Origin of the sequence: Gallintestinimicrobium propionicum (genome assembly GCF_025567525.1) — a bacterium.
Classification (GTDB): Bacteria; Bacillota; Clostridia; order Lachnospirales; family Lachnospiraceae; genus Gallintestinimicrobium; species Gallintestinimicrobium propionicum.
In genome coordinates this window covers 1-55,574 of record NZ_JAOQJY010000025.1, presented here as the reverse complement: position 1 = coordinate 55,574, position 55,574 = coordinate 1, and the positions used below count along the sequence as shown (strand labels likewise).

The 55,574-nt window shown below is 50.0% G+C and carries 47 protein-coding genes, 1 tRNA gene and 1 pseudogene; 14 read left to right on the top strand and 35 right to left on the bottom strand.

What is annotated here, in order from left to right:
- Positions 1–84: 84 nt before the first annotated feature.
- From OCV62_RS15505 to OCV62_RS15480, 6 genes are all read right to left on the bottom strand, one after another.
- Positions 85–867: an SGNH/GDSL hydrolase family protein gene (locus tag OCV62_RS15505; protein WP_262587821.1), complete on the bottom strand. Its 783-nt coding sequence runs from the start codon at positions 865–867 to the stop codon at positions 85–87.
- Between the two features lies 1 nt (position 868).
- Positions 869–2,308 (bottom strand): MFS transporter, encoded by a 1,440-nt coding sequence (locus OCV62_RS15500; RefSeq protein WP_262587819.1) that lies wholly within the window; start codon positions 2,306–2,308, stop codon positions 869–871.
- Entirely contained in the window at positions 2,292–3,158 is an 867-nt protein-coding gene (locus tag OCV62_RS15495; protein ID WP_262587817.1) for a TrmB family transcriptional regulator, read from the bottom strand. The genes OCV62_RS15500 and OCV62_RS15495 overlap by 17 nt, the downstream gene beginning before the upstream one ends.
- Before the next feature lie 404 nt (positions 3,159–3,562).
- Positions 3,563–4,537, bottom strand: coding sequence for a helix-turn-helix domain-containing protein (locus OCV62_RS15490; RefSeq protein ID WP_330667422.1), 975 nt, complete (start codon positions 4,535–4,537; stop codon positions 3,563–3,565).
- A gap of 220 nt (positions 4,538–4,757) precedes the next feature.
- Positions 4,758–5,453: an MgtC/SapB family protein gene (locus OCV62_RS15485; protein WP_021916314.1), complete on the bottom strand. Its 696-nt coding sequence runs from the start codon at positions 5,451–5,453 to the stop codon at positions 4,758–4,760.
- Positions 5,454–5,534: 81 nt separating this feature from the next.
- Positions 5,535–6,122 (bottom strand): TIGR01440 family protein, encoded by a 588-nt coding sequence (locus OCV62_RS15480; protein WP_021916313.1) that lies wholly within the window; start codon positions 6,120–6,122, stop codon positions 5,535–5,537.
- 175 nt (positions 6,123–6,297) lie between these two features.
- Between OCV62_RS15480 and OCV62_RS15475 the strand changes: the two genes are divergently transcribed.
- Positions 6,298–6,371, top strand: a tRNA-Pro gene (locus tag OCV62_RS15475).
- Positions 6,372–6,469: 98 nt separating this feature from the next.
- On the top strand, positions 6,470–7,846 hold the full coding sequence (locus OCV62_RS15470) for an MATE family efflux transporter (protein WP_262587811.1): 1,377 nt from the start codon (positions 6,470–6,472) through the stop codon (positions 7,844–7,846).
- On the opposite strand, the pseudogene pdaA reads toward OCV62_RS15470, so the two are convergent.
- From pdaA to trmB, 3 genes and pseudogenes are all read right to left on the bottom strand, one after another.
- Positions 7,816–8,622: pseudogene (gene pdaA / locus OCV62_RS15465) on the bottom strand (delta-lactam-biosynthetic de-N-acetylase); the annotation flags it as partial. The gene OCV62_RS15470 and the pseudogene pdaA overlap by 31 nt on opposite strands.
- Positions 8,623–8,853: 231 nt before the next feature.
- The gene (locus tag OCV62_RS15460; protein ID WP_262587809.1) at positions 8,854–10,170 is read right to left on the bottom strand and encodes an IS200/IS605 family accessory protein TnpB-related protein; all 1,317 of its coding nucleotides are present in this window, start codon (positions 10,168–10,170) and stop codon (positions 8,854–8,856) included.
- Between the two features lie 306 nt (positions 10,171–10,476).
- Entirely contained in the window at positions 10,477–11,115 is a 639-nt protein-coding gene (gene trmB, locus OCV62_RS15455; RefSeq protein WP_262587807.1) for a tRNA (guanosine(46)-N7)-methyltransferase TrmB, read from the bottom strand.
- 495 nt (positions 11,116–11,610) lie between these two features.
- Here trmB and OCV62_RS15450 point away from each other — a divergent pair, with 495 nt between their 5' ends.
- Positions 11,611–13,242: a D-alanyl-D-alanine carboxypeptidase family protein gene (locus OCV62_RS15450; protein ID WP_262587806.1), complete on the top strand. Its 1,632-nt coding sequence runs from the start codon at positions 11,611–11,613 to the stop codon at positions 13,240–13,242.
- 123 nt (positions 13,243–13,365) lie between these two features.
- On the opposite strand, the gene OCV62_RS15445 is transcribed toward OCV62_RS15450, so the two are convergent.
- The 8 genes from OCV62_RS15445 to OCV62_RS15410 form a co-directional block, all read right to left on the bottom strand.
- Positions 13,366–14,340 (bottom strand): 3'-5' exonuclease, encoded by a 975-nt coding sequence (locus tag OCV62_RS15445; protein WP_118763230.1) that lies wholly within the window; start codon positions 14,338–14,340, stop codon positions 13,366–13,368.
- The gene (mnmA, locus tag OCV62_RS15440; RefSeq protein ID WP_262587805.1) at positions 14,297–15,400 is read right to left on the bottom strand and encodes a tRNA 2-thiouridine(34) synthase MnmA; all 1,104 of its coding nucleotides are present in this window, start codon (positions 15,398–15,400) and stop codon (positions 14,297–14,299) included. Before mnmA ends, OCV62_RS15445 begins: the two co-directional genes overlap by 44 nt.
- A gap of 17 nt (positions 15,401–15,417) precedes the next feature.
- Positions 15,418–17,511, bottom strand: coding sequence for a heavy metal translocating P-type ATPase (locus OCV62_RS15435; protein WP_262587803.1), 2,094 nt, complete (start codon positions 17,509–17,511; stop codon positions 15,418–15,420).
- A 198-nt stretch (positions 17,512–17,709) separates the two neighbouring features.
- Complete coding sequence (locus OCV62_RS15430) at positions 17,710–17,976, bottom strand: DUF6110 family protein (RefSeq protein ID WP_262587801.1); 267 nt, start codon at positions 17,974–17,976, stop codon at positions 17,710–17,712.
- Between the two features lie 289 nt (positions 17,977–18,265).
- On the bottom strand, positions 18,266–19,075 hold the full coding sequence (locus OCV62_RS15425) for a metal ABC transporter permease (RefSeq protein WP_262587800.1): 810 nt from the start codon (positions 19,073–19,075) through the stop codon (positions 18,266–18,268).
- On the bottom strand, positions 19,072–19,797 hold the full coding sequence (locus OCV62_RS15420) for a metal ABC transporter ATP-binding protein (RefSeq protein WP_262587799.1): 726 nt from the start codon (positions 19,795–19,797) through the stop codon (positions 19,072–19,074). Before OCV62_RS15420 ends, OCV62_RS15425 begins: the two co-directional genes overlap by 4 nt.
- A gap of 11 nt (positions 19,798–19,808) precedes the next feature.
- Complete coding sequence (locus OCV62_RS15415; protein WP_262587823.1) at positions 19,809–20,879, bottom strand: metal ABC transporter substrate-binding protein; 1,071 nt, start codon at positions 20,877–20,879, stop codon at positions 19,809–19,811.
- A complete protein-coding gene (locus OCV62_RS15410; RefSeq protein ID WP_021916289.1) occupies positions 20,872–21,324 on the bottom strand; it encodes a Fur family transcriptional regulator in 453 nt (150 codons plus the stop codon). The genes OCV62_RS15415 and OCV62_RS15410 overlap by 8 nt, the downstream gene beginning before the upstream one ends.
- A 335-nt stretch (positions 21,325–21,659) precedes the next feature.
- Here OCV62_RS15410 and OCV62_RS15405 point away from each other — a divergent pair, with 335 nt between their 5' ends.
- Positions 21,660–23,465 (top strand): hypothetical protein, encoded by a 1,806-nt coding sequence (locus OCV62_RS15405; protein ID WP_262587797.1) that lies wholly within the window; start codon positions 21,660–21,662, stop codon positions 23,463–23,465.
- Between the two features lie 206 nt (positions 23,466–23,671).
- On the opposite strand, the gene OCV62_RS15400 is transcribed toward OCV62_RS15405, so the two are convergent.
- Positions 23,672–26,821, bottom strand: a complete 3,150-nt coding sequence (locus tag OCV62_RS15400) for an alpha-mannosidase (RefSeq protein WP_262587795.1) — start codon at positions 26,819–26,821, stop codon at positions 23,672–23,674.
- Positions 26,822–27,044: 223 nt separating this feature from the next.
- Between OCV62_RS15400 and OCV62_RS15395 the strand changes: the two genes are divergently transcribed.
- Positions 27,045–28,676 (top strand): helix-turn-helix domain-containing protein, encoded by a 1,632-nt coding sequence (locus tag OCV62_RS15395; protein ID WP_262587793.1) that lies wholly within the window; start codon positions 27,045–27,047, stop codon positions 28,674–28,676.
- Positions 28,677–28,698: 22 nt separating this feature from the next.
- Here OCV62_RS15395 and OCV62_RS15390 read toward each other — a convergent pair whose 3' ends face one another.
- Positions 28,699–30,105, bottom strand: coding sequence for an ATP-binding protein (locus tag OCV62_RS15390; protein WP_262587791.1), 1,407 nt, complete (start codon positions 30,103–30,105; stop codon positions 28,699–28,701).
- A gap of 334 nt (positions 30,106–30,439) precedes the next feature.
- Here OCV62_RS15390 and OCV62_RS15385 point away from each other — a divergent pair, with 334 nt between their 5' ends.
- From OCV62_RS15385 to OCV62_RS15360, 6 genes are all read left to right on the top strand, one after another.
- Positions 30,440–30,991 (top strand): FHA domain-containing protein, encoded by a 552-nt coding sequence (locus OCV62_RS15385; protein ID WP_262587789.1) that lies wholly within the window; start codon positions 30,440–30,442, stop codon positions 30,989–30,991.
- Positions 30,992–30,994: 3 nt separating this feature from the next.
- Positions 30,995–31,843 (top strand): PP2C family protein-serine/threonine phosphatase, encoded by an 849-nt coding sequence (locus tag OCV62_RS15380; RefSeq protein WP_262587787.1) that lies wholly within the window; start codon positions 30,995–30,997, stop codon positions 31,841–31,843.
- Complete coding sequence (locus tag OCV62_RS15375; protein WP_262587786.1) at positions 31,840–33,189, top strand: trypsin-like peptidase domain-containing protein; 1,350 nt, start codon at positions 31,840–31,842, stop codon at positions 33,187–33,189. The genes OCV62_RS15380 and OCV62_RS15375 overlap by 4 nt, the downstream gene beginning before the upstream one ends.
- A 62-nt stretch (positions 33,190–33,251) precedes the next feature.
- The gene (locus OCV62_RS15370; RefSeq protein WP_262587784.1) at positions 33,252–33,644 is read left to right on the top strand and encodes a hypothetical protein; all 393 of its coding nucleotides are present in this window, start codon (positions 33,252–33,254) and stop codon (positions 33,642–33,644) included.
- A 65-nt stretch (positions 33,645–33,709) separates the two neighbouring features.
- Complete coding sequence (locus OCV62_RS15365; RefSeq protein ID WP_262587782.1) at positions 33,710–35,950, top strand: serine/threonine protein kinase; 2,241 nt, start codon at positions 33,710–33,712, stop codon at positions 35,948–35,950.
- 76 nt (positions 35,951–36,026) lie between these two features.
- Positions 36,027–36,335 (top strand): hypothetical protein, encoded by a 309-nt coding sequence (locus OCV62_RS15360; RefSeq protein WP_262587781.1) that lies wholly within the window; start codon positions 36,027–36,029, stop codon positions 36,333–36,335.
- Here the strand turns inward: OCV62_RS15360 and OCV62_RS15355 are convergent.
- From OCV62_RS15355 to OCV62_RS15345, 3 genes are read right to left on the bottom strand one after another with little or no spacing between them, the layout of a single operon-like run.
- Positions 36,308–37,663 (bottom strand): MATE family efflux transporter, encoded by a 1,356-nt coding sequence (locus tag OCV62_RS15355; RefSeq protein WP_262587779.1) that lies wholly within the window; start codon positions 37,661–37,663, stop codon positions 36,308–36,310. The two genes, OCV62_RS15360 and OCV62_RS15355, sit on opposite strands and share 28 nt — an antisense overlap.
- Positions 37,664–37,711: 48 nt before the next feature.
- Positions 37,712–37,948, bottom strand: a complete 237-nt coding sequence (locus OCV62_RS15350; RefSeq protein WP_021916279.1) for a hypothetical protein — start codon at positions 37,946–37,948, stop codon at positions 37,712–37,714.
- Between the two features lie 49 nt (positions 37,949–37,997).
- Positions 37,998–39,500 (bottom strand): sulfatase-like hydrolase/transferase, encoded by a 1,503-nt coding sequence (locus tag OCV62_RS15345; RefSeq protein ID WP_262587778.1) that lies wholly within the window; start codon positions 39,498–39,500, stop codon positions 37,998–38,000.
- A gap of 348 nt (positions 39,501–39,848) precedes the next feature.
- Here OCV62_RS15345 and OCV62_RS15340 point away from each other — a divergent pair, with 348 nt between their 5' ends.
- Positions 39,849–41,357, top strand: a complete 1,509-nt coding sequence (locus tag OCV62_RS15340; RefSeq protein ID WP_262587776.1) for a Y-family DNA polymerase — start codon at positions 39,849–39,851, stop codon at positions 41,355–41,357.
- Entirely contained in the window at positions 41,354–41,773 is a 420-nt protein-coding gene (locus OCV62_RS15335) for a hypothetical protein (protein ID WP_262587774.1), read from the top strand. The genes OCV62_RS15340 and OCV62_RS15335 overlap by 4 nt, the downstream gene beginning before the upstream one ends.
- On the opposite strand, the gene OCV62_RS15330 is transcribed toward OCV62_RS15335, so the two are convergent.
- The 5 genes from OCV62_RS15330 to OCV62_RS15310 form a co-directional block, all read right to left on the bottom strand.
- The gene (locus tag OCV62_RS15330; protein ID WP_262587772.1) at positions 41,752–42,501 is read right to left on the bottom strand and encodes a DUF8091 domain-containing protein; all 750 of its coding nucleotides are present in this window, start codon (positions 42,499–42,501) and stop codon (positions 41,752–41,754) included. The genes OCV62_RS15335 and OCV62_RS15330 overlap by 22 nt on opposite strands.
- On the bottom strand, positions 42,498–43,802 hold the full coding sequence (locus OCV62_RS15325) for a bifunctional folylpolyglutamate synthase/dihydrofolate synthase (protein ID WP_262587770.1): 1,305 nt from the start codon (positions 43,800–43,802) through the stop codon (positions 42,498–42,500). Before OCV62_RS15325 ends, OCV62_RS15330 begins: the two co-directional genes overlap by 4 nt.
- Before the next feature lie 83 nt (positions 43,803–43,885).
- Entirely contained in the window at positions 43,886–45,442 is a 1,557-nt protein-coding gene (locus tag OCV62_RS15320) for a hypothetical protein (RefSeq protein ID WP_262587768.1), read from the bottom strand.
- A gap of 86 nt (positions 45,443–45,528) precedes the next feature.
- Positions 45,529–46,212, bottom strand: a complete 684-nt coding sequence (gene pnuC, locus OCV62_RS15315; RefSeq protein ID WP_262587766.1) for a nicotinamide riboside transporter PnuC — start codon at positions 46,210–46,212, stop codon at positions 45,529–45,531.
- A gap of 32 nt (positions 46,213–46,244) precedes the next feature.
- Complete coding sequence (locus OCV62_RS15310; protein WP_262587764.1) at positions 46,245–48,641, bottom strand: glycoside hydrolase family 38 N-terminal domain-containing protein; 2,397 nt, start codon at positions 48,639–48,641, stop codon at positions 46,245–46,247.
- Between the two features lie 121 nt (positions 48,642–48,762).
- Between OCV62_RS15310 and OCV62_RS15305 the strand changes: the two genes are divergently transcribed.
- A complete protein-coding gene (locus OCV62_RS15305) occupies positions 48,763–49,251 on the top strand; it encodes an AraC family ligand binding domain-containing protein (RefSeq protein WP_262587762.1) in 489 nt (162 codons plus the stop codon).
- A gap of 53 nt (positions 49,252–49,304) precedes the next feature.
- Here the strand turns inward: OCV62_RS15305 and OCV62_RS15300 are convergent, their stop codons facing one another.
- The 8 genes from OCV62_RS15300 to OCV62_RS15265 all read right to left on the bottom strand — a co-directional run.
- Entirely contained in the window at positions 49,305–50,930 is a 1,626-nt protein-coding gene (locus OCV62_RS15300) for a recombinase family protein (RefSeq protein ID WP_002594230.1), read from the bottom strand.
- A 127-nt stretch (positions 50,931–51,057) separates the two neighbouring features.
- Positions 51,058–51,252, bottom strand: coding sequence for a transposon-encoded TnpW family protein (locus OCV62_RS15295; RefSeq protein ID WP_002594231.1), 195 nt, complete (start codon positions 51,250–51,252; stop codon positions 51,058–51,060).
- Complete coding sequence (locus tag OCV62_RS15290; RefSeq protein WP_002594232.1) at positions 51,249–52,103, bottom strand: ATP-binding protein; 855 nt, start codon at positions 52,101–52,103, stop codon at positions 51,249–51,251. Before OCV62_RS15290 ends, OCV62_RS15295 begins: the two co-directional genes overlap by 4 nt.
- Entirely contained in the window at positions 52,100–52,840 is a 741-nt protein-coding gene (locus OCV62_RS15285; protein ID WP_002594233.1) for a replication initiator protein A, read from the bottom strand. Before OCV62_RS15285 ends, OCV62_RS15290 begins: the two co-directional genes overlap by 4 nt.
- A 130-nt stretch (positions 52,841–52,970) precedes the next feature.
- Positions 52,971–53,357 (bottom strand): cysteine-rich VLP domain-containing protein, encoded by a 387-nt coding sequence (locus tag OCV62_RS15280; protein WP_002594234.1) that lies wholly within the window; start codon positions 53,355–53,357, stop codon positions 52,971–52,973.
- Positions 53,347–54,972, bottom strand: a complete 1,626-nt coding sequence (locus OCV62_RS15275) for a relaxase/mobilization nuclease domain-containing protein (RefSeq protein WP_002594235.1) — start codon at positions 54,970–54,972, stop codon at positions 53,347–53,349. Before OCV62_RS15275 ends, OCV62_RS15280 begins: the two co-directional genes overlap by 11 nt.
- A complete protein-coding gene (locus OCV62_RS15270) occupies positions 54,944–55,339 on the bottom strand; it encodes a plasmid mobilization protein (RefSeq protein WP_002594236.1) in 396 nt (131 codons plus the stop codon). Before OCV62_RS15270 ends, OCV62_RS15275 begins: the two co-directional genes overlap by 29 nt.
- Before the next feature lie 38 nt (positions 55,340–55,377).
- A partial coding sequence (locus tag OCV62_RS15265; RefSeq protein ID WP_262587760.1) for a hypothetical protein occupies positions 55,378–55,574 on the bottom strand: 197 nt, incomplete at its 5' end.

Here is a 55,574-nt window from a genome sequence, read left to right as displayed (position 1 = left end):
CGTCAGGAAAATTTTCCTGACGCGGCTGCCATATTTTTTAAGCTTCCTGATAAAGTTCTTTTGACCGGTAAGTCAATACCTTTCCTATTTGTAATCTTTGTTTTTGAGCGACGTACCTACAAACGGTATCGTAGCAAATTCCTGCAGGTTACTTCTGATAATGTAATCGATATAATTTCCCACAATCAACGCGTATGCATAGTAGCCCATCGGGTTCGGATGAAAGCCCAACCCGAACGATTTACGCATTTCTGCATCGTATACGGGCGCATGCGCAGTCATATCCAGCAAGTAAGTAAACTCAAACATATCGCACAATTTGGCGAGTTCGCTTGCGATATAACGGATATCGTTATCACACGCTTCACCGCGCAGTTGAGGAGTTACAACAAAAATACGCGCGTTAGGCTCTATTGTTTTAAGTTTGGAAACGATTTTGCCCATATTACCGAAAAACGTATCGTCATTATCCTGCGGACAATCGACGTTGACGTCCTTGACACTTCCCAGAGGATGCCCGAACACAAACGAATCGTTGTTGCCTAACGCAATAATATACGCTTGATTCCATTGCCAAAATCCGTTTGCGTCCGCCCAACTTTGAACATACTCGCGCGCGGTCATCCCGCCGCGGGAATAATTGTTGTATTTTGTTCCAGTAATGCGCTCTAAAACGGCGGGCCACGAGTACTCGTACATATCGGTATAAACTATATTTCCGTTTTCATCATGACTTTCAAACTCGCCCGATGCCAAAGAATCCCCTATAACGCCTATTTGCTTAAAAACGCCCGCGAAACCGCACGTTTCCTTAATAATATCTAACGGCTGTTCGCTTGCGCCGATTTCAAATCGTTTGTTATTCATTTTATTCACCCTCCTGTTGTTCTTCTTTAACCTTTTTAGGCTTATCCCATTCCGTACCGGTTACAGTTTTAAGATCAAGTCCGCGAGTTTCGCCGACAAACAGCCACATTATTACAATTGCCCCTACAAGCCCTGGAACCGTCAAGCCCAAATACATATAACCGAACATGCTTTCGGGAATGATAGGCAGCAGTATCATAGTAATAACTGTTGCAAGTCCGCCCATAACTCCGTTAAGCAACGTATTGATTACCGTAACCGACGAACGCAGGTTTGTAGGAGACGATTCGGAAAACATAATTCCGCCGATGGTATCGCCTGCGCCCCAGTAACTGCCCATAAATCCGCCGATAGCAAAACCCGTCAAATACGGAGTCCACTTGAACATACCGCTAAAGATAAACAGCAAATAACACGTCAACGCCGAACAAGACATTGCGACTATAGTTACTTTACGTCCGAATTTATCCGACACAAAACCGGAAATCAATGTAAACAGCGCGTTGCCGACGGGATACAGAAACAAAGCACGAGTTATTTCTTCTTCCGTCATCAGCGCCGACTTTGCCATGACCGTACTGTACGTTGCCGTACCTAACGAAGCGAGATAAAAGCAGCAACAAGCAATAATCAAAAAGCGCAATTGTCTGTGTTTGAATGCGAATTTTACAGCGGTCAGAATTCCGCCTTGTGCGTTTTGTTCGCGTCCTTCCTTGCTGCGTTGTTCACGTTCTTCTATAGGCGTTTTTAAATACTCTATTCTTTTAATCAAAAATGCGTTTGTTTCCTTAGCAAAAAGCAGCGCGAATAACGACATTACAAAACCGACAATTGCCGGCACCAAATATACTACGTGCCAACGCTCGCTTACGTTTTGCATGAGTGTAGCCCTAAGCAACGGAACAAGTAACGTGCCCAGTATCGCCACCGCTTTTACGATTGCGTAGTTACGGGCGCGAGACTTTTTGTCGGAGCATTCCAGTATGTACACGCATTGCATATCGTGCGAGACCATAAAACCCATCAACGTGCCGCCTATCATGTAAACGTAGATATCTTTGGATAAATACACAAGGAACAGCCCTAAGCCCATACATAACGTGTTAATAACCAAAAACGGCTTACGCCCGAATTTGTCCGCAAGGGGACGATAGAAAATAATAAGCAGTGTTACCGGATAGGAAATAAAACCTATGGCGGAAAAGAGCGATAATCCCGCGCCGTATTCCATACCCATATTTTTTACGAAGAATTCTGTAACTATATTCGCCTGAAACTGAATGGATATAGTAGACGCGATTTCGTCCGTTATGTAGATGAGCGACAAAATCATAAACAAGTAAATCAAATAAAACTTGTTGCTTCTTGCGCCCAACTGCTTTTCGCGGCGGATAAGTTCCTTGGCTTCGCGCGCCTGTAATCGTTCAACGTTTTTTGCCATTTTGAGTTTTCTCCTTTTGAAAATTGTAAACAAGGAAATTCTTGGTCATCTCGTCGGTAATGCCGTAGCGCTCCGCCAAATTGTGTATGGCTTGCAGGAAATCCGCGCCGGAGCAGCCTTTAGACAACAGGTTTTCTTTTTCGATAAGTTTATTCCAAAAAACATTCAAAACAATTTCGTCGGTGGCAAGGGAAACAACCGAATGATTGCGCGTATGCACGTAAACGTTGCGATCGCCTTCTTCTCCGACTAAACACTCTCCGCCGTCGACTATAATTGTTGTTCTACGGTATGGAAACAGTGTTGAAACGTCGTCGATATTGTACGAATACACCGTTGCGCCCTCGACCAAAATGCTTTCGAAGGTGAAAATATACACCTTTATCCCGCGGGATATTGCATTTTCGATATTACTACGTAGCACTTCGAACAGCTCTCGCCAAATGGACAGCGAAATTTCCGCTTGCGCGCTGTCGATAAGTTCCTTTGCCTTAGCAACGTATTTTTCTTCGCCCACTATATTCATTACATAATCGACGTCGGCGTTTTCCGTTGCAAGTTGTTGTAGCTCGCGTTCGGCGCAGGCAATATTCTTTTCGTTTTCTTCCTTGATGCTACGTATAAGGTCTTGATACTCGATAGGCTTGTAAAAATTCGGCTCTCCGTCTATACGAATAACCGCGCCCTTTGCCACCAGGCGATTGATAACCTCGTACACCAACGAACGCGCAACGCCCGAAAGTTTTGCGATTTCGTAACCGTTTAACACTTTATGTTTAATTAGTGTTCCGTATACTTTTGCTTCGTTTGACGAAAATCCTAGTTTCTCTAAAAATTCATAATTGTTCATAGTAGTTATACCCCACACCACTATTATGCTACAAATCTCTGCGTTTTCAATACCCTTTTTGAAAAATATGGTATTAAATTTACTTTTTGCGTCAATACGGGCTGTCGTCAAAGTACAGTTCGTCGTACAAATCATCGTCTTGCCTATCGAAACCTTCTTGCTGCTGTCGGTTGGTATTCTTTATTAGAGAATAACTTTCGCCGCGTTTTGCTCCGTATTGTAACTTTGTACATCAACATTTTTAATCTGTTGTTTTTTATTCTTCACTAAGACCACTAACTGAAATAACTGCTTAATTCCAAGCAACAGAAAAGGACAGACGACCTTAAATCGTCTGTCCTCATCCGAGAAGCACGCATTATGCTCTAACATCCTTATGAGAAGGAGCGTAAAGAGCGTGCGTTCTATTTTTCCCGGTTCATCACAAGTTCCCAGACAACACACAGCGCGGCATAAATCACGCCGCCGACCACATAGACGATCCAGGTCTTATCCCATGTGTTCGTCGAAAAGCTCCAGGCGAGATAAATTGCAGTCAGGATAAGCCAGTAAACTACGGAAAACGCTCCCATTTTCCGGTTTTTGCGCTTCGCTTCCATCGTGTAATCGCCCTCTTTTAATAGTTTCTGCATGCTTGTCCAGGTGCTGCAGTTCACCACAAAAATACATGCGCCGATTCCGGCAAGCACCATCGTAACGGTCAGCAGCAGCGTTATCAGAAATTCCTGTTCCGAAAATGCGCCGACGAGCAGCGGAATCGGGGACGCCACACAGATACACGTTGCAATGATGTTCCAGAAAATGTACTGATTCCGATATTCTTTCTGTTTTTCCCGCACCATTCCGCTCACGCCATATTGCAACTCAAACGGCTCTTCCCTATCCAGATATTCATACTGCTCGTTCTGAAACCCGGAATAGATAAACAATGCAACCGCCGCGATTACAAAAAACAGCAACAGCATTATTCCAAGACAACCTGCCAGATTTTCCGAAATGTTCAGTTTTTCATACTCCGATGCCGCGCCTAATAAAAGTAACGGGATCGGGGATAACACGCACAGAAACGTCCCGACAGCAATCCGTTTTGCGGATTCCCTGCTCTGTACGAGATAGGTTCCCGCCTCTTCTATGGAAATCTGGCGCACGCCGCTGTCTATCGTTTCCGATGTAAACTCCTCCAGCTCCATGTCATCCTTTAAAAGGTAATCTGTCGTAACTCCAAACAACGCTCCAAGCTGCAAAATTTTTTCCAGCTCCGGGATGGTCTGCGCGCTTTCCCATTTTGAGACTGCCTGTCTCGATACATTCATCTTCTGCGCAAGCTCTTCTTGCGACCAGCCGTTTTTCTTTCTCAGCCGGACAATCTTATCTGCCAAAATCATACTTCCTGCCTCCATTTGTTTTTTGTTTCAGTATATGGATTTTGACAGTTTCCCGCCACCAAACGGCGGCTTGAAATTTGTCAACCGTTGGTTGCACCCCGCACAAAATAAGGGATTTCGCAGCTTCGTGCCGCCAGCCAGATGGATACGGCACGGATCGCGCGCATACAAATCCATGATCAGTGTTCGACTCCGGCACGTTCACATGCCGCGCTCAGATCTCTTTGATAAACTGCACGCCCTCCAGTCTGCCGAACTCTTCTATCACCTTCTCATGGGATACAGGTGTATCAAAATGAAGGGTCATTGTTGCACCAACCACCCTGTTTCCATCCACATCCTTGCTGCGTACAATCTCCAGCCCGTCCATTTTACAGCCATGTCCCCGTCCATATGCCAAAAAGGCACTCAGATCCTTGATACTTACAAACTCCACGTAAGCTCCAAAAACACGCGCCGTTTTTCCAAGCCTCTTATCTACTGTGCTCAGGATTTTCAGAGAACACCAGATGGCTGCAAAGCCGACAATTGCTCCGGAGTAAAAGCCAGAACCAAGTGCCAGTCCCAGGCAGGCATCCGCCCACAGCCCCGCTGCGGTGGTCAGCCCCTTTACCTGGTTCTGTCGGGTCACCAGGATCGTCCCGGCTCCCAGAAATCCGATCCCGCTGATCACCTGCGCAGCAATCCGGCTCGGGTCAGTGCTTCCAAGCTCCCGGCTCAGAAAAATTCCCGTCATCATCGCAATTTCCGAGCCGATACAGACAACCATATACGTCCGAAATCCTGCCGGACGCCCTTTCTTTTCCCTTTCATACCCTAAAATTCCACTGAAAACCATCGCAAGCACAGTTCTCAGCAGCACGGAAAAAATGGTCAGCTCCTTCAAAACGGCTATTTTTTCCAACACCATACCATGCTCCCTCTTTTATCCTTCTCCTGATTTCTGCAGGCGTTCCCGCGAAAATGCCTGCAGCCTTATTCTATATGCTGTTTACAGGTATCTTTCGTCATAAACCGCCCGAACCCCGCCGACAAATTTCCGCCGCGTCCGTGCGCATACCAGATGTGCCTCCCCGATCTGTCGAATGGACAGTCTGACCGGAACCGCAACATCCTTTAGATGCATCCCGATCAGCGTATCTCCGATATCCATTCCTGCATGTGCCGCAATATGCTCCACTGCCACAGGATCAGCAAATGCCTGCCATGCCGCTGTTGCAAAGGATCCGCCTGCTTTTGGCTGCGGCATAACATTGACCGGCTCATAGCCATACTTTTCTGCCGCTTCTGTCTCCAGAATCAGTGCACGGTTTAAATGCTCGCAGCACTGGGCCGCCAGATAAATGCCTTTTTCCTGCACAGCCTCATAAATTCCGCCAAAGACCTTTGCCGCCAGCTCCGGACTGGAATAGGTTCCGATTTTCTCACCGCCAACCTCACTGGTCGAACAGCCGACTACTAAAATCTGACCAGCTTTCATCCCGGCGGTCTCTATCAGCTCCGCTGCCGCCTGATAAGCGGTCTGGTAAACCTTTTCATATAATGTATTATCATAAGTATGAAAATCCATAGCTGCCATGATCTGTCCCCTTTTGCCTTAAAGTTTTTTCTGTTAAGTTCTTTTACTTTCAGTATACTCTATTTCTGACAACCTGTCAGTTGCAAAAGCTTGCAAAAGTTTTTCGTTTTTTCTAAATTTTCCAGTTGACTTTTTCAGAAAAATTCGTTATGATAATAAGGCTTGATGAAGCAATCGAAGCGTGGCTCAGTTTGGTAGAGCGCTGCGTTCGGGACGCAGAGGTCGCGTGTTCAAATCACGTCGCTTCGACTTTCAAAGACTGTTGAATTTCCAACAGTCTTTTTTGCTACAAAAATCACATAAAGCGCCCATAAGCGCCGTAAAACACCAAACCGATGGAGGATTTTATGGAACAGGATATGACCCAAGGCAAACCGTTATCCATCATACTCAAATTCACCCTGCCGTTGTTAGTCGGCAACATTTTCCAGCAGTTTTACAACATGGCCGATACGATCATCGTCGGCCGCTTCGTCGGCGCGAACGCACTGGCTGCCGTTGGCTCCACCGGCACAGTTATGTTTCTGATCATCGGCTTTGCACAGGGCATTACCGCCGGGTTTACGATCCTGACCTCACAGCGTTATGGAGCAAAGGATGAAAAAGCCGTCCGCGCCAGCGTGGCAAACGGTATCCTGCTCTCTGTCCTTGTCACAATCCTTATAACCGTGGTCGGTCTGAGCACCATGAAGCCTCTGCTTCTCCTTATGAATACACCGGAGGATATTTTTGCCGATGCGTATACCTACAGCATGTTGATCTGCAGCGGAGTCGTGGCCTGCATTTTTTATAACCTGTTTTCCTCACTCCTGCGGGCCATCGGTAACAGTAAGGTTCCGCTGTTTTTCCTTGTATTTTCCGCCTGTCTGAATGTGGTGCTCGATCTGCTCCTGATCCTCTGCTTCCATATGGGTGTAGCAGGTGCTGCAATTGCAACCAATATTTCTCAGGGCGTTTCTGCGGTACTGTGTCTGATCTATATTTATAAGAACGTTCCCGTGCTCTGCCCGGAGCGCACCCAGTGGCGACTTTCCGCATCAGACACGGCATATCAGATGAGAATGGGCATTCCAATGGCACTGCAGTTTTCCATTACTGCATCCGGAGCAATGGTGATGCAGGCTGCCATCAATCTGTTCGGCTCTGTAGCAGTCGCTGCCTTTACTGCTGCCAGCAAGGTGCAGAGCCTCGTAACACAGGGTATGATGTCGATGGGACAGACAATGGCAAGCTACGGCGGTCAGAACTACGGCAAGGGCGATTATCACCGTCTGGAAAAGGGCGTCCGTTCCGCTCTCCTGATCAGCGTCATCTACTCGCTGCTCGCTGCAGCTGCCGTCGGTCTGTTCCTGCGCCCGCTGCTTTCCCTGTTCTTCTCCGGAGACATCGATATAGCTTCCCTGATGCCCTGGGCAAAAACCTATATCTATATGTGTGCGGTCTTTTATATTCCGCTTTCCACGATTTTTATTTTCCGAAACATCATGCAGGGCTGCGGCTACAGCTTCCTGCCGATGATGGGCGGCGTAGCCGAGCTGTTTGCCCGCATGATCACAGCACTGATCGCCATGAAGCTTGTAAGCTTTCCCCTCGCCTGCTTCTGCGATCCTGCTGCATGGGTCGGTGCGGCGCTCTTTACCGGATTTTCCTGGTTATCCGTCAAGAAAAAGCTCCGTGCTTCCCTGCTGCCGGAGGATACCAGTTCTTCCAGCGAAGCAAAATGATACCCCATTTCCTCCCACTTTGTTAAAACCTCATCCAGAATTTCTCCGTTCGTCCGGGACGTATTGTGCAGCAGTACAATCGCTCCCGGATGAACTCTTTTTAACAGCTTTGACATCGCCTCTTCGCGGGTCGGCTGTTCCTCCTGCTTCCAGTCCACATAGGCAAGGCTCCAGAAAATCGTCCGATACCCAAGCTCCTTTGCCAGCTGCAGATTGTTGTCGCTGTATTTACCCTGAGGCGGGCGGTAAAACCTCGACATCTTTTCGCCGGTTGTCTGCTCGTACAGGTCTTCCAGCTGCGCCAGCTCCTTCTGAAACTCTTCTTTTCCCATCTGGCTCATATCCGGATGATGATAGCTGTGGTTCCCGATGATATGCCCCTCCGCCCGCATCCGTTTGACCAGGTCGGGATTTTTTTCCAGATAATTCCCCACAATAAAAAAAGCCGCCGGCACATGATGCTTTTTCAATGCGTCGAGAATCGCCGGCGTGTTTCCATTTTCGTATCCGCAGTCAAACGTCAGATACAAAACCTTTTCCGTCGTATTCTCCGCATAAAACGCATCATATTGCGCCAGCTGCTCCATGCTTTCGTCCGCCACAGGCGGTTTGTTGTCCTCCTGAAAGGAAAGTCCCCAGTCCTTCTGTGCAGGACGTGCCATCACCGCCTGATCCCGCACGCTCACCGTATGCCCCACAACGCTTCCAAGGCAGAACGCCACGCCGAAAATCAGACACAGGGAAAGCACCGCTTTTAATTGTTCCATTCTGTCCATGCCGTTGTCCGTCCGAGTCTTTTTATTATGTATATCGGAAAACGGCTTTTCCTATGCAGGGGAGTGAACCTCACATGACTAAAGTCACGTGCTTCTCAGTCGTTTTAAACGACAAGACCAAATATCGGCGGATACGCCAGTAACTTAGAATTCGTGCGGATACGCACTTTTTCTGCGCCGGATACGGCCAGTTTCCACATTACAGGTAGTCCGCTGTATATCTGCCTGTGTTTATGCTGCTTTTAATTCTGCATAAAGCTTTCTTAAATCCGCATAAACACATGAGGTTCTGCGCTTCACTGCAGGTACTTTTGCCTCCAGAGAAGACCTTTCCGTTTCCGGTAAGGGTTTTAAAAGTTCCCGTATAAAATATCTCGCTCCAATATTATAGGATGCTGACAGGTCGCAGTTATACTGTTTTCCTGTCTGAAAGGTACACAGGCTATGGTTCTCCGGATTTCTTACCACTGCTCCACTTCCATCACAGGCCAGCCTGCTGGTGTTTTGGGCGCTGACTCTGGATACACGGATCCCGTTCCGGTGAGCCTGATGCTCACACAGCTTCTGAATATCCCGCTTTCTCCATAAATGAAGTTTCTGTTTCTTTTTTCCGGATAGCTTCCCCTGCGTTTCCAGATATTCGAACACAATTACATCCGCCTGATATTCTATGGCACATTTCGTGATCGCCGCAGCTATTTTGCGGGACAGCTCCATATTCAGCCTTTTTGCATAATTCCACCGGCTTTGTACCTGTCTGGAGGAATGTTCTCTCTGAAAACGGCGGATTCTGCCAAGTACATGATACAAATGGTCTTTATCACTGGTAAAATTGATAAATTTCCGTCCCAGGATAGTGCCATCCACACGCATGATACTGCAGACCGCATCCGTATTGATCCCTAAATCAACACTGCATATCACCTGCTCTTTTACGGCTGTTTTCGATAAGCTTACTTCCTCTGTGTACGAAAATCGAAGGAAATATGTATGATGTTTCTTTTCCAAAGTTGGGGCAGATGCCTTTTTTCCGCTCCACTTTTTCCGAAGATATTCCATATCCGTATGGAGTAATTTTACCTGGAACCATTTCCACTCGTGTCCATCAAATAACTTTAAATAAGCAACATCTTCTCCATATTCTGCTTCCTTATACATGACATCCCGATAGAATACCGGCATTGCATGATTCTCACAGACCAGCTTTGGTTTCCCCTTTAACTCTCCCTTTTCCCACAAACCGAGACGTGTTTGATAGGAGGACACTGCTCCAAGTGCGTGTTGGATCGCCGCTCTTCTCAGGTAAGATGGCATTTTAGGAAAATGCCGATCAAACGCAAACCTGGCATGATTCTTTTTCGTTTCATGTACCAGATGCTCCGCTGCATTAAAGCGTTTTTGTGGATTCCGGATTTCTGAAAGTTCTTCCCAGGTCTCTGCATACACCGGAATCAGATAGGAAACTGCTTTCCGAAAAATATCCAGCGTAGCACGGAGCGGTATATTCTTTTTTTTCATTTCTACTCCATAGCTGGATACAATCTGCATAAAGTTCCCTACTTTCTTTTTCCCTTCTCTTTTTGTCCCTCGATATATGCCGTTACCTGATCCCGGCTTCGGTCACTTACGGTAACTGCGCAATGCGATGGATTCCACAAACAAGATGGTATTGTAAAGAATATACATATCCTCTACCATATGAAAGTTCACTTTTCTTAACAGCAAACATATCTTTTTTCATATTTGTATTATACAATACGTCTTTCTACATAGCAAACATTTGTTCTGTTTTTAATAAAAAATTTGGCACACCTAACTCATCACTAAAGTAACGAGAATGCGGTGTTCCGTTTTTCAACGGCTGATAATGTACTTGCAGATCGGATTGCCCTGTGCTGAAAACCGTTCCTCATACTCAGTCATGACGTTTCCCTCGTTTAAGCGCGCATCCGCGTGAAGGTCAAAGGTTTTTTCCTTCAAGGTCCATCCTGCTGCTTCCACCTCTTCCAGTGCAAAATCAAACAGGGCGCGGTTGTCCGTCTTAAACTCGATCGTTCCGTCTTTTTTCAGGATTTGATCGTATCTTGCCAAAAACTGTCTGGACTCCAGGCGTCGCTTCGCGTGGCGGTCCTTCGGCCACGGATCGGAAAAATTCAGGTAAATGCGATCCAGCTCTCCCTGCGCGAAGACATTTTCCAGATCTTCTGCATCCATGCGGATCAGGCGAACGTTAGGCAGCTCTTCCTCCTCCAGCTTCTGAACCGCACGCAGCAGCACGCTGGAATATTTTTCGATACCGATAAAGTTGATTTCCGGGTAAAGGCGCGCCATATCCATCAGGAAACGTCCCTTGCCCATGCCGATTTCCACATAAACCGGATGGTCATTGCCAAACGCTTCTCTCCACTTCCCTTTCATCATTTCCGGTTCGTGTACGACAAACTCGCTCTCCCCGATCATTTCCCGACAGCCTGTAATATTGCGCAATCTCATGAATTATCCTCACTGTTTTTCATTATTATTTTATTGGGCTTCCGTCTTTCTCCCACTTATGAGCAAGCTCATGTGGGCTCAGACCTTTTGGCCCTGGCTTTGATACCTACGGATTGTTCCGTGCTGCGCACTCCCACAATCCTGATATCAATTTATCTTACTATATTTCGGGATAAAAAGGAAGCTTTGCGTTTTGGGGATGCTGCCCGCGCCATTCGCAAAACCGCGTCTTCGACGCTTTCCGCTGCTTCGCAGCTCATTTTTGCTCATAAAGCGGCGCTCCCTTCGTGGCATCCCGTGGGCAAATTCTCATGCAAGCATGGAATTCTGCCCACGGGATGCCACGAGGGAACTGTAGTATAAATTTTAAAAAATTTTGAATTTTGCTGTTCTGCCCTTAAAATCTGCCTGGAAATAGTGTATGATGTTACTATCTTTCAATAAAGGACGGTACATTACATGAAATTTTTCCAGAAAAGATCCTTCTTTTCTTTTATGATAGCACTTGGAGTCGGCGCCAATCTGTTTTGTGGCGCTGTTTTAACGGCTCGCGCCGAGGTCATCGATTACCAGGCGCTGGCGGAGGCCAACCTTTCGATCCCGGTTGAGAGCAACGAAATCAAAAACTGGCCGGAGGGTCCGATCCTCAACGCTCGCTCCGCGATTTTGATGGATGCGGACAGCGGTGCAATCCTTTATGCCAAAAATATCCACGAAAAGCTCTATCCCGCCAGCACAACCAAGATTCTGACTGCCTATATCGCGCGTCAGAACAGCGAATTAAATGAGATGATCGAATATTCCGATACCGCGGTGCACAGCATCGACTGGCGAAGTGATTCCAACATCGGCATCAAAGCCGGTGAAGCGATCACGATGGAACAGTCCCTCTACGGTCTGCTGGTGGGCTCCGGCAGTGAATGCGGCAATGCCATCGGCGAACATATCAGCGGCAGTATGGAAGCGTTTGTAGATTTAATGAACCAAACCGCAAAGGAGCTTGGCTGCACGGATTCCCATTTCGTCAATACCAATGGCAAGCATGATGACAATCACTATACCTCCACCCATGACCTCGCTCTGATCGGGCAAAAGTTTTTCTCCGATGATGTGCTTTGCCGCATGTCCGACACGGTAAGCTACAAAATCCCGGCGAGCGCAACGCTGTCACAGGATCTGATTCCGAACAGCAAAAACAAGTTGCTGCCCGGTAAAACCTACGCTTACGAATATCTCGTCGGCAGTAAGACCGGCTACACCGCAAACGCTCGCTCTAACCTCGTTTCCTGCGCCCAGAAAGACGGGCTGAAGCTGATCTGCGTCGTTATGATGGAGGAGTCCCCGCAGCAGTTCAAGGATACGATAAGCTTATTTGATTACGGTTTCAGCAACTTTTCTTCTGTTACAGCATCCAAAGAAGACACCACCTATCAGGTAAAAAACGGCGACCTGTTCGCAAATACGTTCAATCAGTCCGACATCCTTTCTATCGACCCGGATGCGAAAGTTCTCCTTCCGGATACGCTCACCTTTGCCGATCTGGATTCCGAGCTGAGCTATGATAACCTGAAGGATGGACAGGCCGCTGTCATCCACTACTCCTACGAAGGTCAGGATCTCGGCAGCGCGCCGATCCTCTTTTCCAGCATAACGCCCTTTGATTTCAATGCAGAACCGGTTTCTGAAACGGAAAGTGCAGCCATCGCAACAGCGGATGGCTCTTCCAAGGCAGATGCGAACAGCGTACAAAGCAGCGCTTCTAATGCGCAAAGCAGCACAGACAGCTCCGGCACGGATGGCAATGCGAATGTTTCCAGTGCAAACGGTTCCTCCGGCACACAGGACGCCACGAGCGCGCAGGCTGGCACTACAGCGTCTGAATCCGTCGCTTCCACAACTTCTCCGACCGCAGTTTCCACACCGGGGGGAAATGTTATTTTCTTAAACGTCCGTAAAATTTTGCTTGCAGTCAGCATTGTCGCGGTTATCCTGATCGTCATTCTGGTGATCCGTTCCATTCTGATCGGACACAGCCGCAATCGCAAGCGCCGCGATATCATGAAACGACATCGCAGCCGCAAAGATGAAATCATCGACTTCGACCGTTACACCGATCCCTTCGCGTAAGACACAGGACGGGATGCACAAAAATGCCGCAGACCATTTCTTTTGAAACCGGTCTGCGGCGTTTTTTTCGTATTATTTTAATATATGGACTCCCCGGCGTATCTCCGATGCCAGCGTCCCGCCTCACCGTTTCCCGAGCTTTTCCTGCGCTTCGCGGTGTCTGTGCTCCTTACGCAGCTGGCGGATGTGATCTTTTCTCTCCATCAGGGCGGCAACCTCTTTCTCTCCGACCAGCTTCGTCGTCTTGACGGCGTAAACCATGTCATCATCCGCTTTTTTCACGCGGATTTTTCCTTTCATCCAACCGTGCTTATCGCACCACGACAGGCTGTAATAGTGCTTGCCGTTTGGCGAGAACCAGCGGACTTTTTTGCGAAGGTTATGATGGCACAGATAACATCTGGTGGAAAGAACCTCTTTATCCGCCATCAACGCCTCCTTATCCGGAAACGGTCGGGAAATATATTTTGCATAATTATCGAATACGACATGCACCTCGCTGCGGTGATTTTCCGGCAGCTGGAACGTGTCGAAGGAAACCCGCTGCAATGCAATCGGGTCTTTGATCATCTGAAATACCCGTGCGGTATACACCGCGTCGCTGATCGCCCGGTGAAACGGAATATCCTTTGGAATCTGCAGATAATCTACCGCATATTCCAGACTCCTGCGCACCTTCTGATCTTCGTAGGCGATGGAAAACAGCTTCTGAATATCATAGAACCGGACAGGTCCTTTTCCAAGGGGCTCCATACCGAAAAACCGCATATTTTTCTGAAGCTCCGTCAGATCCTGCGGTCCCCAGGTACCGAACATGAAATCCTCGCCACACCACGCCAGAAAGTCCTTCATCACGACATCAAATGTCCGACATCCGGAGAGGTCTTTCATATGGATGCCGATCAGCTTTTCCGTAATATGGTGCATGGTATCATAAACCTGCGGACGGATCAGCTCCTCAAAGGTATCCACAATTTCCATCCGGCTGTTTAATTTTACCGCACCGATCTCAATAATTTCAAACGTAAGCAGTCTGTTGCGGGCATCGCGGCTATCAGATGCCTGATTCCATTCCAGATCCAGAACCACATAATCCATTGATCGTTCCTCCGCCCACTACAACATCGCCATCATAAAGTACAACCGACTGTCCGCAGGTAATTGCCCTCTGGGGCTCGTCAAAGACCAGATGAATGCTGTCCGGTCCGGTGATCTCTGCGTTCGCCCACTGCTCCTGGTGACGGTAACGGATTTTCGCTTTGATGCGCTGCGTGCTCGTCGGCACCTCACCGCTGATCCAGTGGAAATCTTTCGCCGTCAGCTCTTTTGACCACAGATCCCGGTCGCGTCCAAGGACTACCGTATTGGTCTTTGGATCGATCCTGCACACATACATCGGCTCATGCAGGGCTAGTCCCAGCCCTTTGCGCTGTCCGATCGTATAGCAGATAATTCCCTTATGCTGCCCCAGCACATGTCCTTCCTGATCTACGAAATTGCCCGGCTCAAAGCTTTTGCCGGTGTATCGTTCAATAAATCCGGCATAATCTCCGTCCGGTACAAAGCAGATATCCTGGCTGTCATGCTTGCGCGCATTGATCAGTCCCTGTTCTTCCGCCATTTCCCGGATCTGCGGCTTCGTCATGCCGCCCAGGGGGAACAGCGTATGTGCAAGCTGCTCCTGCGTCAGGCTGTAGAGCACATAGCTCTGGTCTTTCTTTTCATCGATGGCTTTTTTCAGGAGGAACTTTCCGTCCTGTTCTTCGATTCGGGCATAGTGTCCGGTTACAACGTAATCGTAATCCAGCTCCTTTGCCCGCTTCATCAGCTTCTCGAACTTCATATAACGGTTACAGTCGATACACGGATTCGGGGTGAATCCGTTTTCATAGGCGCAGACAAAGCGGTCCATGATCTGTGTGCCGAAATCTTCCGTAAAATTGAACACGAAATACGGAATGCCCAGCTGACGTGCAACGCTTCTTGCGTCCTCCACGTCATCTAACGAACAGCAGGTATGCCCTTTTCGTTCGCAGCTGTCCTCTCCGGCAAACAGGCGCATCGTAACGCCCATACAATCATATCCGTCCCGCTTCATCAGCCATGCCGCAACGCTCGAATCTACGCCGCCGCTCATGGCAATCATCGCCTTTTTCATTCTCTGTCTCCGTTCTTTTATTCCTGCCCTGCCTCTCCCGGAACTTTCCAGCTCATGCTTCTCAGGCTCAGGGCCAGTGTTGTAGTATTATGCAGCAGCGCGGATGTCGTAGGCTGAATCAGCCCGGTCACACCGGCTGCAATTAAACTGCCGTTGATGCCAAGGATTGCACGGTAGTTGACATGAATCCGACGCATCATTTCTTTGCTTAAACGGCGCAGGTAAACCAGCTCCTGCAGGCTGTCCGCACCGACTGTAATATCCGCAATTTCCCGCGCAAGCTCCGAACCGTCGCTGATCGCGATGCCGACATCCGCCGCAGAAAGCGCCGGGGAGTCGTTGATTCCGTCGCCGACCATGACTACCCTGCGTCCGGCTTCTTTTTCCTGCTGGACAAAGTTCGCCTTGTCCTCCGGCAGAACTTCCGCATGGTATTCGTCCACGCCGATCTGTTTTGCGATCGCCGCTGCTGTTCGCTCGCTGTCGCCAGTCATCATGACGATTTTTGTAAAGCCTTCCCGTTTCAGCTCGCGGATAACCTGTTTTGCCTCTTCACGCACCGGATCCTCAATACAGAGCACTGCTTCCAGCACGTTGTCAATTGCCAGATACAGATGGGAATACTGCAGCGGCAGTTCATCGAAGCACTGCTGGTATTCCGGACGGATCCGGCACTTCTCATCTTCAAATACAAAGTGGGCGCTGCCGATCACCACACGCTTTTCCCCAACATAAGAGGCAATGCCATGTGCAACGATATATTCCACCTTGGAATGTACTTCCTCATGTTCCAGATTACGCTCTGCCGCTGCGCGCACAACCGCCTTTGCCATCGAATGAGGAAAATGCTCCTCCAGACATGCTGCCAGACACAAAAGATCGTCTTCCTTTTCCTCACCGAATGCGATAACAGAATGCAGTGTAGGCTGCGCTTTGGTCAGCGTACCGGTCTTATCGAATACGATGGTGGAAGCCTCCGAAAACGCTTCCAGATATTTTCCGCCCTTTACGGTGATCTTCGCTGCGTTTGCTTCCCGGATCGCTGTCAGGACAGTCAGTGGCATCGCAAGCTTTAATGCGCAGGAAAAATCAACCATCAGTACGGATAACGTTCTGGTAACATTTCTTGTAAGCAGCCATGTAAGACCGGTTCCAAGGAAGGTATAGGGAACCAGCCTGTCCGCCAGATGCTCCGCACGTCCTTCTACTGCGGACTTGAGCTTCTCGGAATCCTCGATCATCGTAACGATCTTTTCGTAGCGGGTCGAGCCGGAAACCGCCTTGACCTCAATCGTCAGCTCGCCCTCTTCCACAACGGTTCCGGCATAAACGAATCCCCCCTTTTCCTTGCGGACAGGCTCGGATTCACCGGTCATGGAAGCCTGGTTGATCATCGCTTCGCCGTCTGCCACTACGCCGTCAAACGGAATGACGTTGCCGACATGGATCACGATATGGTCGCCCGGCACAACGGATGCAGAATCCACAAGGATTTCCTGATCCCGGGTCTTTATCCACACTTTACCGACATTTAACGACATGCTGCGCGCCAGATCGCCGACAGACTTTTTATGTGTCCACTCCTCAAGGATTTCACCCAGACCAAGCAGGAACATAACCGATCCTGCCGTCGAGCAGTCCCGCCGCAGAATCGATACGGTAATCGCTGTCGCATCCAGAACCGGAACTTCCAGTTTTCCTTTGGAAAGGCATAGGACGCCTTCTTTTACATAACGGAAAGCTTTCCATATAGTATACACATTTCTGATCGGTAAGGGAAGCATGTATTTTGTAAATAACCGTTTTGCCACATGCCCGATCAGTTTTTCTTTATACTCTACATTCAACGCACGTCCCGAACTGGAACGGACGGAATCCGGCAGCTGAACGTCTTCATAATGAAAGCTTTTCAGCGCCTCCATCAGTTCTTTTAATTCGCCGTCATACTCGATCACCGCATCCTGCGTCTGCTCGTATACGGTCGCTTTTGTCACACCTGGCTGTGCTTCCAGAAAATACTGCAGGGTGTCCGCCTGGTCAAAGCTCATTCTGGACTGCCCCATATGCACCCGGATTCGCCCGGGAATTTTGTGTTTGATTTTAAAGTTCATTTTTTCCGCTCATTTCTGCGCACGCTTTTTGCGCATGTCGAGTTTGTGTCAAGTGCGCGCAGACACAAATCTCGCGATTGAAAATTTTATTTTTCAATCTTATCTCCACTCCGCTGATACGCTTCGCGCTTTTTCAGAAAACGGGACTCCGTCAAAAAGGACGGCGCCGTCTCCGGCTCCGTCCCCCACTGCCCTGAATCAGGCTTCTTCTTTTACTTCAGCTTCCGCTTCTTCTGCAACTCTGTCTTCGTTGATCTGCTTTGCTTCTGCCAGAACATCTCCAGCGTTTTCCTGAACTGTTGTTACGGTCTTCATAACGCTGTCCTTTGCACGAAGCGCTGCTGCGGTACACTGTACGTATGCTTTCTTCGCGTCTTTGCTGGAAAGGATCTTGATTCCGGCTGTTCCGAACAATACGCCTCCTAAAAATAAACCGATTTTCTTTGCATCAGATGCTTTCATCATGTTCGTTTCCTCCTTCGACCGGCGCAGGATACGTCTATACTACCTGTCGTACGGCATAGCTTTCTTTTGTTAGTCATCATTGACTGCAAACATGGTAGCACGCTTTTTTTCCTGTGTCAATTCGTGTCTTACAGTTCACTCGAATTTTCCTGCAAGCAGATTTTCATGCTCGCATGGAAAATTGCTTGCAGGAAGGTTCGAAGAGAGCGCCATTCCATGAGCAAAAACGAGCTGCGAAGCAGCGGAAAGCATCGAAGATGCGATTTTGCGAATGGCGCGGGTGAACTGTTCACTCCTGCTTTCCGAACACAATCCGTTTCCCGATAAAAATGATCAGAAGTGCTGCAACGCCCACCAAAACGATTGTGCCGCCCGGCTTTAAGCCCAGATAAAACGCCGCAAACAGCCCGATAATCATGAACAGCACGTTCAAACCGACAGCGTACCATACAGTCTGTTTAAAGTTCTTTCCCAGCTGCATCGCACAAGCTACCGGAACGACCATCATCGACGATACCATCAACGCGCCTACTGTCCGTGCTGCAACCGAAACCGTCACTGCAATCATAATCGTGAAGATAAAATTGACGATGCCGACCGGCACACCCGCCAACCGCGCGCTTCTTTCATCCAATGAAATATAAAACAGCTCTTTATATAGAAGCAAAAATAACACAAGCACCACAACAGACACCACGATGACTGAAATCATCTCAGCATCACTGATCGCCACAATGCTGCCGAACAGAAAGCTATTGAAGTTTGCCGAATTTTTCACAAAACCGGACAGCACACCCGCCAGACCGATTCCTGCTGACATGATAATGGATATCGACATTTCCGAATAGCGCGGAAGCTTTCTACGGATCGCCTCAATGCCAAAGGACGCTGCCACACAGGCTGCTGCTGCGCCCGCCACCGGATTGACACCCAACAAAAGTCCTGCTGCGACGCCGGCGAGCGACGTATGGGAAAGTGCATCGCCGATCATGGAAAGACGTTTGCAGACAACGACCATTCCGACGCAGGGCACAACCGCCGCCAGCAAAATTCCGACAACAAACGCCCGCTGCATAAACAGATACTCAAAAATTCTCATGCCTGCCCGTCTCCTTTCCCAGCTTCCTGTTTTACCTTTCCGTCCTCCAGCACCCAGATATCATCTGCATAGGACGATGCACGTTTGAGGTCATGCGTCACCATCAGGACGGTGATCCTTTTCTCCGCATTGATTTTTTTGAGCAGTCGGTAAAAGTGTGACGCATTTTTTTCATCCAATGCCGACGTCGGCTCATCCAGAATCAGAAGCTTTGGCTCGTTGACCAGGGCGCGTGCCAGGAGCACTCTCTGCTGCTGCCCGCCAGAAAGTCTGCCGATCAAACGGTTCTGGTATTCCTCCATGCCCACCTGCGCCAGCGCAGCTCTTACCTGCTGCCGCTCTTTTTTCCCCGCAAACCGGAACAATCCGATCTGCTTATATAAGTTTGCGCGCACGATTTCTTCCACGGATGCCGGAAAATCCTTCCAGCCACCCATCCCGTTCTGCGGCACATAGCTGATGCTCGACCAGTCCTTAAACTGTCGGATGTCTTGCCCTAAAATCTCAATGCTGCCGTCGCTGCTGCCTTCTTCTTGATCCCCTTTGTGGCTTTCCCCGATCGGGAGCTCTCCTAATAAAAGCCTTAAAAGCGTCGATTTTCCTGCCCCGTTTTCTCCTGCGAGAATCGCCAGCCGCCCTTCTTTCAGGCAAAGGCTGACGCCGTCCAGCACATTTTCCTTTCCATAGGAAAAGTGCAGATTTTTGATTTCTATCGCATTCATATGTCTGCTCCTTACCGCAAAGCTTCTGTCAGCTGCTGCAGATTTTCTTCCATGACGGAAAAATAATCTCCGCCGGTTTCTTCCTGTCTGTCGCTTAGGCCTTCCAGCGGGCTGAGGGTCAAAAGCTTCACGCCGGTTTCCGCCGCTACCGTTTCCGCCGTCCTCGAGCCGGACAGCTCTTCAAAGAAAATCGCACGGACGTTGTTTGCCCGGACAAAATCGATAATATCTGCCATCCGTCCCGGATCGGGTTCGGAATCCGGCGACATGCCCTCGATGCTCACCTGCGTCAGGTTATAACGCCTGCACAGATATCCATACGCCTCATGCGCCACAACGATGTTTCGCTCCGACAGATTTTCCAGTGTCGTCTGATAGGTTTTGTCCAGCTCGTCGAACTGTTTTGCCCATTTCTCATAATTTGCCTGATAGTCTGCGCGATGCTCCGGATCCGCCTCAGAAAACGCTTCGCAGATATTTTGCATTTCCTGTTTTGCGTTCATCGGGTCCAGCCAGACGTGCGGGTCATACTCGCCGTGCTCGTGGGCGTCATGACCGTCCTCTTCGTCCTCATCGGCATGCACAGCCTCGTGGTCATGGCTCTCCTCTTCCTCTGCACTGCGCAGCAGGCTCACTCCCTGCGACGCTTCCACAGAAATCAATTTTTTATTGGAAAGCCCCGCCAGAACGTCTGAAACCCAGTGCTCCATCCCAGCACCGTTATAGATAAAAACGTCCGTCTGCTCCATCCGGGTAATATCCTTTGTGGACGGCTCCCAGTCGTGGGGCTCTGTACCGGACGGCACCATGCAGGTCACCTGGACGTGCTCGCCGCCAATTTTCTGTGCGAAATCGTACATCGTATAAAAACTCGCCATCACCTGCAGCTTGTTGGGATCCACCGGTTCGTCAGAAGCTTCCGTGCCGCAGCCGCCAAACACTGTGGTAAACAGTAAGCACGCGCAGAGCGCCAACGCCACACGACGCAGGATGCCGCTTTCCGATACCCGTGTGCAGCGCAGCTGCGGCATTCTGATGCCGGAAATCACAGCATGCTTCCCGCATTTCTTTTTTCTATTCATCCTCATTTCTGTCCTGCAGTCCTTCCTGTGTTTCCCTGAATTTGCGGCACTCCCGACAGCAGCCGTAAAAGATCAGATGCGAGGAATCCAGCGCAAAGTCATGCTCTTTCAGGATATGTTCGGAAAATCCATGGAGCTTGTTGCATTCCAGAGGAATGATCTTCCCGCACTGCAGGCAAACAAGCCGCCCCGGGCTGCCCGGCCTCAATTCTCCGATATAGCGGTACTGCGCGCCTGCGCCGTCCACTGCCGGAATTTTGATCACGGCGTTCTCCTCTGTGAGACGGTCGAGAGCCCGATAAACCGTCGTCTGTCCAACGTGAATTCCTTCGGCTTTGAGACAGTCCATACACTGTTCCGCCGTCACAAACCGGTCGCTGTGTTTTTCCAGACAATCTCGGATCAGCTCCTGTTGCTTCGTTCTGTATCTGACACGTTCTGCCATTTTTCTCCCCCTGTGAACCACTGCGGCATCCGCGCATACTCCCGCACGGCGATATCCAAAACCGCCGCGGTTCATTTTGAAATTAAAAATCATTTTCAATTTATTATATCGACTTTTTCCATCGTGTCAAGGGAAAAAACTGGGAAATGTCACGAGTAAACCAAACCGTTGTCTGATTTCACTGGTTTTTTTGAGAAAATAACGGCTATTATTCTTTTGAGACTTATAGTATCATTTAATTAGAATGAAACATTGGGCAAAAGGACTAAAACTCTGATACACGGCACACCTTTCGCCCTACATCCAAACAGAACAATTCCAAGGAGACTTTGCCTATGAAAAAGAAAAGAATTTCCGCCTTTTTTCTGACGATCGCTCTTCTTTCCGGCTCTCTTTCATCGACCGCCTATGCTGCCACCTGGTATATGGAAGACGGTGACGTCATCGTGAGCGCTTCTGAGAGCGGGCAGACCGTTTCCCAGAACAACAATACCATAGGAGATAACGATCCGACCTTTACCAATCGGGATTCCGATGTTGCTTCCGACAGCACCATTACGATCACAACCTCCGATGACGCGACAGCGAACATCACGATTGAGGACATCAACCTGAAGCATTCCCAGGAATCTGCCATTGATGTCAAAGGCGACTCCAAGGCAGACATCACGGTTCGCGGTACGAATACGATTAACCGCAAAGACGAATCCTCCCCGTCCATGATCCATGTCAGCGATGGTGATCTCACCCTGCGCGGCGACGGTTCCCTCACGCTATCCGGCTGGACCGATGGCGCTAAAATCGGCTCCAATGGATACAGCAGCGACACCGGACAGGGAGAAGAAGATTTTACCGGTTCTATCCACATCACCGATGATGTAACAATCTCCGCAACAAGAGAATACTATAATCCTTCCGATACCGGCTCTGCAGCTATCGGTTCCGGCGAAAAAGGCAATTTTACCGGCACGATTACCATTGATGGAAATGCAAAAGTCAACGCAGATGCCACCTGGTGTGGTCCCGGCATCGGCTGCGGAGAAAAAGGAGATTATAACGGGGATATTATCATCGGCGGCAATGCTGAGGTTACTGCCTCCGGAGGTTCCGCATCCGCCGGAATCGGCAGTGGATGGGACAGCACCTTTTCCGGCGGAACAATCACAATAAAGGATAATTCCAAAGTTACCGCAATCGGCTCCAACGGTTTTTCCCAGAACACGTCCTGCAGCAATCCTGCCATCGGTGCTTCTGAAAAAGCCAATCCGGATTATAACCCTGCCAAAGCCCCGATGAACGGAACCATTACCATAACAGATAACGCCCAGGTAAAAATCGGCAGTGACACCAAATTCGGCACTTCCAGAACTCCCCTGATCGGTGAAGCTTCTTCTGAACCGACCGGAACCGGTAAAATCGAAATTTCCGGCAACGCGGCTGTCTCCAATATCGACGGTTCTTCCGATATCGCCATTGGCGGCGGTACAGCTTCCAGCACAATCGATATTTCTATTGGAGCAAATACAAATATCAACGGAACAAAAGGCTCGGATATTCTCGATGGCAAAAGCAGTAATGTAAAGCTCAATACGGTAAAAACGCCGACCCTTGTGCCGGAATCTGCTCCGGCAGTTGAGCCTGTTGCTTCTGTTTCCAACGGTTTCAGACAGACCGAAAGCTCTGCTGTCTCTACAGAAAGCTTTTGTCATTCGGTTACCCTCTCTCTTCCGTCCGCAGGATTGTCGAACTTCTCTTTCTGCCCGGCATGCGGTAAAAAAGACGGCAAAGATTTCCTGTCGCCGGTTTCCGATGTTTCCGCACAGGCTGTAACCGGAACGCTTCCTGCCGGATCGCCGGTTCTCTGCATCGGCACGCTTGACAACGGTGTAGGCATTATGTCCGCAGCAGTGATCAAACATCACCGGGCAGTACAGCCGACCGGCATCGTGCGCTTTACCGTTCCGGCTTCCCTGCTTGCAGGACACCGTCTGGTTGCGCTTCACACTGACGGCACGCAGTCAGAGATTGTAATGACGCCCGACAATGCGCAGACTTTGAGTTTCGAAGTCAATTATGCTGCAAACGGCAGCGACAGCGCCTTCCCGGTTCGCATGATTCTCCTGCTGTCGGAAGCTTCTTAATCTGCCAATACCTTTTGGACAGTCGGGCGCTGGCTCCCCCACCTTTTCCAGCGCCCGTTTTTCCCCTCATATCGCAGAGGCGAAGCATTTTTCATCAAGATGCTTCGTCTCCCATAACAAACATACCGCCCGGCAACGCTTCTTACAAAAGCTGCCGGGCGGTATGTTCTTATTCATGACAATAGAATGCTCGCAGAGCGTGCATTCTATTGTTTCATCAATACACAAATCGTCTTGATTTCAAATGGCTTAAATTCCAGTGCAATTTCCTTTTCATCCGGAAGCGTTTCGATTTCCTCTTCCAGCAGATTCGTCAGCATGATTTTTTTGCCGGTTTCCGTCAGATGAAGCTTTGTCCGCACGGAGGTTCCTTCTGCTTCATAGAGACGCAGCCCATAGCCGTTTCCATCCTCCATCGGCTTGATCGCCTCCACGATAACATTCGGTGCATCCACGACCACAAAGGATCCCTGTTCTTTTCTGCCGGTCATAACAACCGGAGCAATGTTCAGCTCGTAAGCGGGCTGTACGACTGCTTCTGCGCCAAAGCCGCCGTTATGCGGAAGCAAGGCATAAGTGCATTCATGAATTCCTTTATCGCCTCTGTAGTCCGGACGGCAGCCGCCTTTGTGCAGCGACAGCCAGATACGCCCATTTTCCACGCTGACGCCATATTTGCAATCGTTCAAAACTGCAATGCCGTATCCAGGTTCAGAAAGGTCTGTATATTTATGATTGGAAACCTCGAACTTCGCCTTTTCCCAGGACGTGTTGCGGTAAGTTGCACGCTCGATATACCCAAACTGAACTTCATGTTTCGCAAAACGACTCTGAACCGAGGTATCGAACGCTGTCTTTAAGAAGCGGTGGTCGTCCTGCCAGTTCATCACCGTCTCAAAAACGATCCTTCTATCCTTACTGTAAAATACCATATCCTGCTGCAGGCTGCTGTTTTTCGTCAGCTGATATTCGCTCCGGATCCGCAGTTCAACCGCTCCGCAGGAAATGACCTCACGGTTCAAAAGCTTCGCACAATCTCTCCACTTGTCTGCAATGTCCGCGTCCAGATCCCAGTTATCCCAGGAATCCGGCACATCCTCTGCCACAAGGAACGTATTGAGTGCATAGCCCTCTCCCTTTAGCTGTCTGCCGTTTTCACGGTCGATCAGGGATGAAATGTAACCTCTTTCATCAAAGATCACATCGTAGTAAGGCGTCTGCAGATGATCGCCGTCCAGGACAAACGCAGCTGCCGCCTCACAGCCAGCGTTTTCAACAGGCGCTCCACCCACCAGCGCTACGCTGCGGCTGCCAAATGCCGGAACGTTCAGTCCATCTACCGCGAGGTAGTCCTGCCCATCCAGCCTTTCAACGATCTGCTGTCCGTATGTGCTGTCGATGTGGCTGTCTTTTTCAATCGGCAGATAAACCGTGTCTTTCCGGTCGAAGGAAAGGGTATTGTAAATCGTCCGAAATGCATGATCTGCGCCATCTGCCGCGCTGTTTTCCTCTGCCATGTCTGCAAGCAGTTCTTTTGTCTGCTTTATCGCTTCCTCGATCACATGCCCAGTCTGTGCCAGCGATTCATCGTGCACACGCGGAATACAGGTTCCGGGCAGGATGTCATGGAACTGGTTCAGCAAAAGAAGCTCGGTCAGAGGTGCAATCGCTTCCCCGCTGATCGTTTTGCCCGACTGCAATGCAGAAAGGACGGTCATATATTCCAGATTTCGAAGGGCAATCTCCGCTTTCCGGTTATTTCTCTTGATCTGGTGCTGATTGGTCAGCGTGCCGCGGTGCAGCTCGAGATACAACTCCCCTGCATAAACGGAAGGACGGAAGCTCTCTTTTTCCAGCTTCTGCATGAAATCACCGACACGGATATGCTCCGTTCTGGGCAGCCCCTCTACATCCTTTAATCGATTTGCAATTTCCACCATTTCAAATTCCGGACCGCCTCCGCCATCTCCGAAGCCATAGGAAAGCAGTCTGCTGTCTGTCACAGTTTTATCCTTGATGCCATAGCCCCTGCAGCCATTGACGCATTCCAGAAGCTGCTGTGCATCCGGCCAGATGTGGGTACGGTTCGTATGGGTAAACACCCTCGTACCGTCAATTCCCTCCCAATAAAATGTATCATACGAAAACTCGTTCGTATCGCCCCATGCCATCTTTGTTGTCAGGAAATAATCCACGCCGCTGCCCTTCATGATCTGCGGCAGGGCTGCGCTGTAGCCGAAGGTATCCGGCAGCCAGAAGCAGTTGGAACGATAGCCGAATCTGCTCATCGTATAGCGCTGTCCCCATAAGAACTGGCGCACCATAAATTCACCGCCGGGAATATTGCAGTCGCACTCTACCCAAACACCGCCGTTGGGCTCGTATCTTCCCTCTGCGATCCTTTTTTTCATCCCCTCAAAAATTGCCGGATAATACTGTTCCATCCAGGAAGTGTGCACCGCAGAGCTCTGGATAAATTTGTAATCCGGGTACTGATCCATTAAAGCCAGCTGATTTGCATAGGTTCTCGCGCACTTTTCCACCGTTTCATCCAGATGCCATAACCAGGCGGTATCCATATGGGAATGACCGATCAGACCTGCAAAGCCTGCATGCGGTCCGTTGTGATCGGAAAGAACCTCCTGTAAAACAGCGTCCGCTTTCTGGGCTTTTTCGTGCCATTCGACAGGATCTGCCAGATCGATATCGTAGTCAATCATTTCGTGTACCTTTAACAGTGCGCGGACTGCGTCCCCTCTGCGGAACTGCTCTTTGGAAAGGAATTCTGCCATCTGGTTTACGATGTGGAGATCGTAGAAAAGGTTACAGATAATCTCGTCCTTCACACAGATGTCCACCTGATCGTACGCAATCTCAAACACATTCTCGCTTTCCTCAAACGGCTGCGTCCCCCGCACGTAATGATGCGAATAATATTCCAGCGCGATTTCCAGCCGCTCCCCTGCCACCTTTCCCTTTGTCAGCAGGTCGCAGTAATGATATCCGTAGCTGTTCTGAATTACCTTAGCAGTGAAGTTCCCATAGGGCTTTTTGTCAACCCAGAGCATTCCCTCATAGCCCTTGATCTTCGGAAAAATAAAAAGTGTCTGTCCTGCCAGCTTTTCCGGTATGGTGTAATCGCCCAGAAACCAGCAATACAATCCCTCCTCCAGCCACTTTCGTCCCCTTTCACACGGACCAAACAGCGCCCGATCCGGCACCTCATGCACCGGCTTCTTCGTTGTCCAGACGCTCATTTCCACCTGGTCCACCGGAATAAACATCCGATCATGCAGCATTTTTTCCAGACGTTTTAATTTCCGGAAGGTTTTCTCCATTTGTGTCTCTTCATACATACCTTTTACTCTCCCCTTTAAAATTTATGATGTTGTTTTTTGTTCCCTCTCTCATTACTCCTTTTCTTGCTTCTCTGCGGCGAAGCGATTGCACTGTTTTTTCAAATTTTATATAATGAATTATGCAACGAAAAAGAAGTCCGATTCAAGGTTTACAGCATTTCCCCTTTTAAAGAGCTGTCAACCGACACTCGTGAACGATACGAATGGAGCTTTCCCCTTTATGAAACAGGAACTTACAAAACCTTCATCCCTCCGCGCCATTTCCATGCTGGCGGTTTTTACATTTCTCTTTTTGAGCACAGAATATTTCTATGTCAACCAGATCGCTCAGAACGCCTCCAGCGCCCGGACGGTAAACGTCCAGAATTATGCGCTCGGTATCAGCGCGGTCGGCTTTTGCCTCTATCCGCTGCTGTTTCGGTTTTTTCGCGATCGTCTGCGCAGCGCTGTGTTTTTCACGCTTACAATGCTGGCAATCGTCTGCTTTGTAATCCTTGGCAGTCCTGTTCCGCCCGGTCTTCTGACTGCCGTCGGAATGCTTCTGTTTCTGGTTCTCGGCATCCTCGGCAGTGCAGTGCATTACCATTTTCTTTGTGAAATTTCTGACAAAAAATATTTCGCACGCATGGTTGGCATTTCCTATGGGTTTGCTATCCTGCTGCAATTTCTAAACAACAGTCTGATTTCTTCTGCCCTGGCAGAACAGCTGCTGCTTTGCGCCGCGTTACTTTTTATCGTATTTTTCCTGTTCCGGTTTCAGCACCGGGAGGCAAGCCGCAGCTCCCAGATGCCGGACACTGCAAATTCCAGCCCTCAGGTGTCCGATGTGACAAATCCCTGTCCACATATGTCAGACACGTCAGCTTGCGTCTCTTCCGGCAGCACCGACCCACAGCATAAGCTCCCTGCTCCATCTGCCTCCGGTGCCCTGCCGCAGCTCGTTTTGCTGATCTTTCTCGTCATTTTTATGACCTGTATTTTCAGTACACTGGACAACACCGTTACACTGGGACACGCAGACGGAACCATGGATATCGGTCAGTGGCCTCGTATCCTGCTCGCCTGCAGCGGACTTGCTGCCGGATTTTTGTTTGACCTCCATAACAGACGTTTCATGAATCTCATCATGTACTGCATTATGATGCTTTCCACGCTCAGCGTCGCAATCCTGCAGCTTGGCGGTTCTTTCCTGATCGGACTGATCGTCTTTTACCTGTCCTCCGGATTTTTCGTCGTATTCTTTACGACCTCTTTTCTGGCGCTGTCCGAAGATACCCGCTGCCCGCGCCTCTGGGCAGGAATGGGGCGTGCTGTCAACAATGCGGGCGCTGCCCTGGTCTCAAACCTGTCTCTCTCCCTGATCGCATCGAACAGCAGCATCACGCTGATTATCACGGCTCTTGTCCTGTTCGCAACGGTAAGCATTTTGATCGCAGCCTATAGCATGTTAAATGCGCCGGGCGTACAGACTGAGACAGGCGGCACTATGACTCACAAAATGCAGGCAACTTGCGAAGCGAACGCGATCCATAACACAAAGGCCGCCCTCGGCAACGATTCGTCCGCCTCTACGGTTTCGGACATTTCCTCCGATCCGGATTATCCACAGAACACTCCCAATGCAGACCCGTTTTCCACATTTTCCACGGCATTTTCTCTGACTGACCGGGAACAGTCTGTTTTTGACCAACTCGTCAACACAGAAAAGAGCATCCAGGAAATCGCCGACAGCCTTTTCATCTCCCGAAGAACCTGTCAGCGCTATATCACATCCATTTATGAAAAGGTCGGTGCAAAATCCCGGATGGGACTGTACCAGTCCTACATCGAATGGCAGCGCAAAAACCTGTAACCGGAGCTGAAATTATATTTCCCTAAGTCTCAGGAACCAGCTCTTTTAAAATATCCGAATACGTCACAAGCCGGACATTGCCAAGATGTTCGGCTTTTTCTATGCAGCCCTGGGTGAAACCGGTCTTGGCAAACAGATAAAGGAAGGTCTGATCATAATGAAACAAATGGCTACGCTCAACAAGCGTATCCAACACACCAACATCCACTTTTTCATTCGTCCATTTGCATTCTCCAAACAAAGCTGCCTGCCGATCCTGCTCTGCCATAATGTCGATCTCCGTCTGGCTTCTGGTACGCGGATCTGTTCCCCACCAACGTCCCAGCTCCGAAAAATCAACCGGGCTTTTTCCTTTCAGCAGCAATGCCCAGAGATACTGCGAACAGATATCCTCAAAAATATGTCCCATATAATCTGACAAGTGCGGCTCAATCCGCCTGTAAGCCAGTTCCACCGCGCCACGGGCGATGATCGAATTATTTTCCGGAACAAAACGATACCAGAACCGAAACATATTATCCTCGATCGAATAAATTGTTTTGCGCGTCGTTTTTTCTCCATAAGGAACTTCCTTACGAATAATACCAAGTGCAATCAGATTTTTCACATAGGTCGAACAAACATTGGAATCTTCCCCTACTTTCGTCGAAATCTCAGCCATCCGGGATGCCCCTGTTGCTATCGCTGTAATAATTGCATTGTAAATAGCAGGTTCCCGTACCTCCTGCTTCAGCAGACTGGAGGGTTCTTCATAAATTGCGGAGTTCGGATTTAAAAAGGTATTTTTAATATTTTCCTCCACACTCTGATGATCATTCATCTGTAAAAGGTACTGTGGCGTACCTCCTGCAACTCCATACATCAAGGCTTTTTCTTCCGGGCTGAAATACTGGCAATAACGACAGGTTTCCGCAAAATCAAACGGCTGTATTTTCATCTGGGCAGTGCGCCGTCCGTACAGGGGGGCTTTATATGCCAAAACCTGATCCTCCATATAGGACATCGAGGATCCGCAGAGAATCAACATCAGTTTTGAAGCTTCTTTATATTTATCAATCAACAACTGTAATGTGGAAGCAAGGCTTTTGGAAGCGCGCGCCACATACGGATATTCATCGATTGCCAGAATGACCCGTTTCTTTTCTGCCAGTCGGAACACGTATTCCAGTGCCGCCTGAAAAGAAAGAAAAGACGTCTCAGCCTCTATCCCGCTGCTGTATTCCATAATACTTTTGCTCAAGTTTTCAAGATTTTGTTTTTCACTGCTTTCAACACCCATAAAATAAATCGCATCTTTATCCTGAATAAAACGACTGATCAAAGCAGTTTTTCCCACACGCCGTCTGCCGTAAATAACAGCGAACTCAAAATGATCCGAATAAAACAGCCGCTCCAGCGTCTGCAGCTCTCTTTCCCGTCCGATAAACATTCTGCCGTACCTCCTGTTTCTTTCATCATAGTATCGAATTACGGTTTAGTCAATTACGATTTACTAAAGTATGATTCGATAAATTGCATTTTTCTCAAATTACCGACTCAAATCGATTCCTAATCCACACTTCTCCCTATTTTCCCCCTGGCGCACCAGCGCCAACCCGCATTTTTCGCCGTTTTGGCGCGCATACGGCATACCCGGACAACCGTCCGATGCGTAGACTGAAGGTAACGAAAGAAACTGCAAAACGGAAAATGCCCGCCTGACGCAAACCGCAGCGCAGCGTTCCATGCAGTCGCATTTTCCTTCAGAAAACAAGGAGGACTCTATGAAGCAGTGTGATAATGGTCATTTCTATGATGAAGCAAGATTTGAGAGCTGTCCGTATTGCAAGGAGAATACAGGGATCGGAAAGACGATGGCTGCAACGGATATCGGCAAGACAGTGGCTGCCTTTCCGGGCAATCCTGCAGCAGCTGCTGCGACAGCCTTCGACAGCGGCAAAACAGTCGCTGTGATGAAAAAGAAAATCGGTATTGATCCGGCAGTCGGCTTTTTGATCTGCATCGAAGGTCCACACCGCGGAACGGATTTCCGTCTCGTTTCAGGAAGAAACTTTATCGGCCGGGCTGCCGCGATGGATGTTTCCCTGCCAGACGATGATACCGTATCCCGTGAAAGCCATGCACTGGTCACTTACGATGCCAAACACAATGCCTTTTCCCTTTCGCCCGGGCAGGGACGCGGCATTACCTACTGCAACGATGAACAGGTCGAAATGGTTCATCCACTCAAAGCATACGACATCATCGAGGTCGGGAAAAGCCGACTGCTTTTCCTGCCTCTTTGCAGCCAACAGTTTCAGTGGAGCGAGGAATAGCCCATGTTCTTTTTTAAAAGGCGAAAAAAAGTACAGACTCAGCAGCAGCCATCCGAACCAGCACCGGAGTCGCTTTGCGTTACCACCGTTCTGACCCCGGAAAAAACTTCCATTCTGGAAATTGCAAACCTGCAGGGGCTCGGACAGCGTGAACAGCAGCAGGATGCCTTCGGAATCTCTCCGGCAGACCGCTATGAAACAGACGGGATTTTAGCCGTTCTCTGTGACGGCATGGGCGGAATGGCGGAAGGACAACGGATCGCCTGCCAGACGATCGCCTGTCTCCTGAATGCTTTTCCATTTCCGGAACCAGCCGTCACGAGCGTGCCAAAGCTGATTTCCGCATGTACCCAAACTATCTATCAGCAGTTTTACGGCCACGGCGGCTGCACCCTTGTCGCTGCCTGGATTTTGGGAAATCAACTGCACTTCTGGAGCGTCGGAGACAGCGACCTTTTTCTGCTCCGGGAGCATCAGCTCTATGCATTAAACACCCGACAGGAATTTCAAAAGGACCTGCTGCTGCGTTCCTTTCACGGTGCATTTCCCATCGAGGAAGCTTTTTCTGACCCTCAGGCAGGCGCACTTTCCCAATATATCGGGAAGGATGAGGTCACGCTGGACCGCACCCACATTCCACTTTCCCTTTTTCCGGGCGATACCCTGCTGTTATGCTCCGACGGAATCAGTGATCCACTGACCCTGAAACAAATCCGCGAGGCGATGGAGCTTCCGGTTCAGGACTGCTGCAGCGCGCTCGAAACAGCAATCCGAAAAGCCGCACTTCCCACACAGGATAACTATACCGCAATCGTTTTACATTATTACGGGGAAAAGGAGAATACTGAATGAAAACCAAACAACTCTCTTCTAAACAGCTGATCGCCCTTGTGCTAATCCTGATCGGCGCTGTCTCATCCATTTTCGGCATCACAGGGCTGACCAAAAGCTCCTCTGAGGATCCCTATGAATCCAGAAACGGTATCGTCATGGTCTATGCGACAGTCTATGACAACGAAGGAAACAGCGAAGCCGGAATGGGAACCGGCTGGGCCATCGGCACGCCCGGACAGCCGATTCAGTACATCGTGACAAACGGGCATGTCGTCAATAAAGCCTATACCTATCCCCGCTATGATTCCAGTCTTTACGGAGGGGAAATTGATGTCTTTTTTTCCGCAGCGGAAAACGACTATGTAAAAGCCAAGGTCGTCTACTTTTCCCCTCAGGAGGAAAAGGATATCGCCATCCTGCAGCTGCCCTCCCCGACGGATAAACGGACTGCCCTGACGCTGCGCGACTCCGGCGACATCAAGATCGGCGACACCGCCTACGCGCTCGGCTATCCCGGCAATTCCTCCCAGCGTCAGGATTTTGTCACCTACGATATAGACGATATTACAATCACCCGAGGCATCATCAGCAAACGTACAACCACCTCTTTTTCCACCTATGAGGCATTTCAAATGGACGTTTCCATCGCTCCCGGCAACTCCGGCGGTCCTCTGGTCGATGAAAAAGGAAACGTAATCGGTATCAACGTTGCAGGCGCCATTGATCCCAATACCGGGCTGAGCCTTGGCATGAACTATGCCATCATCATCAACGAGCTGACGAAAATCCTGGATGTTGAACGCATTCCCTACACGTTTTCGGGCTCCGGTTTTTCCCTGTTCCACGGTCCCGGCAGTGCTGTGCTGCTCCTACTCGGCATTCTGTTGATCGCAGCGGGCACTTTTTTCTTCTGGAAGGAAAGAAAGGCTGCAGCCAGCGTTACAAATAGCCGCAGCGGCCTGGGCGACGGTCTGGCGAATGGCTCAGCAAGCGGCTTAAACGGTAATCCTGTACACTCCGGTGCGGCAGGCAGCTCCAGTGCTCATGCGATCCTGCGTGGAATGACCGGCAACTACGCAGGGCAGAGCTTCGATCTGCTCAAGGGAAAGGTTACCATCGGCAGAGATCCTGCGTTCTGCAACATCGTTTATGAAAAGAGCACGCCCGGCATCAGCAGCCGCCACTGCCAGCTTTCCTACAATCCGGGGGAAGGCTGCTTCGTCCTGACCGACCTCGGTTCCTCCTATGAAACCTTTCTTGGAAATGGGAAAAAGCTCGCCCCGAACGTCCCCGAAAAGCTCTATGCCGGAGATACGTTCTTCCTCTGCGATCCCTCAAACCGTTTTCTCGTTGCAAAGGAATAAACGAGATTTGTGTCTGCGCGCACTTGACACAAACCCGGCATGCACAAAAAACGTGCGCAGAAATGAGAGAACCTATGACTGCATCTGATACGATTTCTGCCAGAACAGGTCTTTCCTGTGCGGCTCTCCTTGAAACACGGCTGGTCGAGCTCTCCCCCGATACGCTTTCTTTTCCCGAAGCTGCCGTCTTTTACCATCTGATGGCAGATGGTCGGCTGCAAAAAGAGACTTCCCTCCCGGTGCTTTTGCCGGGGGAGGGCAGCCTTGTCTGCTGCGGAGATTTTTATATTGAACCTTTGGAAATCCAGATTGAATTTTCAAAAGCCAACAACGCGACAGACTGGCTCGTAGGGCTGCTGTTTCGCCATACGGAACGCATCCGCAGCATCGATGGGACGCTTTTCGTCCTGACCTGCATCAGCCGTCCCGATGCGATCTCGCCAGCCTTTTCCTAATACACCGGAACATTTTACAACTGTCTATCATCAAAAGCCGCTTTTGCGGCGGAATGTGAGGAATTATGAATCCCGAACGTATCTGTTATGGCTGCTTTTCCGAAAAAGACCCCGGCACGGTCTGCCCCGTCTGCGGGTTCGATGAAACAAAGCAGCAGCCCTATCTCGCCCTTCCCCTGGGCACAATTGTAAACGGCCGCTACCTGATCGGCAAAGTCCTCGGCATCGGCGGCTTCGGCATTACCTACCTCGGCTTTGACCTGACCCTCGAAATCAAAGTCGCCATCAAAGAATATATGCCCTCCGCCATGGCTACCCGGAATACCGACCGCTATACTGTCGTTCTGACCAGTCATCAGGAAAAGGATTATCAATCCGGAATGGAACGTTTTCTGGAGGAAGCACGCATTCTGGCAAAGCTCCAGAACACACCGAATATCGTTTCCGTCCAGAACTATTTCCGGGAAAACAACACCGCATACTTCGTCATGGAATACGTAAACGGCACCAGTCTAAAAGCCTATCTTGCTGCGCGCGGGGAAAAAATTTCCTGCGAAGAAGCATTGAAAATCCTGCTGCCTGTTATGAACGCACTCGTTTCTGTCCACTCCATGCAGCTTTTACACCGGGATATCAGCCCGGACAACATTTACCTGACCGCCGACGGTGACAGCAGGCTTCTGGACTTCGGCGCAGCGCGCTTTGCTTCCGGTGATGGGAAAAGCGTTTCCGTTATTCTAAAGCATGGCTATGCCCCGGAGGAGCAATACTCTTCCCATGGAAATCAGGGACCCTGGACAGACGTTTATGCCATGGGTGCAACGCTTTACCGCTGCATCACCGGAGTTCTTCCGCCGGATTCCATCGAACGGATTCACGGCGATACGCTCAAACGCCCCTCCGAGCTTGGCATCTCCATTTCCCCTGCCATCGAACAGGCGATTCTGAAGGCGCTCAGCATCCGTACGGAAGACCGCTTCATGAGCATGGAAGCCTTTATCTGCGCGCTGAACGGGGATGTCGCAACTGCATCGGCACAATCGCCATCCCCCGGATCAACGGCAAACGCACCGCAGCCATATTCCGGCGCGGTGTCTTCCCGACCTGCCACATTTTTTGCTGTCCTGTCGGCACATCTGAAACAAAATCCGCTTCTGGCAGTCGCTCTTGGCGGCGCTTTGGTCGCGGTAGTCGCCCTCGTCCTCTTTTTGCCCCTTTCCGGAAAGTCCGGAAAAAATACCAGCTATACAAACTCTGCTTCGTCCATGAATCCTTCTTCTGCATCTGCACCTCCCGGTTCGGATACGCCGACGCCCTCTCAAACCCCGCCCGGGCAGGATTCAGACGCACCGGACGATCCTTCTTCCGGCGATTCAAACGACAGCACCGGTACAGAAGTTGTCACCTATGATCTCGGAATTTTAAATGCTACCATCGACGTTCCGGCAGAGTATAGCGTTTCAGATGATGGTTTTACTTTTACCAACAATGCCAGAAACTGCCGGATCGAAACCAGCTTCAACTGGGCTACAATTATTCCGATCTATTCCCTTGCCGACATCGAAAACTACCGGGAGGATATTGTTTCCTCCTACGCAGAGGGCTACGGTCTTACCGACGCCATGATTCTGACCGCAGGACCGGACGATTTCGGCGGACAGTCCGCTTACCAGATTTTCTTCCAGGGAACAGATTCCAGCCAGACCACCCTGCAGCATGTACTGCTTGCAGTAGAAGGAAGGAATGACTTTGGCGCATATCTGCTCGTCGGCTCCTATCCAAAGGATTCCGAAACAGACCACACACAGATTTACAACAGTCTGACATCCTTTCGTATAAATGGTCCTGTGGATATTACCTACGAGCGCTATTGCGACACCGCTGCAGGCATCCAATGCATCACGGATTCCACTCAGATCAGCAGCACAAGACGCAGCAGCTTTACGCTTCCAAACGGCAACAGCGGAACCGCCCTCCTTCTTTTCCTTTCCTCCAACGAAGAGGAATATATTGAGGTGGAGCAGGGACTTTCTGCCGGAAAAAACGCAGACGAATGTATTGCTTACCTTTCCGGCATCTGGGAAGATGTCTCCGACGCTTCCCTTTCGGAGATCATGACAGAAAGCCGCGAAGACGATATTGTCTGGCAATTTCGGATCGTTTCTCACGATTCTGATATTTCTATCTTCGCTGCAGCTGATATCGACGGTGTCCCCTATATCGTCGGTGCAAGCACATCCGAAGAAAATATTGATAACTGCAGCAATGTGCTTGCCGAAATCATGGGCACACTGCGGCCGCTGTAAGCCTGCAGCATTTGCAGCATTGAAAAAATCAAAAAACGCCAGTTTTCATTGGAAAATGTAATAGGAGGGTTCTCTCATGTTCACGCTCAAACAGGATCTAAGCTGTCCGCGGCGTATGACCGTCTATGCGATTTTTGATATTCTGGATCGCCTGAAAAGCTCCTATGACCAGGTTATGACCGGTGATATTCAAGCGCAGGTTTTCGTATTTGGCAAAGAATGTCTCTGTGCCTTTGCAGTTACGGAAAGCTCTCTGGATACCTCAATTCTCCACATCACTCTCCTGCAGCCGATTTCCGACATGACAAAGGAGGACGAGCAACTCGTCCTCCTCTATCTCATGGAACATATTCTTCTTCATATTGATGAAGTTCTGGTACACTGAAAATCATTTTTGTCCAGCTTTCGATAATACCACATGTTTAACAGTGCCGCAAATATCCACGCCAGCGGATAGGCCATTGCCAGTCCCGGGAAGCCCCAGATACGGCTTAAGCAAAGTGCTGCAAAAACACGCATGAGAAGCTCCAAAAATCCGCCCATCATCGGGATCTTCGTATTTCCGGTTCCCTGCACCGCACCCCGGTAGGTGAACAACAGTGCCGCACACCATAAGCAGCTGGCTTCAATACTGTTGTAAATTCTGGACAGCCGGATCACCTCTACTGCACCGCTTCCAACGAAAATCGAAACGAGCGGCTTACAGAACATAATGATCAATCCGCCTACCACAACACTGAAAAAGAGACAGCTCAAAAGGGAAACCTTCATTCCTTTTCGAATTCTCTGATATTGCTTCGCACCAAAATTCTGTGCTGTAAACGTTACCATGGCAACTGCGATCGAATACATCGGCATCACGACAAAGGTTTCCAACTTATTACATGCAGTGTATGCCGCAATCGCATCTGCACCCATCCCGTTTAGCGCACTCTGAAATACCATCATTCCGACGCCCGTAATGGAGTCCTGAATCGAAAGCGGCAGCCCTACCCGGAGATGATCCGCTAAAAAAGCAATCGATATTTTAAAATCTTCTTTTCTGACACGCAGCTGCGGATATTTCCGAAAGCTGTAGATCAGACAGCCGACCCCGGAAAGGCTTTGGGCCAGAATCGTCGCTGCAGCTGCTCCGATCACATCCATATGAAACACCAGAATAAACACAAAATCCAATATAATGTTCAACACAGAGGAAATGATCAGAAAAATAAGCGGTACTTTACTGTTTCCAATCGCCCTCAAAAGGCTTGATTCCACGTTGTATAAAAGCTGTCCTCCAAGTCCGATAAAGCAGACCAGCTGATAAGCATACGCACGCTGAAACAGATTTTCCGGCATATTCAAAATATGCAAAAGCCCTGGCAGGCAAACAATACCTACCACGGTACAAAGCAGGGAAACCACCGCCCAGATCATATAGATCACTGCTGTGGAACGTCTCGCATTTTCCATTTTCCCAGCGCCAATAAACTGAGATGTCACAACTGTCACACCGCCCGCAAGACCAGAGCAAAATCCAAACACCAGAAACTGCAGGCTCCCGATGCTTCCTACTGACGCCAACGCGTCAGAACCAAGGGTACGTCCCACGATGATCGTATCCACAGCAGAATACAGCTGTTGAAATACATTTCCTGCCAGGATCGGCAGCATAAACATCAAGATCGTCTGGAAAACATCTCCCTTTGTCAAATCGTATTTTCTTTCCAATTTCTTCTTCCAAACCTTTCCTTCAAAATAGTCTCTGTCTTTTTCCCTTTACACTGACATCGGGCAGCTTCTTCTTTCTTCCCGATCCATGTCTCCTCTCTCGTATCTGGCATTGAATTCCATGTTGATGTCACGGATTTCTTTTTTGCCGTCGATGTAATCCTGATACATATCCGCAAGTCCTGCCATACAGCCGTCGCAGCTGGCGGACAGATTACCCAGTGCCTCCTCCACGATCTGTTTGCGTTCCTCGCAAGTGGTTTCTTTAATCAGATATCCTGCCATTTTTCAATCCTTTCTACCCGGATCTTCCGGGCATTCTTTGTTTTTCCTTTTATCTGGTGCTTTCGCTTGTCAGAATCTCCTGCAGACGCTTCTCCATCTTCTCCACCTGATCTGCATAATCCCAGGCGATGTTGTTCTGCTGCCCGATATCGTAATCCATATTGTAAAGCTGCGGATCCTTTGATAAACCGGTTTCAATTCTGGTAAAGGGCATATATGGAGCTCCTTCGCTGGGAGATAAGTAAACCCAGCTGCCGCAGCGCAGCATTTTCCCGCAGGTTAAGTCCTCTGTCATCAGTTCTGATCTGCCTGCAGGGTCCTCTCCGATCAGCGCCGCGTACCTGTCCTGGCTGTCTACCGCACTGTCCTCTCCTGTTTCGATGCCAAGCATGTGTGCAAAGGAAGCATACAGATCTACCTGGCTGATCAGCGCCTCGGAAACGCCCCGGTGTGTCAGCGCAGAACTGTATACAATAAACGGAATCCTTGTACCACCATCAAACTTGCTGTATTTTCCGCCTCTCAGCGGTCCTGCTGCCCGATGCGTTCCGTTTAATTCATATGCCCTGTCCAGATAACCGTCATCCAGTACCGGTCCGTTATCACTGGAAAAAATAATCATGGTGTTATCCAGAATCCCTTCTTTTTCCAGCGCAGCCATCACTTCCCCAACGCACCAGTCAAGCTCTGCGATCACATCCCCTCTGGGTCCCAGTCCGGTCGCGCCCTCAAAGCGTGCAGAGGGCACGCGGGGTACATGGGGCTGATGAAGTGCATAATACAAAAAGAATGGTTTTTCTGCCCTGCAGCTGTCTGAAATAAACTGCTTTGCCCGATTTAAAAAGGTTTCCGCCAGCTCTTCATCCTTCCAGACCGCTTTGCTTCCGCCGCGCATATAGCCAATCCTTCCGATGCCGTTTACAATGCTCTTATCGTGTCCGTGAGAAGAGCGCACGCGCAGAAGCTCCGGATTTTTATAATACGTTGGAATATCCTCAAAAGGAGATTCTGCTTCGTAGGAAACCTCGATCGGATCTTTTGAATCCAGGTTTACCACCGAGCGTCCCTCTAAGAATACACAGGGTACACGGTCTGCCGTTGCCGGAAAAATAAACGATTCCTCAAAACCAAGGTCTATCGGTGTCAGATTGATCTCCTGATTCCAGTCGATCGGTTTGCTGCCATCTCCCAGCCCCAGGTGCCATTTTCCAACAATTCCGGTATGATACCCCGCTCTCTGAAACAGCTTTGGAACGGTATCAAGCTCTCTTTTAATAATACAGCCTGCATCTCCCGGCAGAATATGTGCCTGATCATTCCGGAACGGATAACGCCCTGTCAGAATGCTGAAACGTGCAGGCGTACAAACCGCAGAGGTTGAATATGCGTTGGTAAATTTCAATCCTTCTGCACATAGCCTGTCCAGATTCGGGGTGTCGATCTTCCTGCTCCCATAGCATCCAAGATCCCCAAAACCAAGATCATCGGCATAAATGATTACAACATTTTGCTGTGCCGATTTTTTCACAGCCTGTTTTCCTTGTCTGAACATAATAAGCAATCCTCCTTTTCACCCTGGGCATCCTATAGATGATAGTATATCAGATTTCTGAAAGACTGTTCAAAAAAAATAGGGAACCAAACAATAGAATACACGCGCTGTGAGCATTCTATTGTCATGAAGAAAAAGATTTCCTTTGCAAAACGAACATCAGTTCGTGTATAATATAAAAAAGCCGCTGCAATGTTGTAAAAAAGAATGTGCCTTGGCACATTCTCGCGCCGAGGCGCGGTTGCCTCGGCAACCATCTACCCTTGCGCCGAGTGCGCATCCTCGCGGAGCGTTTTTATTTCATAGGACGCATTTTCCTATGAAATAAAGAAAGGAGACCCACATTTCATGGAAGACCGCATCTATATTGCCATCGACTTAAAATCCTTTTACGCTTCCGTAGAATGTCGGGAGCGCGGCCTTGACCCCCTTGATACCAACCTTGTCGTGGCAGACATCAGCCGTACAGACAAAACCATCTGTCTTGCTGTCACACCATCTCTGAAAAGCTTTGGCATGTCCGGACGAAGTCGTCTTTTTGAAGTAAAGCAGCGAGTCCGGGAAGTCAATATCGAACGAAAACAGCATGCGCCCGGACAGATACTTTCCGGTACATCCTATTTTTTCTCGGAGCTTTCTCAGAATCCGGCGCTCGCCGTTGATTTTCTGATCGCGCCGCCCCAGATGGCACATTATATGGAATGCAGCACCAGAATTTATTCTATCTATATGAAATACGTCGCACCGGAGGATATCGTAGTTTATTCCATCGACGAGGTTTTTATGGACATTACGGATTATCTGCCCGCCAGCGGGATGACTGCCCGCGAATTTGCCCGTAAAATTATTCTCGATGTCATGGATACGACAGGAATCACCGCTACTGCCGGCATCGGGACGAATCTTTTTCTCTGCAAGGTTGCAATGGATATCGTAGCAAAGCACCTCCCGGCAGATGAATACGGCGTGCGCATCGCCTTTCTCGATGAAATGACATTCCGACAAAAGCTCTGGGCACATCAGCCGCTCACTGACTTCTGGCGCATCGGACACGGCTATGCCAGAAAGCTTGCCGAAAATGGATTGTTCACGATGGGGGATATCGCACGCTGCTCTGTCAAAAATGAAGACCTGCTCTATCGGCTTTTCGGAAAAAATGCAGAGCTTCTGATCGACCACGCCTGGGGCTTTGAACCCTGCACCGTCCCGGAAATCAAAGCCTACAAACCGGAAACCAACAGCATCAGCTCCGGGCAGGTTCTGCATTGTCCGTACGAGACAGACAAAGCAAAGCTCGTTTTGAAAGAAATGGCAGACCAGCTCGCCCTCGATCTTGTAAATAAAAAAATCGTAACCGACCAGATTGTCCTCACCGTCGGCTACGATATCGAAAACCTGTCTGATCCCTCCCGCAGATCCGCCTACCACGGTTCCATCGAAACAGACCGCTACGGCCGCTCGATTCCAAAGCAGGCACATGGAACCCAAAATCTGGACGACTATACCTCCTCTTCCCACAGGATCATGAACGCCGCCGTCGATCTTTTCGATCGTCTTATCGATTCGACGCTCCTGATCCGCCGGCTGTATATTGTCGCCAACCACATTATCCCGGAGGACACTGCTCTGCAAAAGAAAGACCGCTTTACCCAGCTCGATCTTTTCACAGATTATGCAGCAGAAGAACAAAAACAGAAAGCCGACGCTGCTGACCTGGCGCGTGAGCGAAAGCTGCAGGAGGCGATGCTTTCCATCCGAAAAAAATTCGGTAAAAACGCAGTGCTCAAAGCGATGAACCTGGAAGAGGGCGCAACCGCCAAAGACCGCAACAACCAGATCGGAGGGCATAAGGCATGAAACCAGACTACAGCGATATCATCCATCTTCCGCACCACGTTTCCAAAACGCATCCTCAGATGTCCATGCATGACCGCGCGGCCCAGTTTTCTCCCTTTGCCGCTCTCACAGGCTATGATTCCGCCATTTTGGAAACAGCGCGCCTGACGGAAGAAAAGATCACACTCAACGAAGATATGCAAGAGCTTCTCGACTTAAAATTTCGGCGGCTTCTCGAACATCTCTCCGAAAAGCCGCTGATTTCTATTACTTTTTTTTGCCCTGACAAACGCAAACAGGGCGGTTCCTATGTCTCTATATCCGGCACAGTCAAAAAGCTCAACCTTTTCCAGCGCATCCTCACACTGGAGGATGGAATGCAGATTTTTCTGGACGATATTCTGTCCATCGAAGCTCATACCTCCACTACCCTGTAGAGATACGCATTTCCTTTTTTCCCGTCCCGCTCGATCACGCCGAGGTCGTGGAGGATATTGCACACAATGCCAGCCTGCTCCTTTCGGATATGCACAGCTTTGCCGAGCTGCGCGGACGTAAACGGCTCCGGCAGATCGTATGGGATCAGCTGGACATAATCCTGTGCGCAGGTAAATTCCATTTCCCTCTCAATGGAAACAGGAATTCTGTCATAACGGCTGGAGCCACGTTTTTTGTCCCGGCTCCAGCCATTTAACAGCTTATATTCTTCCATATTCAGAAACGTGAGCCGGATCGTCAGGTTCGGGTCTTGCAGATAAGCTTTGATCCGGTACAGCTCCTTAAATGCCAGATAAGGACTTCCCTTTAATGGAGATTTCCGTCCGCCGGAGATCTCCCCGGTTTCCTCATCGATCCAGTAGACGTGCTTACAGTATGGGATCGGGTACACGATCGTCACCGGATACAGCGGCAGGAATCGTTCCAGCTTCGGGCGCATCCGGTCAAAGCTTCGGGTCTGGATTTCGATAATCTCTTTCCCATTAAAGATATCTGCCACGCAGCCCTCCACCGGGATTTCATGCTGCGATTCGTCCGGCGCATAATAATGTTTCAGCACCGCATGCACCGTCTTTTCCGAAAGGGTGCCGATACCATTGCGTTCCCGGTTTTTACCGATGATCCGCTCCTTTGCTGCCGTAAAGCGCGCAGTTTCTTCCGATGTCACAGCCTCTCACAGCCTCCGCAGTTTTGATGAAATTCCCGATTTGCGCAGGTACGGATCTCTTCAATCGAATACAGCGAGCCGGTTGCACAGATCACATCCTCCTTTTCGGCATTTTCGATCATACTGCGCACCCCGTCTTCGATCGAATCAAATGCTGTCGTCCTTACCGCACATTCCCGGCTGATCTGCTGCGCCATTCTTTCATTATCCATCGCTTTTTCGGACGGCGGCATAATTACGCCGATTTCCTCTGCCAGAGGTTCAATCAGCTGCAGCATTGTGCTGACATCCTTTGTAGAAAGAATCCCCAGCAGGAAACGGATTTTCCGATCCGGAAAATAACTGCGCAGGCTTTCCAGCAGTGCCCGGATGCCGTCCGGGTTATGGGAGCCATCCACGAGAAAGGTCGGCTGCTCATGCAGGCGCTCAAAGCGTCCCGGCCAGTATACCTCTGAAAGCCCCTTGCGCAGAGCAGCTTCGTCGATCCTATACCCTTTTTGTTCCAGCACACGGACGGTTTCGATGACCACCGCCGCGTTATTCATCTGATAGACACCTGTCAAAGAAAGAGGAAGCTCTTTCAGATCCTTATAATCAAATACCTCGCCCGACGGACTTAACACAACATTTCGAATCTGTTCCGGCGCGCTTGTAACAAGGGATGCGTCTGTTTCCTGACAGATTTTTTCAAATACCGGCATAACTGCTGTATTGCTTCCGTCCACAATGACAGTGCCGCCTGTTTTTATGATGCCGCCCTTTTCTCCCGCGATTTTTTCCAGTGTATCGCCCAGCTCCTTTGTATGATCCAGTCCGATGGAGGTGATAACAGCAGCCTCCGGCGTTCGGATCACATTGGTGGAATCCAGCCTGCCGCCCATGCCGACTTCCAACATTACAAGATCACACTGTTTTTCTGCAAAATACAGCATCCCCATTGCCGTCATGATCTCAAACACCGTCGGCGCATCCTCCATGGTTTCTGCCTGTGTTCGGATCCATGACGCCAACCTCGCAAAATCCTCGTCTCCGATCTCTGTCCCGTTAAAATAAATCCTGTCGTTAAAACGTTTTAAATGGGGAGAAACAAACAGTCCGACCCGATAACCGGCTGCCGTCAGAATTTTCGACAGGCACGCGCAGACCGAACCTTTGCCATTCGTACCCGCCACATGTACAAATTTCAGCTTGTCCTGCGGATTTCCAAGCCGTTCCAAAAGCTCCTGCGACCGCACGATTCCTTTTCCCGTGCCGCTCCAGTGTCTTGAATCCATCCATTCAATCGCTTCGTTATAGGTCATCTCATTCCTCGTTTCTTCCCGTCTGATCCGCACAACCAAACTATATTACTTTATTGCTGCCAAACAGCTATCTCGGCTGCTGTTCAGTGGTTTCCCCATGCATCGACAGATTCCACTTTATAGAATCCGGGCGCTGCGTCAGGATCCGTAAAGGACGTTGCGATGGTGGAGGCGATCTGATTTTCCTTTGTCGGAACAAAGTCTGCAGAATCGCCCTTGTATACACGATAATAGCGATGCTCTGTCTCTGTAGAGGCTTCCCAGGTAACTGTCCCGTCTTCTGCACAAATACCTGTAATTGCTGCCGGCTTATGATCGGTGTAATCCGTTGTCAGCAGAACGATGGAGCTTGCCGGAACGGTCACATGCACGCTGTTGCCGGCACATGCAATCAGTTCATCGTAATCCTGCAGGTCTGCAAATTTGCTGCGGGGCACATTGGCAGAATCATACAGATATCTGCGCAGAGCCTTGTCTGATTTCAGATTTTCCAGAGAAATATCGATCTCAACAGGCTCTTTGTGACGATTGACGATCGCAACAGAGAAGGAACCGTCATCGTTTACAACGCCGCCGCTGCGCAGCAGATAGTCCTCAGAGGAAATCGTAAGCGGTTTGGAATTTTTCCGGAAATAGCGAACCAGCAGACCATAAGCATACAGCCAGTCCCGTGCACCATAATCCGTATCGTCCCAGCGCAGCAGTCCCCATTTGTTCAGACGATACTGCAGGTCGCGGGGATTGGGCACATCCACAAAGGTCCAGAGAGCCATTGCATACACGCCCGCGTTGACTGCTGCCAGTGCCATTTCACAGATCTGCAGCGCAGAGTAGGATTCCTTTCCGTTATAGAAGGCATCACATACGTCCATCTTTACGCCATTGATATTGTTCTGTCCCTGTTTGAACGCCTGCGCCAGGCCGAACTCGCCCAGAATAAAACGGCGCTCGTAAGGCTTTAACATATTGACAACATCGGAGCAATGACGCTTGAAAATCTTATAAAAATCCAGATCCTCCGCTTCGAAGTCATTTACATAATGATGTCCGCCGAACACGTTGGAAATCGGAACCATGCCGTTTGCAATCGCCCATTCCACCGTCTCCCAGCGCTCCATCGGGGAAGCATCAGTCGCCAGCAGGTAGACCGGCAGATGTCTGTGCGCAAACTCGTTATACAGATAGGTATGATATTTTTTGAACGTAGCCATTTCAAATGCCAAGTCTCCCCAGTCATCCAGACTCAGTTCATTGGACATACAATAAATCTTAACGTTGCTCAGACCCTTTTCATAGATCAGATACTCCAGACGGTCTGCAACATTCGATGCATACGCAGTCAGCTCCTCGTCCGTCTCATACCGCACGCAATGCCCGGTCAGATAGATTGTTGCACCAACCTTACACTGCATTTTTTCACAATATTCTGCAAACGCGTCCATCTCTTCCTTCGTCCATTCCGGAAAGCCTCCCCACATTCTGGAAAAACCGGGCGAAAGCTCCCGATAAACCTTGCCGACGTACTGGTTGAACTGGACGTCATCCATCTCCCGCCAGACGTTTGCTTCGCTGTTATGGAACCCCATTCCCCCAAATCGGGCCATAATCGCTTCCTTTTTGACAGTCATTTTGCTGCTCATAGAAACCCCCTCCTTTTGTGTGCTTTTAAAAGCTTGCGCTCATTATAGCATACTTCCGAAAGGATAGATACCGGTTTTGAATCCTTTCAAGTCCCTTGCTCAACAAATTCAACAGCTGCTCTCCGGCTGCTTTTTCCATACTGCTGCTGTACCGCCAGTGCGGAGTTGAGCGCCACGATCGCGAAAAATACTGCCATGGAAATTCCGGTTTCCATCGTAATCGCCTTATACAGCCAGAGGATCGTTCCTCCGATTCCGGAACCAAGGTTTACGATGTACGCGTTTTTGTAGCAGGCTGCCAGGCCGATGCAGGCCGTTACGCTGCAGACAAAGAAAAATGTGTCAAACAATACATTTGCGTTGAACGCACCGTTTATTGCGGACAGAATGCCTGTCATAATCACGAATAACACAATCGCGCCAACGACCATTGAGGTCAGTTCTCTGCGGTCCATTTTCTTCATAATCGCTTCGGTCTCTTTTTTCTTGCCATGCCATTTCCGCAAGCTGTAAAGAGCCATCGGCGCCTGCATAAAGATCATGAATACAAATGTTGCGTAAACGTTCGTCTGCCATGCCAGAATGCCATTACATACCGCATACACGAATCCGAATAAAAATCCGGACGCGATATTCATGGATACCAGGAAATTAAATGTAATGCCAATCAGCGCCGTAATCAGGGCAAATGTTGTATCTCCCCCGAATACTCCGGATACGGCAATTGCTGCGATCTGTAAAAACAACAGAATATAGTTTTTCTTTTCCATTTTACTCCTCATTCCACAGCCATTAAATCCCATTAACCGCAGATAAAGGTTACAACGCCCTTATCGTTATCAGACAGACGCTCCATGCCTTCTTTTACGGAACCGTTGTCTACGATCTCCACGCCGTAACGGAATTCGCTGAAGCCGGACAGATCCATCTTGAAGTTTGTCTCCCAGGTATTGTTCATAATCCAGCTGTAAACCGGACGCTTGTTGTTTTCTTCCCTGTTATCGCACAGAAGAATCGGATGGGATTCCATTGCTCCCATATACAGCAGAGGGGTATCAAATGTATTTACCAGAATCGTCTGATCCTTGGTACGGTAGATCAGGCCTTCATCTGCCAGATAGTACTCCATATTCGTGCCGGGCAGCTGGTCGATACCAGAACGCATGGCTACGCCGCCATTCTGGATGGAAACCTCTGCATCAGGCAGGTTCAGTGCCAGAGGCATAAATACGCTCTCGATATCCTCGCTCAGTGTCTTTGCGATATGATAAGAAAACTCAATCTTTGGCAGCTTGTTATACATCTTGATGATAACGCTGCTGTAGTACGTTCCTTCCAGATCAAATACCAGTTCCACCTTAGTAAATACCGGACCGTGATCGAGAATCCTTACATCCTTTAAGTCGCCCTGATACTGTTCCGCGTGCAGGCCTCTGATATTTCTGCCGATCAGACGGCGCTCTTCATAAACACCCTTGCGGATTTTGGTACACTCATAGACAGGAGTAAAGAAAGTCTCCAATCCGGGCTTGCACATTTCCACCTCTGCTTTTTTATTATAGAAAGAAGTAATTCCTTCGCCGACCTTCCAGCTGATTTTGAAGGAATCGTTTTCCATACCGTAAGGCAGCTTGTAGCTTTCGGTATCATAAGTATTGATAATATCGCGCACGCGCTCTGCGCCGACCCATGCGGTTCTGGTAAACAGGGTCTGTGCCGGTGCAGGCTGTTCTTCATAAGTGAAGGTCTTTTCTTCCATCGGCTCAAATTCAGCCAGGAAGCTTACCAGAACACCGCGGGGATGTGTAGACAGCTGAACCTCCATCACTTCGTTTGTCTTGTCATCGGTTACTTTTACAGCCGGAAGGCTCATGGTTTCCACATAGAACTCAACCGGAAATACTCTCTTTTCATGGCTGGTGGATACTGCTTTTACCTTACCGGACAGATTGTAGTAACGCAGGATATCGCCGAGCAGATGGCACTGCTCGTTTTTGCGCATTGCAGCTGCCTCATGTGCTTTGGATGCATAGCTGTTTTTACGCATATCCAGGTTTGTTACCATGGTATCGTAAGGGTTGGTTACGGTTGCGGAATGACCCCAGGTGTGTTCCGCATACAGCAGGGAGTTATCGCCGTAAGCTTTTACCAGCTCTGCGTTATGAACGCCGGTCTTTTCTTCCAGACGGTCGCAGATACGGTTTAAACGAACTGCCTCTTTATAATGCTTTACTGCATAAGGCGTGCTGCCAACACCGTTGCCCCACCAGTCGTTGATCGCACCGCGGTAAACGGGAGCATCCGCTACCTTATTGCGGATCAGATCATACAGCTCCTGTAGGGTTACCATGCGCAGGGTAACTTCTTCGCCGTACTTTTCGTTGAACAACGCTACCGTGTCTGCAATTGCGGGATTGATGGGCGCGTTGTCGGAGTATACACCGGAAACGCTTGTGATATAGAAATCATAAGGATAACCGTTTTCTTCATATTCCTCCATGCTTGCGATCAGGTTGGAGTGCAGCTTCTCCAGCGGCCCTGCAACATCTCCCTGTGCTTTGCCGAAGTAATTCTCTGTCATGAAGTTGACGTTTTTGTTGAATACGATGCCGAGCGCATTGCCCAGGTTGTAATGCTCGCCGCTCCATACCAGCAGACGCTTGCCATCTTCATTTTCCCAGAAATAAGGCTTCTGGTTCTGATACAACGGATACATGCCGTGATGGGTGTGGATATTTGTATATAAGAACTCAACGCCGTTTGCGAGCATAGCGTCTCTCTGTCCCATGGAAATACCGTTGATATCTGCAAACATCGCAGTCTTTAAGGTAATGCCTTCCTTCGCGCATACCTCCTGCATATCATGGATTTTCTCGGTCAGATATTCGCAGTCAGCCAGGTCATTAAAGTTTAAGTAGTTTGCAGAAAGACCGATGCTGTTTTTCTTTACCAGATCGAAGAACGTCTTTTTTTCTTCCTTCGTTGCAGCCTTTAAAAACTGCTCTACGCAGTACCAGGTCTCACAATTCCATTTCAGATCCTTCTGATTGGTTCCTTTTTCCAGGCCCTCCTCAATCAGCTCTACTGCCCGGCGGATGTTATTCGTCTGGTTGTAAATAACCTGTTCCTGCAGGTCTGTGTAACCAACGTCTGTGTGAGAATGATGTACAATGTAAACTTCTCTGATCTTGTGTGCCATTTGCAAAATCTCCTTTTTGTATGATAGAATAATGATTATAATTTCCAGCGGGCTGTAGATGCGCAATGCACAAAACAATCCGCGAAATCATGCTTAACCACTGCAACAGGACAGACAACCTATGAACGAAACAAATCTGATTATCCAAAACCGCCTGCGCGAAGCGACTATCAGTCTGGAACGCGCCAACCTCATCATCTGTGACGAGACGTGGAAATGTGATTCCTCGGTTCCGCCCTTTTCCAGCATTCAGCTCGTCCTGCAGGGGGAGGGAACCGTCTGCATCGATGAGACAACCATCCATCCAACAAGCGGACAGCTGTATCTGCTTCCCGCCTACACGAACCAGGCGTTTTTTACCGATATCCATAATCCATACCGCACCTACTATTGCCATTTCGAGATCACCTGCCAGCAGACCGACCTGTTCGAACTCATTCATCTGCCGCTCTGCATCGACGCGAAAGACCCGAAAAAGGCCGAACAGCTTTTCCTCGATCTCGTCCACAGCGTCCGACAGGATGATATCTTTTCTGCGCTGAAAGCCAAACAGGCTGTTTTAAACCTGCTCTGTTTGCTTATGTGTGATAAAGAAGTAATAGAAGTGTAAAAAATTTTGCCGTTCCTATCCGGCACATGAGGTATGTCGGATAGGTCGGGCGGTTAGGTGTCGGGCAGTTCTACCTTGCCGACAAAAGAATAATAGATTTCGATTTCCTGTCTGCGTAACTTGCCCCGGCGTTTCCCGTCAAGGGCAACGCTTTCATGGACAACGATTTTCTCCACAAACTCCCGCAGCAGAGTAGGGGTAAGTTCTTCAATGGTAGTGTGCCTGCGTACCACATTCATAAACTTTTCAGCGTTTGCGGTGGCTTCCTGCGCTTTGGAAAGTTCTTCCCGCAGTCTGGCGGCACGTTCTTTCAGTTCTTTCTGCTCGGCTTCATAGTCTGCCGACAGCTCTGTGAAACGCTCGTCCGATATGCGCCCGGTTACGCTGTCCTCATACAGCCGCTTGAAGATAGCAGATAACTCGGCTATGCGTTTCTCGGCGGCTTCCAGCTCCTTTTTCTTGGCGGCGTTCCTGCGTCTGTCCCCGTCCTCATTCTGCTCGATTAAAAGCTTCATAAACCGGGCTTCATGCTTTGCCGCATAGCTGGTAACTTTCCGCAGATTGGAGAGTACGCCAGCGGTCAAGAGGTCAGTGCGGATAAAGTGCGCTGTGCAGTCGGCGGTGCGTTTCTTGTAGCTTCCGCAGATATAACAGTCCTGCTTGCGCTTGTCCGTCTGGTATCGCTGCTGGTACATGACGCTGCCGCAGTCGGCACAAAAGAGTATGCCGGAGAACAAGCCCACTTCGTCATAACGGTTGGGGCGTTTGCGCTGCTTGCGTAACTCCTGCACCCGTTCCCACGTTTCCCGGTCAATGATAGGCTCATGGTGGTTCTCAAAAACCGCCTGCTTTTCCGGGGGATTTTCTATGCTGTGTTTCAGCTTGTAGGACGGCTTCTCGGTCTTAAAGTTTACCAGACAGCCCGTATATTCCCGGTTTTCCAGCAGATGAACCACGGTATTGGTCGCCCACTTGCACTCATAGCCGGGGTGGTAGCGGCGGGTGCTGCCCGTCCTGCGGTATTCCAGCGTCCCCGGCGTGGGGATTTGCTGCTCGGTCAGCATACGGGCTATCTTGGTCGGACCGTTCCCGGCAAGGCAAAGGCTGTAAATCTGCCGTACCACCGGGGCGGCTTCCTCGTCAATGATAAAGTTTTCGTCCTCGTCCATGAGGTAGCCATAGACGGGCTTGCTTGTGATGGGCTTTCCGCTCATGCCCTTAGAGCGTTTTACTGCCTTGATTTTCTTGCTCGTATCTCTCACCAGCCATTCGTTAAAAATGTTCCGCAGCGGGGCAAAATCATTTTCCCCCTGTGCGCTGTCCACTCCGTCATTGATAGCGATGAAGCGGACACCTTTCTGTGGGAAAATCATTTCTGTGTACATTCCCACCTGTAAGTAGTTTCGCCCTAACCTCGACATATCCTTGACGATAACTGTCCCGACTTTCCCTGCTTCAATGTCTGCAAGCATGGCTTGAAATCCGGGTCTTTGAAAGTTCGCACCGGAATAACCGTCGTCGGTGTACCAGCGCAGATTAGAAAATCCATTCTGTTTGGCATAGGTTTCCAAAATCCTCTTTTGGTTGGAAATGGAATTGCTCTCGCCTTGCAGCTCGTCCTCATGGGACAGTCTTGGGTAAAGGGCGGTAATGAGTTGCTGGGTGGTCTGTCTTAACATAAATTCCTCCGTTTCCGACAGCCAGCCCCACTATTCCGTACCTTGATTGTACCACATGGGGCGGCTGTCTGTATAGCGGCAAAAGCGTCAAATCTGCTTCTTTACGGTCGGTAAAAATGACGGTTTTTCAATCAGGCTTATCACAGGTCAAATATCCGGCGGCGGCTTCTGCTTCCAGCACTTTCATCATCTTGTCAGCGGCGGTGTCGGTCGCCCCCTCCTTGAAAAAGCCAGACACCACAAGGATTGTGTTGCCTATCCTCGTTTCGGTCACGCAGTCCGGGCGGCGGGCAGGGCGTTTGTTTCTCTGGGTGTCGGTCATAGGCAAATCTCCTTTCCGGCAAGCAGCCGTTTCAGCTGTTCCATTTTTCCCTGTGCGGCGGCTTTCCTCAAATTCTCCCCGGTAAAGCAGAGAGGGGAACACATTTCAAGCAGGCGGTCATAAATCCGGGCGTGGGCGGTGTCCTCCGGGTGCTGCAATTCCTCCAGCGTGAGGTTGGTCGTCACAATCAGCGGCTTCCTGCTCCGGTAGCGGCTGTCAATCACATTGTAGACCTGTTCCAGACCGTATTCTGTGCCACGCTCCATTCCAAAATCGTCAATGATGAGCAGGGGGAAGCTGCAAAGGCGGGAAATATATTCGTTCCTGCCCGCAAAGCTGGCGGCAAGGTCGTTTAATATTGCTGCAAAGTTTGTCATGCACACCGGGACTTCCTGCTCCATGAGGGCGTTTGCAATACACCCGGCAAAATAGCTTTTCCCAGTGCCTACCCTGCCCCACAAGAGCAGCCCGTAGTTCCCGTCCTTTATCTGTTCCCAGCGTGCCACATATCCGGCGGCGTTCTTCATCTGCGGGCAGCTGCCGTTATCGTTGGCAAATGTCCAGTCCTGCATGGTCTTGTCTGTAAAGCCCTGCCGTTTCAGCCGTTCCACCGTTTCAAGGTGGCTGCGCCGCTTCTCGGCGGCTTCCCGTTCCTTACGGGCTGCCCGCTGGCAGTCGCACTCTGACGGGTGGCGGTCACGCCCGAAAAAGGTCTTGCCCTCCGGGAAATAGGCTTCTTTGGGTTTCCGGCATTTGCCGCAGTATAAAAGCCCGTCCTCCCCGGTGTAATCCTCCGGCTCGGCTGTGGTGTCGGTCATAGGCAGTATGGTGTTGTGGATTGTATCGGTCATAGGCTTTCTCCCTCCTTGAATGAATAGTCCGGTATGCCTTTCTTTGGCTTCTCTTTGGCAGCGTCCTCCTGCGCCCACTTGTAAATGGTGGCTGCATGGCTCTGGTACTGCTTCCCGGTGGAAGCGATGTGGCAGGAAAGGCGGTCAAGGTAATACTCCCACTTGCCGGGGAAGTCCTGTTCCAGCTCCAAAAGTTCTGTGTCAGAAAGAAATACATTTTTATATCTGCCATAAGCGGCGGGGGGCTGCCCCTCACTCGCTCCTTTTGTTTGGCTCTCTATTAGGTTGTTTATATTAGTTTGGTTAGGGGACGGTTTTCCGACCGTCATAAGGTCAGTTTTCCGGCTGTCAGTTGGTCGGTTTCCCGCCCTTATGAGGGGCGGTTTTCCGTCCGTCAGTTGGTCGGAAAACTGTACCACTGGGATAGGCGGCACTTTCACATACAGACGGTTGGCGGCAGAAAAGCCCGTCCGTCTGCGTTCCAGCAGCCCGGCAGCGTCCAGTTCGTTCAGTGCGCCCTTTATGGTGGTGCAGCCTTTATCCAGCATTTCCGCTATCTCTGCTATGGGGTAGACAATGTATGTCCGTCCCTCGCTGTCCTGCCAGCCGTTCTTCTGCGAAAGGGTGGAACGGTCTAACAGCAGCGCATATAACTCTCTTGCGGTGTGGGATAGGTCTGTTTCCAGCAGGAAACGGGGGTAAGGCAGGTAAGCGGGCAGCTCCGTTCCTGCGGTCATATAATCAGCGATAGGGTTCACCTCCTTGTGGTGTCTGTCTGTGGGTTCTGTTACGCTTTTAGGGGGCGTTTTTAAGGGAAAAGGATAAATGTATCACGCACCCTTTGACACCCTCCAAAAAAGCCTTGATTTATGCGGGTTTGAAATGCCCTAAAGCGTGACATTTCTCCCTTTGTTTCCGCTTCCGTTTGGCGGCGTTTATCCGCTTCATGCGTCCGGCGCAGTCCGGGCAGTATTTCCCCCGGTTGGATTTTGGGAAGAAGAACGCCCCGCAGACAGCGCAGCGTTTCCGGCTTCCCCGGCGCAAGAGGGCGGCTTCCAGTGCTTCATCAAGGGGCAGGACAGCGGCGGTAAACCAGCGGCAGAGCAGCGAATAGCTGATACTCTGTACACACACGCAAGGCTCGCCGTCCTCCAACAGCAGGCAGTTCCCGCTGTCATAGTTGCAGCACTCATGCACAAGGCGGCGGGCTGCCCGGTACTGGCGGTAGTCCATGCGGGGGATATTACCGTTCATGGCTCTGCTCCTTTCTGCGCTGCGGCTCGCTCCGGCGTAAAATCTGGTCGATATTGCCCTTGACAGTCTGCAAGCGGCGGTACTCCTCCCGTTTTGCCCGGTAATCGTTGTAGCCGCTGTTTTTCTCTTTGATAAGGCTTTCAATCTCTGCTTGCAGGGATTTATAGCTCGGCAGCTTGGAAATGCCGTTCTCCCTGAAATAGCGGGCGGCTGCGTCTGCTATGATAAAGTCACTTTCATGCTTCTGACGGTAGGCTGCTTTTGCTTTGGCGTTTTTCTGCTGTTTCAGCCCGTCCCGGACAGGGCGGGTCTTGGAATAGGCAAGCACCTGCCGTTGCAGCTCCTTTTTCCCGTTCAGCGTCTTTTCCACCTGCTTCAACCACGCAAGGCTTTCCTGCATGGCGGCATAGGCGGCAGAACAGGCTTCGTCCAGTTCCTCCGGGGAGGAAAAGCCGTACTGCTGATAGGCGGTAACGGTAGCTGCCATTTGCTTTAGGTTGTGCTTTGCCGCCCAGCGGTCATAGCCCACGCCCTTGCCCTCGGCTCGCTTGGCTTCCCGGTCAACCATGCGCTGCAAGGTGTTGTCTGCCGGGGTGGTTTTTGCAGCTTTTTCCCCTTGTAACGGCTTTTTAACTGCGGCAGGGTATTCGGGTATGGCTTTGGTCTGTTCGGCAGCTCTGTGGGCGTTCTGCGTGAGCAGGGCAAGGACAGCAGCCTTGTCAAAATCGTCCCCCAGCTTTCGGGCTGTGATAGGCTTTGTCCTGTCCGGCGTGAGGTAGGAAAGCCGCCCCCGGCTCTCCTTGACGGTCACACCCTCCCGCAGCAAAAGGGAAGAAAACTCGTCAAAGCTGCCAGCTTGGGAAAGTGCCTGCCGTATCGTCCGGCGCAGCTTCGCCTTGTCCGTTTCAAACTTGGTGGGCTTGGTCGGCTGTCCGGCGGCTTCTCTGGCGGCGTTCTCTTTGTCAAGGGCAAGCTGCCCTTTCTTTGCCGCCCAGTATTCCCGTTCGGTTATCCGTTCCTTGCTGCCGTTCAAGAGGTCGATTTGGTAAAGCCCCTCCCGGTGGCACATTTCCATGACTTCGCTCTTGAAATATTCCATAGCGGCGTTGGTGCAGCGGTGCTTGCAGCCCTCCAGCGTGTCGGCTGGTCTGTCCATGTAGGGCAGAAGCGGGACTTCGTAAATCCGCAGGGAGTTGATGACGATATGCACATGGATATTCCCGCTGTGGTTATGCCCGTCCGGGTGGGTGCAGATTAGGGCTTGGTGTCCGGGGAAATGCTCCTTGCAGAACTGCTCGCCCAGCTCCTGCGCCCGGTCTACGGTCAAGCCGTTGTCTGTCCCGTCCCGTGGGTCAAAGCTGATGATATAGTGGTGGCTTTTCACATCTTCCCGTTTTTGGTTTTTCTCATAGCGGAGATTGGCCCGCATACAGGCAACAGCGAAATCCTCGCCCCCGCAGTTGAGGGAAGAAATGCGGTAATCCTCCCTCGGTATCAGCCGCCCGTTTTCATCAAGGGTGGCTTTCATGGTAAACTCGTCATGCTCAAATGTGAGATAGGCTTCCGCTGCGCCATAGTCGGCGTTTTTAGAGCTGATATGTTTGAATGTTGCCAACAGCGTCACCCACTTTCTGCAAGACTTCAAACTTTAGGGCAGCAAGGTCGGAAACCGCCGCCCGTACCTCCCCGGCAAGCTGCGGATAGGGACTGTGCCACTCGTTCAGCGTCCGGGCTATCTGGTTTAAGTTGCCGCCGATCCTCCCGTATTCGGCGGTCAGCTTCCCGACAGCGGCAAGCAGCTCGTCATTGATGGGGGAAACGGTTATGATGGGGCGTATGGCTGCCCCGGTTATGGCTTGCCGGATAAACTCGGCTTGGCTCATGTGGTAAGCAGAAAGCCGCTGGGCAAACTCGGCGTATTCTTCCTCGGTCATGCGTGTTTTGACTACCCGGCTGCGGTGCGGCGTGTTGTATCGTTTCATAGGTGGTTGACCTCCTTTCTGTGCGTGGTGTCCTCTCACTAATAGGAGAAAAACAGGGTGTGAAGCGGAACTGTTTTTGAAAAATCCGAAAAATATTTTGAGGGGTTTTTCAGCGGCGCAAGCCGCATAAGCAGGGTTTGGGGAAGGCACTCCCCAACAAGATTCCCGCAGGGGCAAAATGAGCGATAAGCGAATTTTGGCACCTCGGTAGAATCTTGCTCTAAGAAACTGCCGG

Bases quoted from the DNA above. Each gene is read 5' to 3' on its own strand.
- OCV62_RS15400 (WP_262587795.1), bottom strand. From the start codon at position 26,821: ATGTATGAAGAGACACAAATGGAGAAAACCTTCCGGAAATTAAAACGT.
- OCV62_RS15335 (WP_262587774.1), top strand. From the start codon at position 41,354: ATGAAACCAGACTACAGCGATATCATCCATCTTCCGCACCACGTTTCC.
- OCV62_RS15365 (WP_262587782.1), top strand. From the start codon at position 33,710: ATGAATCCCGAACGTATCTGTTATGGCTGCTTTTCCGAAAAAGACCCC.
- OCV62_RS15295 (WP_002594231.1), bottom strand. From the start codon at position 51,252: ATGACCGACACCCAGAGAAACAAACGCCCTGCCCGCCGCCCGGACTGC.
- OCV62_RS15340 (WP_262587776.1), top strand. From the start codon at position 39,849: ATGGAAGACCGCATCTATATTGCCATCGACTTAAAATCCTTTTACGCT.
- OCV62_RS15485 (WP_021916314.1), bottom strand. From the start codon at position 5,453: ATGGTGTTGGAAAAAATAGCCGTTTTGAAGGAGCTGACCATTTTTTCC.
- OCV62_RS15420 (WP_262587799.1), bottom strand. From the start codon at position 19,797: ATGAATGCGATAGAAATCAAAAATCTGCACTTTTCCTATGGAAAGGAA.
- OCV62_RS15410 (WP_021916289.1), bottom strand. From the start codon at position 21,324: ATGGCAGAACGTGTCAGATACAGAACGAAGCAACAGGAGCTGATCCGA.
- OCV62_RS15390 (WP_262587791.1), bottom strand. From the start codon at position 30,105: ATGTTTATCGGACGGGAAAGAGAGCTGCAGACGCTGGAGCGGCTGTTT.
- OCV62_RS15305 (WP_262587762.1), top strand. From the start codon at position 48,763: ATGAACGAAACAAATCTGATTATCCAAAACCGCCTGCGCGAAGCGACT.
- trmB (WP_262587807.1), bottom strand. From the start codon at position 11,115: ATGAGATTGCGCAATATTACAGGCTGTCGGGAAATGATCGGGGAGAGC.
- OCV62_RS15290 (WP_002594232.1), bottom strand. From the start codon at position 52,103: ATGACCGATACAATCCACAACACCATACTGCCTATGACCGACACCACA.
- OCV62_RS15395 (WP_262587793.1), top strand. From the start codon at position 27,045: ATGAAACAGGAACTTACAAAACCTTCATCCCTCCGCGCCATTTCCATG.
- OCV62_RS15470 (WP_262587811.1), top strand. From the start codon at position 6,470: ATGGAACAGGATATGACCCAAGGCAAACCGTTATCCATCATACTCAAA.
- OCV62_RS15500 (WP_262587819.1), bottom strand. From the start codon at position 2,308: ATGGCAAAAAACGTTGAACGATTACAGGCGCGCGAAGCCAAGGAACTT.
- OCV62_RS15375 (WP_262587786.1), top strand. From the start codon at position 31,840: ATGAAAACCAAACAACTCTCTTCTAAACAGCTGATCGCCCTTGTGCTA.
- OCV62_RS15270 (WP_002594236.1), bottom strand. From the start codon at position 55,339: ATGAAACGATACAACACGCCGCACCGCAGCCGGGTAGTCAAAACACGC.
- OCV62_RS15460 (WP_262587809.1), bottom strand. From the start codon at position 10,170: ATGCAGATTGTATCCAGCTATGGAGTAGAAATGAAAAAAAAGAATATA.
- OCV62_RS15360 (WP_262587781.1), top strand. From the start codon at position 36,027: ATGTTCACGCTCAAACAGGATCTAAGCTGTCCGCGGCGTATGACCGTC.
- OCV62_RS15280 (WP_002594234.1), bottom strand. From the start codon at position 53,357: ATGAACGGTAATATCCCCCGCATGGACTACCGCCAGTACCGGGCAGCC.
- OCV62_RS15370 (WP_262587784.1), top strand. From the start codon at position 33,252: ATGAGAGAACCTATGACTGCATCTGATACGATTTCTGCCAGAACAGGT.
- OCV62_RS15415 (WP_262587823.1), bottom strand. From the start codon at position 20,879: ATGAATAGAAAAAAGAAATGCGGGAAGCATGCTGTGATTTCCGGCATC.
- OCV62_RS15345 (WP_262587778.1), bottom strand. From the start codon at position 39,500: ATGTTCAGACAAGGAAAACAGGCTGTGAAAAAATCGGCACAGCAAAAT.
- OCV62_RS15480 (WP_021916313.1), bottom strand. From the start codon at position 6,122: ATGGCAGCTATGGATTTTCATACTTATGATAATACATTATATGAAAAG.
- OCV62_RS15405 (WP_262587797.1), top strand. From the start codon at position 21,660: ATGAAAAAGAAAAGAATTTCCGCCTTTTTTCTGACGATCGCTCTTCTT.
- pnuC (WP_262587766.1), bottom strand. From the start codon at position 46,212: ATGGAAAAGAAAAACTATATTCTGTTGTTTTTACAGATCGCAGCAATT.
- OCV62_RS15325 (WP_262587770.1), bottom strand. From the start codon at position 43,802: ATGACCTATAACGAAGCGATTGAATGGATGGATTCAAGACACTGGAGC.
- OCV62_RS15350 (WP_021916279.1), bottom strand. From the start codon at position 37,948: ATGGCAGGATATCTGATTAAAGAAACCACTTGCGAGGAACGCAAACAG.
- OCV62_RS15425 (WP_262587800.1), bottom strand. From the start codon at position 19,075: ATGAGAATTTTTGAGTATCTGTTTATGCAGCGGGCGTTTGTTGTCGGA.
- OCV62_RS15495 (WP_262587817.1), bottom strand. From the start codon at position 3,158: ATGAACAATTATGAATTTTTAGAGAAACTAGGATTTTCGTCAAACGAA.
- OCV62_RS15505 (WP_262587821.1), bottom strand. From the start codon at position 867: ATGAATAACAAACGATTTGAAATCGGCGCAAGCGAACAGCCGTTAGAT.
- OCV62_RS15450 (WP_262587806.1), top strand. From the start codon at position 11,611: ATGATAGCACTTGGAGTCGGCGCCAATCTGTTTTGTGGCGCTGTTTTA.
- OCV62_RS15310 (WP_262587764.1), bottom strand. From the start codon at position 48,641: ATGGCACACAAGATCAGAGAAGTTTACATTGTACATCATTCTCACACA.
- OCV62_RS15285 (WP_002594233.1), bottom strand. From the start codon at position 52,840: ATGACCGCAGGAACGGAGCTGCCCGCTTACCTGCCTTACCCCCGTTTC.
- mnmA (WP_262587805.1), bottom strand. From the start codon at position 15,400: ATGAAAAAGGCGATGATTGCCATGAGCGGCGGCGTAGATTCGAGCGTT.
- OCV62_RS15430 (WP_262587801.1), bottom strand. From the start codon at position 17,976: ATGATGAAAGCATCTGATGCAAAGAAAATCGGTTTATTTTTAGGAGGC.
- OCV62_RS15320 (WP_262587768.1), bottom strand. From the start codon at position 45,442: ATGAGCAGCAAAATGACTGTCAAAAAGGAAGCGATTATGGCCCGATTT.
- OCV62_RS15385 (WP_262587789.1), top strand. From the start codon at position 30,440: ATGAAGCAGTGTGATAATGGTCATTTCTATGATGAAGCAAGATTTGAG.
- OCV62_RS15380 (WP_262587787.1), top strand. From the start codon at position 30,995: ATGTTCTTTTTTAAAAGGCGAAAAAAAGTACAGACTCAGCAGCAGCCA.
- OCV62_RS15435 (WP_262587803.1), bottom strand. From the start codon at position 17,511: ATGAACTTTAAAATCAAACACAAAATTCCCGGGCGAATCCGGGTGCAT.
- OCV62_RS15445 (WP_118763230.1), bottom strand. From the start codon at position 14,340: ATGGATTATGTGGTTCTGGATCTGGAATGGAATCAGGCATCTGATAGC.
- OCV62_RS15300 (WP_002594230.1), bottom strand. From the start codon at position 50,930: ATGTTAAGACAGACCACCCAGCAACTCATTACCGCCCTTTACCCAAGA.